Origin of the sequence: Polaribacter sp. MED152, assembly GCF_000152945.2 — a bacterium.
GTDB lineage: Bacteria > Bacteroidota > Bacteroidia > Flavobacteriales > Flavobacteriaceae > Polaribacter.
Window position 1 is genome coordinate 2,637,037 of record NC_020830.1, and the last position, 57,671, is coordinate 2,694,707.

Genomic DNA, 57,671 nt, shown 5'->3' on the forward strand with positions numbered 1-57,671 from the left:
TTGATTTTAAAGCCTTGATATTTTATAATATCAAGGCTTTTTTATTACGCTACTTTTTTTAATTTTTTTTTAAAACTGTTGGGTGTAATATTATATTTTTCTTTAAAAATTTTAGAAAAATAACTTCGGCTACTAAACCCTATACTATAAACGATTTGAGAAATATTTAAATCAGAGTTTTTAAGCATATCTCTGGCACTCTCCAAACGCACATGTCTAATATATTCTGTTACTGTTCGTTTATATAAATACTTAAAACCTTCTTGCAATTTGGCTTGAGTTAAACCAGATTTAAATGAAAGCTGATTTAAAGAATATTCCTTGGCAGGATTTTTTAAAATAGCATTACCAATTTTTCGCACAATTTTTAAATCGCTCTTGTTGATACCTTCTGGTAACTTTGTACCAGATAAAATTCTGTTGTGTTGTTGAATATGCATAGACAAAATCTCATAAATTCTAGCTTCAATTTTTAGAATTCGCAACATGCCTTTGGCTTTTATTTTATGCATTCCATTAATCAAATCTGCCATTTTAAGATTTAATGTTCCATAACTAGAAAATCTATTTTCATGATCTGTATCTACAAAAACTTCATAAAGTTGTGTGTTTAGTGTTGAGACATTTGTAGTTCTTTTTTTCAAAAATTGTTTTCTAACAATCTGTATGATATTGATTTCTAACTTTTCATCTTTGGGAAAAATAATATCATTATAACCACCATCTTTATTGGTGAAAATTAAAGATTGAAATTGCCCAACTTCTTTGATGGTATTATGAATGCCGAATTTATGTTTTAAACTTCCAAGGGAAGGATAAATAAATCGAATAGGATTAAAATCTTCTTGAGATTGAATATGAAGAAATAATTCTTTGTGAAATTTAATATTAAAATCTAAAAGATTCACACCCCAGTCAAAGGGTATATATCTAATAGATCCTATCGCATTTTCATTATTTATGGTAAGTACAAATTCGCTCCATCTTTCAGTAATTTCGCCACCAATAGCCTCTTGTAATTGCTCTAAAAAGTCTATAGGACCATCAGCATTAATTTCAACATTTATCATAATATTTATGTCTAGTGTTTGTCTAAATTTAAATGAAAAACAAATATCAGTAAAGGTAGTTTAAAATTAAATGCACATGCCTGATTCGATTAATATTTAGTTGAAATGCGTTAATAAAAACCTGCTGAAGAATTTATTTTTGAGTAAATCAATAAAAAAAAACCACTATGAATATTTTTGAACAAATTAGAAAAGATCATGACACTCAAAGAGATCTTTTAGACAAGTTAGTAGACACTTCAGGCGATTCTAAAAAGAGAGATGAAATTTATAAGGCTTTAAAAAAGGAATTAGAAGTACATGCAGATGCAGAAGAAAGACATTTTTACAAGCCCTTAATTAGTAATGACATGATGCAAGAAAAAGCGAGACATGGAATTGCAGAACATCATGAAATTGATGAATTGATAGAAAAGTTAGATGATACAGATTATGACTCATCTGCTTGGCTAAAATTTGCCAAACAATTAAAAGAAAAAGTAGAACATCATTTAGAAGATGAAGAACAGGTGTTTTTTCAATTGGCAGGTAAAGTATTTACTGAAAAAGAGAAAACATCATTAGCAAAGGACTATACAAATTATATGGAGCAAAATTTATAGTACATGATAAAAGTTATAGATAAATCTCTTGTAAAAAATATTTTCACCAAGCCAGAAGACTTTTTAGAGTACTTTGATTTGGTTTATGTAAATGATTTTAATTTATCTATAAATCGTGTTAAGAAAGGCAAAACCTTTGCTTATCAAAAAGCAGGTGCTTTTGTGTCAGATCAAAATGTACTGAAAAGAATTCAAACTTTGGTGATACCTCCAATGTGGAAAAAAGTTAGAATTTCTGATTTAGATAATGGGCATTTACAAGCTGTGGGCAGAGATGCAAAAGGTAGAAAACAATACAGATATCATTCTAAATGGAATGCTGTAAGAAACAAAACCAAGTTTATTAAAATGATAGATTTTGGAAAGAATCTACCAAAAATTAGAAGTAAAGTAAATAAGGATTTAGAACAACCTACTTGGACTAAAAACAAAGTTTTGGCTTTAATTGTAAAATTACTTGAAGAAACTCATATAAGAATTGGTAACACTCAATATGCAAAGCGCAATAAAACCTATGGCATTACAACTTTAAGAACAAAGCATCTTACCAAAGAGAATAACAAAATAAGGTTTGAATTTGTTGGTAAAAGAGGTAAAGAACATAAAATTACATTAAGGAATAAGAAGCTAATTAAGTTGGTGAATCAATGTCAAGAAATTCCTGGCTGGAAGCTCTTTCAGTATTATGATGAAGATGGAATCAAAAAGGAAATAGACAGCAGTTCTGTTAATGAATACATTCACAATTTATGTGGAGAATTATTTACGGCCAAAGATTTTAGAACGTGGTCTGCATCTTTAATTGCTTTTAATACTCTAATGGATTTTGGAATTGAGAAAGAAGAAAATCAAAATAAGAAAAATAGGCTACAAGCAATAGATGTTGTAGCTAAGGAATTAGGAAACACCAGAAATGTTTCTCGTAAATATTACATACATCCCCATATTCTAAAAACCTATGAGGACTCTAGTATCAACACTTATTTTAAGCAAGTAGAAAATGATAAGAAAATTTACACCAATTTTTCACATTCAGAAAAAGCAATGATGACTTTATTAGAAGATTATAATCCTGTAATTGATATCTAACAAATATCATATGAGTCAAGTTCAATTTCGAATGAACAAAGACAAACCCTTTAAAGCTTATATCTTTGTAGTGTAAGAAAAAGAAAGCAAAAAATTGCAAGATGTAAACTGTTCAGCATCTTTAAACAAGTTGAACAATCACGTAAAATTTAAATGAAATGAGTACTTATACAGAAGAAGTTGGAAAAAAATTAAACGGATTATTAGAAAGAACATATGATGCTGAAAAAGGTTTTAAAAACGCAGCTGATAATATTAGTAACCCAGCATTAAAAAACTATTTTACATCAAAAGCCAAAGAGAGATATAATTTTGGACATGAGTTAAAAGAAGAAATTAAATCTTTTAATCAAGAAGTAGATAAAGGTGGAAGTTTAACAGGAACCGCACACAGGGCTTGGATGGATATAAAAGCAATGTTGTCATTAGATAACGAAGAATCTATGTTAGAAGAATCAATTAGAGGTGAAAAAACAGCTATTGATGATTATGATGAAGTTTTAAATGAAACTACATTACCAAGTAGTACAAAAACAGTATTAGAAGCACAGAAAAATAAAATCCAAATAGGATTGGAAAATATTAAATCTTTAGAAGATTTACACTAGAGATTTAAGGTTGGTTGATTGATTTAGGTTGCCTGAAAAGGCAACCTTTTTCTTGTTTTATATCCACCTTATTTGAGTTAAAATTAGCTTTATAAGAGTTAAAAATCTCTATATAAAAGAGTTAATTTTACTGTAAGAGAGATAGTTATAGCAACTATTTAATATTAACTAAAAAACTTTAAACTATGTTACGTTGGGCAATCATTTTTATAATAATCGCATTAATTGCTGGAGTCTTGGGCTTTGGTGGAATAGCAGGTGCAGCAGCTGGAATAGCTAAAATTGTATTTGTTGTGTTTATTATTCTTTTCTTAATATCATTAATTACTGGAAGAAAAAAAGTATAGATAAATATATAAAGAAAAAGAAAAAGTATAAACTACTTAATCATTAGATTAAGTAGTTTTTTTATGCTATAAAATGGTGTTTTTTAGCATGGGCTATGGCTTCATTACTATCATTTACTAGTAAAAAAGTAGTGTCTGTATAATTTTTTACCAAGTTCTTAATACGTTCATTGTTTTTATCTTTACTAACGCTTCTTACATAAATGGCCTTAATTCTGTTTGGAAATTGTGTAACTGTTTCCATATAAATATCTGCATCATGCTCACCAGCATCACCAATTAAAATGAATGGTAAATCTGTATAAGTTTTTAAAATATTTATAATCTCCTTTTGCTTTTGAGGTTTATCATCTTTTTTCTTAGAAAAGATATTTCTCATTGTACGCAATAAAATAGCTCCCTTAGGAAAATTGTTTTTCGTTAAAAAATATTCTAAATAACGATACATATTCCAAGGACTGTGGCTTACATAAAAAAACGGATTAGCATCATTACCCGATTTTCCTGAATGTAGTAAACTATAAAACTCTGAAGCTCCTTCTAAGGCTTTTCTGTTGTAAGGTGATTTAAATAATGTGTTAATTAATAATTTCCACTTTAGTTTAGAGACAACACCTGTATGTAAAATGGTATCATCAATATCGCTAATAACTCCAAAATTTGCTTTGGCAGATGGTATTAAAACTTCACCCTCAAAAATATTGTTATTGTTAATCTTATGTTTGATGTTGGTGTTTGTAAATGAAATAGTGTATTTCAACCAGCCTTCTGAAGTTGTTAATGCACTAAGGTTATCAATTTTTTCATCTACTAAAAAATAGCCATCATTATCTGTTTTGGTTTTGATTTCTTGATGATTTGGTAAAGTAAGAGTAAGAGATGTGTTTTTTATTTCATCGCTTTCAAAACGTTTATACGAGTTTACCAGAAGCCCTAGAACACCTTTTCTTTCTAACGAAATATTCTCATCTTCTAAAGCCCTGCCTCTGGCATAAAAGTGATTATGAGTTCCATAGCTTTGAAACACTATAATTTGTAATGGATCTTTCGAAAATATTGACATTTTTTGTTTTAAAGGTACATATACTGCATAAAAAAAGCCACATCTAAATGTGGCTTTTTTTAACTCAATAACGCAAGAATTAGTCTTTATCGTTAATAATAATTTTAACTTCTTTTGTTTTTGTTTCTTTATTTTTTTTAACATCCATAGAAACAATTTTACCAGCTTCTTCAGCTTTAGCCTCAATTTCTTCTAAAGTTCCATTAAATTTTTCTGAAGTGGTTACGCTTTTACCATCAACTGTTTTTGTAGTAACAATTGTTGCAGCAACTAAATCATCAGCATTAGAAGAAGTAATTTCTACTTTAACTTCTTTTCTAATTTCGTTTGCATTTGCATCGTCTGAATGTCCACCTAAAATTGGAGCAATAACCAAACCAATTAAACAGGTAAGTTTAATTAAAATATTCATTGATGGACCTGAAGTATCCTTAAAAGGATCTCCAACAGTATCTCCAGTTACAGCTGCTTTGTGAGCATCTGAACCTTTATACGTCATTTCTCCATTGATTTCTACACCTGCTTCGAAAGATTTTTTAGCATTGTCCCAAGCACCACCTGCATTATTTTGGAATATTGCCCAAAGTACACCAGAAACAGTAACTCCAGCCATATAACCACCTAGCATTTCAGCTATTGCTAAATTATCCATACCAAATAAAAGTGGTACAAATGCAATAATTAATGGGAAACCTATGGTCAATAAACCAGGTAACATCATTTCCTTTAATGAGGCTTGTGTTGAAATAGCAACACATTTATCGTATTCAGGTTTTCCTGTACCTTCCATAATACCAGGAATAGCTTTGAATTGTCTTCTTACTTCTTGCACCATTTCCATTGCAGCTTTACCTACAGCATTCATTGCTAATGCAGAAAATACAACAGGCACCATACCACCAACAAATAACATCGCTAAAACAGGTGCTTTAAAAATGTTAATTCCGTCAATACCTGTAAAGGTAACGTAAGCAGCAAAAAGTGCTAATGAAGTTAAGGCAGCAGAAGCGATAGCAAATCCTTTACCAGTTGCAGCAGTTGTATTACCTACAGAATCTAAAATATCCGTTCTTTCTCTTACAATTGGTTCTTGTTCGCTCATTTCTGCAATACCACCTGCATTATCAGAAATTGGTCCAAAAGCATCAATAGCTAATTGCATAGCAGTTGTAGCCATCATTGCTGAAGCTGCTAAAGCAACTCCGTAAAAACCAGCAAAAGCATAAGAAGCCCAAATTGCCCCAGCAAACAGTAATACTGATGGAAAAGTAGAAATCATACCTGTAGCTAAACCAGCAATAATGTTAGTTCCTGCTCCTGTAGAAGATTGTTGTACAATTTTTAATATTGGAGATTTACCCAACCCTGTATAATATTCAGTTACTGATGATATAACAGCACCAACCACTAAACCTACGAGTGTTGCATAAAATACACGCATCGAAGAAATTTCTTGTAATCCTTCTCCAAAGAATTCCATTGTCATAGTTTCTGGTAACATCCAAGTAACTAAACCATAACAAGATAAACCTACTAAGACAATAGATGTCCAGTTACCTTTATTTAAAGCACCCATTACTTGTGCTTCTTTTGCATTATTAGAACTAATTTTTACTAATAAAGTACCAATAATAGAGATTATAATTCCTGCTCCTGCAATTGCCATTGGTAATAAAATTGGACCAATACCACCAAAAGCGTCAGTAATAGAACCGCCCATATCTTTTATAACATAGTTTCCTAAAACCATGGCTGCTAATACTGTTGCAACGTAAGAACCAAATAAATCTGCACCCATACCTGCTACATCACCTACATTATCACCTACATTATCTGCAATAGTTGCTGGGTTTCTTGGATCATCTTCTGGAATTCCAGCTTCAACTTTACCAACTAAATCAGCCCCAACATCTGCAGCTTTGGTATAAATACCACCACCAACTCTGGCAAACAATGCAATTGATTCTGCTCCAAGAGAAAAACCAGCTAAAGTTTCTAATACAATAGTCATATCCATTGTATTGGTCCATGTACTATCCATAAAGAAATAGAAGAAAAATATAAAGAAAGCAGTTAAACCTAAGACTGCTAAACCAGCAACTCCTAAGCCCATAACTGTACCTCCACCAAAAGATATTTTTAAAGCATTTGGCAAGCTAGTTCTTGCTGCTTGTGTAGTTCTAACATTTGTTTTTGTTGCAATTTTCATACCTATATTACCTGCAAACGCAGAGAAAATAGCTCCAAAAATAAAAGCGACTACAATTAGAATGTGTGTTGTTGGTACAATAAACGAAACTGCTGCAAGTGCTAAACTCACAACAAAAACAAAAATGGCTAATAGTTTATACTCAGCACTTAAAAACGCCAAAGCTCCTTCATAAATGTAATCTGAAATTTCTTTCATCTTACCATCTCCTGCATCTTGTTTCATTACCCAAGATTGTTTAATCCACATGTAGATTAAACCTAAAATAGCCAATACAATTGGCATCCAAATCATTAATTCCATATACTATTTAAATTTGATTAGTTTAAAACGGTGGCTAAAATAGGAAAATCAATGTGATAAAAAAAACCACCTTTAATTAAAAGATGGTTTATAATTTATAAGATATTTTATCAATATGATAATTATATGGTAAAAGTGCGTTTCTTTTTGTGTTCACTATTGTCATAACGCTCTATACACTCATGGTAAATTCTAATAGCATCTTCTGCATTACCCCAACCACCTGTGTCTACTTTTTTCTCTTCTAAGTCTTTGTATACTTGAAAAAAGTGTTCAATTTCTTTAAGTCTGTGAGGGTTTATATCAGAAATATCTCTTTTCTTACTCCATATAGGATCTGATACAGGAACACAAATAATTTTTTCATCCGGTCCTTTTTCATCAGTCATGTAAAATACTCCAATTGGTCTTACTTCCATAACAACCATTGGGTAAGTTGGTTGATGACCTAAAACTAATATATCTAATGGGTCTGAATCTAAAGCTAAAGTTTCTGGAATAAATCCATAATCTCCAGGATACATCATAGATGAGAATAACATTCTATCAAAACGTATTTTATTCAGGGTAAAGTCGTATTCATATTTATTCCTACTTCCTTTAGGAATCTCAATTAAAACATCAAAAGTTAATGATTTATTTTCGCTCATAATTATTCTTCAATATATATTATAATTAATGCAAAAGTAGTGAAAGTACTAGTTTAAAGGAAGTATTTGCAGTGTTAATTTTACGCAAAGGTTTTCGGTTTAGGGCAGAAAAAAACCTTTTTGAAAAAATCAAAAAGGTTTTAAATATTGAGATGTTATTAAAGTTAAATATACATAACTTCTTTAACCGCTTTTATAACGTCTTCGTGATTAGGAATCCATTTTTCTAATAATACAGGAGAATAAGGAGCAGGAGTGTCTGCAGTTGTAATTCTCTTGATAGGTGCATCTAAATAATCGAATGCTTCATCCTGAATTCTATATGTTATTTCTGAAGCAACACTTGCAAATGGCCATGCCTCTTCTAAAACAACTAGTCTATTTGTCTTTTTAACCGATGTTAAAATCGCTGCATGATCCATTGGTCTAACAGTTCTTAAATCGATTATTTCTACAGAAATATTTTCTTTTGCTAACTCATCAGCAGCTTTATAAGCTTCCTTAATAATTTTACCAAAAGATACAATAGTTACATCTGTACCTTCTCTTTTAATGTCTGCAACTCCAATAGGAATAATGTATTCTCCTTCAGGAATTTCCATTTTATCACCATACATCTGCTCAGACTCCATAAAAATTACTGGATCATCATCTCTAATTGCAGCTTTTAATAAACCTTTTGCATCATAAGGATTAGATGGTACAATTACTTTTAAACCAGGTGTGTTTGCAAACCAGTTTTCAAAAGCTTGAGAGTGTGTTGCACCTAATTGACCAGCAGAAGCTGTAGGTCCTCTAAAAACAATAGGGCAATTGAACTGACCACCAGACATTTGTCTAATTTTGGCAGCATTATTTATAATTTGATCAATTCCAACCAAAGAGAAATTAAATGTCATGTATTCTACAATAGGTCTATTACCATTCATGGCAGAACCAATTGCAACACCTGCAAAACCAAGTTCAGCAATAGGAGTATCAATAACTCTTTTTGCACCAAACTCATCTAGCATACCTTTACTTGCTTTGTAGGCACCATTATATTCAGCAACTTCTTCACCCATTAAATAAATGCTCTCATCTCTGCGCATTTCTTCGCTCATTGCTTCGCAAATAGCTTCTCTAAATTGAACTGTTTTCATTTGTTTTTAGCGTATATTAAAATCAAAAACAAAAGTAAGAAATTTTGATGTAAACAAACTACAACTTTTATTGATATCTATAGAATTATAGAGAACGCAACAAATTGATAAGAATGCTTGCAAACTTTATTAATTATGGAATAATTCTTTAGAAAATATGGTATCTTTAAATTGAGAAAAAAATTAAGCCAGCTAATAAAATATAAAATGAAGTTTTTAAATATTATTTTGAATAAGAAAAAAATGGGTTTGTTAATTGTTTTATCCATTTTTAATTTCATTCAAATTTCAGGTCAGAGTGATAAAGATTTGGATTGCAAAATAAAACCTGGTGATCTTCCAAAATTTCAAGCTGCTTTAAATGATGCAAAACTGCATTATTATACAAATCAAGGAAAAACAAAACTCGATTTGAAAAAAGCAGAAGAACAATGCAATACAGATTACTTTTTTGTAGAAAAAGGTAAAATGATATTAATCTCTCCAGGACAAAAAAGCGACAGAACCGAAATTAGACAAGAGAAAGATCTAGCTTTAAATTCTAAAAGTGCAATGCACTTTATAGCCACTTTTGAGAATGTGCCAGATGCCAGAATGAATAAAGGGGTAACTATTGGTCAAATACATAATGACAAAAAGGGCGTTAAAAGACCTTTGTTAAGAGTAGAAATTGCTGGAGGTAGTGAAATTAGGGTTGTGGTTACAGAGAGCTATATAAAAAATGAGGGTGATGTAGAAAATGATTTCTTTACTTCTTTTAGTGAAAAAGATAAAATTGAATGTATTATTGAAATTCTTGGAAATGGAGATGAAGTAGCTGTAGCTATTAAAAATCTCACAAAAAATAAAACAAGAATTATTACTTATAGTGTAAGTGATTTATGGAAAACCATGGATGGTAATTTCTATTTTAAGGCTGGAGCATACACTCAAGTTGCTGGGCCTAAAACTAAAGTCTCTTATGATCAGATTGCGTTTATTTATAAATAAACCTCCTCTTATTTAAGAAATTGCTAAAATTTACATTAGAAACTTAACAGATTTCTTTTTTTAACAAAAAATTTATTATGCATGCATAGTATTTTTTAAAAAAAAGCCTTAATTTTGTTGAAGTTAATAATGATAAATAATAGATTTTATGAAAATATTGGTTTGTATTAGTCACGTTCCTGATACTACTTCTAAGATTAATTTTACAGAAGGAGATACAAAATTCGATACGAATGGAGTACAATTTGTAATCAATCCTTATGATGAGTTCAGTTTAACAAGAGCAATGTGGTTTAAAGAGAAGCAAGGCGCAAGTGTAACTGTTGTTAATGTTGGTAATGCAACTACAGAGCCTACTTTACGTAAAGCTTTAGCAATTGGTGCAGATGATGCTATACGTGTAAATGCAGAAGCTACAGATGGTTTATCTGTTGCTAAAGAATTGGCAGAAGTTGTTAAATCTGGAGGATATGATTTAGTTTTAGCAGGTAGAGAATCAATTGATTATAATGGAGGTATGGTTCCTGGAATGTTAGCTGCTTTAGTAGATTTTAATTTCGTTAATGGTTGTGTTGGTATGGAAGTAGAAGGTACGTCTGTAACTGCAGTGAGAGAAATTGATGGTGGTAATGAAACGTTAAGTACATCTTTACCTTTAGTAGTTGGTGGTCAAAAAGGAATTGTAGAAGAGAAAGATTTACGTATACCTAATATGCGTGGAATTATGATGGCTCGTAAAAAACCTTTAAATGCAGTAGAGCCTGTATCTGCAGAAGCTGCAACATCTATTCAATCTTTTGAAAAACCAGCGCCAAAAGGTGCAGTTAAATTAATTGATGCAGACAATGTAGATGAGTTAATTAACTTGTTGCATAATGAAGCTAAAGTAATTTAATCATAAAATTATCCGAAGTTTTAAAATCGGAAAAAATAAAAATTAATCTTGTTGATTTTTTATCCTTTGAAATAAAGAATTCAACATATAAAACTTAAAATATATGTCAGTTTTAGTTTTCGCAGATTCAACAGAAGGAAAATTTAAAAAAAGTGCATTTGAAGTAGTTTCTTATGCAAAAAAAGTTGCTGAACAATTAGGTACTAATGTTGTTGCTGTAACAATAAACGCTAATAACAACGAAGAGTTATACACTTATGGAGCAGAAAAAGTACTTTCTGTAACTAATGATGCTCTAAACACATTTAATGCAAAACAATATGCATCTGTAATTGAACAAGCTGCTTCTTCTACAGGAGCTTCTGTTGTAGTATTAGATTCAAGTATTGATACTTTGAGTGCTGCACCATTGTTAGCAGTTGCATTAAATGCAGGTTATGCATCTAATGTTGTTGAAGTACCAAGCTCAACAGCACCATTTACTGTAAAAAGAAAAGCTTTTTCGAACAAAGGTTTTAGTAATACAGTAATTGCAACAGATATTAAGATAATAGGAGTTGCAAAAAATTCTTACGGAGTTCATGAGAATGTAGTTTCTGGTTCAACAGAAAGTTTCGATGCTACAATTGCAGAAACAGGTGTTACTTCAGAGAAATTAGAAAGAGTTACAGGTAAGGTAACCATAGCAGATGCAGAGGTTGTAGTTTCTGCAGGTAGAGGATTGAAGGGGCCAGAAAATTGGGGAATGGTAGAGGAGTTAGCTGATGTTTTAGGCGCAGCAACTGCATGTTCTAAACCAGTTTCAGATTTAGGATGGAGACCTCATGGAGAACACGTAGGTCAAACAGGTAAACCAGTTGCTTCTAACTTGTATATCGCTATTGGTATTTCTGGAGCAATTCAGCATTTAGCAGGTATTAACGCTTCTAAAGTAAAAGTGGTTATCAATACAGACCCAGAAGCTCCTTTCTTTAAAGCAGCAGATTATGGTATTGTTGGTGATGCTTTTGAAGTTGTACCAACTTTAATAGAGAAATTAAAAGCTTTTAAACAAGCATCTTAATTTATTATAATATAAAGTTCATTCAAAAACCTACTATATTTTTAGTAGGTTTTTACTTTTTATAAAAACTCATAAAATAAAAGTTCTCAATCTATTATTTTTATTAAATTGTGCCCTCTTAAAAAGGGCTTTAAAGCTTTTTTTATTTATGTTGATTGATATATGAGTTTAATACTACTTACTATTAAAGGAATTTCTTACAGTCAAACACAAAGTGGTGCTTATGCATTGGTTTTGAGTGAGATAGAAGGAACAAGAACTTTACCTATTATTATTGGTGCCTTTGAAGCACAATCTATAGCCATAGCTTTAGAAACAGAAATTAGACCACCAAGACCACTAACTCACGATTTATTCAAGACCTTTTCAGACACTTTTGATATTACTATAAAAGAAGTAATTATTCACAAACTTGTAGATGGTGTATTCTTTTCTAGTTTAATCTGTGTTAGAGATGGTAAAGAAGAAGTTATAGATACACGTACTTCAGATGCAATTGCAATTGCAGTTCGTTTTGATGCACCTATTTATACTTATGAAAACATCTTAGATAAAGCTGGTATCTATTTAAAGGTAGAAGAAGAACTTGCTATTGAAAATAATTTAGAGCCAAAGCAAGAAAGTTCAACTACATTTGAGTTAGAGGAGGAAGATAAAGTGAATTATGCAGACTTGTCTTTAAAAGAATTAAACCAGCAACTAGATACTGCAGTTGCTGATGAAAATTACGAATTAGCTGCAACCATTAGAGACGAAATTAGCAAGCGCTCTTAAAACCTTAGATCTATATTATGAAAAAAATACTTATTGTATTTTTCTGTATTTTCTCAATGTCAATTTTTTCGCAGAATACAGAAGCTGTGGTTGCAACCGCTGAAATTATTCCAAGTCAAGGTTTTTCTTTTAACAGTCTTTGGAGAGGAGTTTTAGGAATGTTTTCTTTAATAGTAATTGCTTTCTTGTTTAGCAGTAATAAAAAAGCAATCGATTGGAAAAAAGTAGGGATTGGTTTATCAATTCAGTTACTTATTGCAATTGGGGTTTTAAAAGTTGTTTTTATTCAAAAGGTTTTTGAATTTATTGGCGGAATTTTTATTGAGATTTTAGAATATACAAAAGCAGGTAGTGAATTTTTGTTTTCAGGAATGGTGGGTGATGTTAATACCTTTGGTTATATTTTTGCTTTTCAAGTTTTACCTACAATCATTTTCTTTTCAGCTTTAACATCATTGTTATTCTACTTAGGTATTATTCAGAAGGTGGTAAAATTGTTAGCCTTGGCTTTGAGTAAAATATTAGGTATTTCTGGAATGGAAAGTTTATCTGTAGCCGGAAATATATTTTTAGGACAAACAGAAGCTCCATTATTAATTAAAGCGTATTTAGATAAAATGAATAGGTCTGAAATGTTGTTGGTAATGATTGGAGGAATGGCCACAGTTGCTGGTGCAGTATTGGCAGCTTACATAGGCTTTTTAGGAGGTGGAGATAAGACTTTAGAATTAATATTTGCAAAGCACTTATTAGCAGCTTCAGTAATGGCAGCTCCTGGTGCAATTGTAATTTCTAAAATTTTATATCCGCAAACAGAGGCAGTGAATACAGATGTTACAGTATCTCAAGAAAAAATAGGGTCTAATATTTTAGACGCTATTGCAAACGGTACTACAGAAGGTTTACGATTAGCTGTAAATGTTGGAGCAATGCTTTTAGTATTTGTTGCTGTAATTGCAATGATAAACGGAATTTTAGGTTGGGTAGGTGATATTACAACATTAAATTCTTGGATGGCCGCAAACACAGCTTATGACAGTTTTTCTCTAGAAGCAATTTTAGGATATTTGTTTGCACCTTTAATGTGGATGATAGGTGTGGCTTCTGAAGACATGGCTTTAATGGGCCAACTTTTAGGCATAAAATTAGCAGCAAGTGAATTTGTAGGATACATTCAATTAGCGGAGTTAAAAGACGTTGCAAGTGCTACACATTTAACCTTTAACAAATCTATAATTATGGCTACTTACATGCTTTGTGGCTTTGCAAATTTTGCTTCAATTGGTATTCAAATTGGTGGTATTGGTTCTTTAGCACCAAGTCAAAGAAAAACCTTATCAGAATTTGGTGTAAAAGCACTAATAGGTGGTACAATAGCATCTTTAATGTCTGCAACTATTGCAGGTATGATTATTGGTTAAATTTAAATTTATAATTTACTAATAAGTTGATTTTTTATCTTCAATTAGTTAATAACTTTTATACATTTTTTAAAAAGCTTCAACCTTTATAGTTGAAGCTTTTTATATTTTTACACAAAGTCGATAAAAGAATATGAAGCAGTATCATGATTTAGTAAAGCACGTTTTAGAAAACGGAAATGAAAAAGGAGATAGAACAGGAACAGGTACTAAAAGTGTTTTTGGGTATCAAATGCGTTTTGATTTAAGTGAAGGTTTCCCAATGGTTACCACCAAAAAGCTGCATTTAAAAAGTATTGTTTATGAACTATTATGGTTTATTAAAGGAGACACTAATGTAAAATATTTGCAAGAAAATGGTGTTAGAATTTGGAATGAATGGGCAGATGAAAATGGAGATTTAGGTCCTGTTTATGGGCATCAGTGGCGTAATTGGAATAGTGATGAAGTAGACCAATTAAAAGAAGTTATTGCTACTTTAAAATCAAACCCAAACTCAAGAAGAATGTTAGTTTCTGCATGGAATCCATCAGTATTGCCAGATACTTCTAAATCATTTTCAGAAAATGTAGCGAATGGTAAAGCTGCTTTACCTCCTTGTCATGCCTTTTTTCAATTTTATGTTTCAGATGGTAAATTATCTTGTCAATTATACCAAAGAAGTGCAGATATATTTTTAGGTGTGCCTTTTAATATAGCTTCATACGCATTGTTTACAATGATGATGGCACAGGTATGTGGTTATGAGGCAGGTGAATTTATTCACACTTTTGGAGATGCTCATATTTACAATAATCATGTAGAGCAATTAGAGCTGCAATTGTCTAGAGATATTAGACCTTTACCAAAAATGAAATTAAATACTGCAATTACAAATATCGAAGATTTTACTTTTGATGATTTTGAATTGCAAGACTATAATCCTCATCCTCATATTAAGGGTAAGGTTGCAGTATAATATACATTTAAAACAAAAAGAGCCTTCAATTAAATTTGAAGGCTCTTTTTGTTTTTCATAGTGATATATATTATAAGCTTAAAACGCTGTTCTCTGCATTAGCATAATCGTTCCAAGCAAAAGCATCTGCTTCTTGATCATTTAAATACTTACCATCAACTAGATACCTAAATTCGTAAGAATTACCAGCCTCTAAATCTACAGTTCCTTTAAAAGAACCGTTTTTTAATTTCTTTAATGGCGTTGCTTCTGTATTCCACTCGTTAAAGTTACCTACAACTGCTGCAGTTTTTGCATCTTCAGCTGGTAAAGTAAATGTTACCTTACATACTGGTTTTGTTTTCAAAAATTTCTTTTTAATAGACATAATTATCAGATTAAATTATGTGGTAAATTTATACAAGTAGTTTTTAAGTACAAATTAAATTTACGTTAAGCCCAAAGTTTTATCACTTTAATAAAATGAGAGTTAATAAAATTAATATTTAGGAAATATATGACCTTAATATTAAAAGAGTCTTAAAATAAAAATACTTTCTTAAGTGCTGATAATCAGTAATTTTACTTCGAAAACGTATTCGTGCTTTTGCAATTCTCTTGAAAAAACTACAAAAACGGCAGTTTAAACTGTCTTTTTAGATTATTTTTGTTTTAAACCATTCTAGTATATGATTACAATTATAGCAGCAATTGCAAAGAATAATGCACTTGGTAAAAACAACGATTTAATTTGGCATTTACCTGCAGATTTAAAACGATTTAAAAAAGTTACAACTGGGCATCATATATTAATGGGTAGAAATACTTTTGAATCTATAGGTAGACCTTTACCAAATAGAATAACCATAATTATCACTAAAAACGAAGAATATGTGCAAGAGGGTTGTTTGATTGCAAATAGTGTAGAGCAAGCCTTAGAAATGGCACATGATGATGATCAAATCTTTATTATTGGTGGTGCTCAAGTCTATGAATATGCGATGAAACACGATTTTGCTGATGCTTTAGATATTACTTTAGTACATCATGAATTTGAAGCAGATGTTTATTTCCCTGAAATTGATCCTACAGTTTGGAGAAGAGTAGAAAGGGAAGATTTTATTGCTGATGAAAAAAATAAGTTCGATTACAGTTTTATTAGGTATAAAAAAATAGCTAATTAATTCTAGCTCTAAATCCACCTCCTAAACTCATTTTATATTTTCTTTGTGCAAATATAAAGTAGTTGAAAAGCTTATAATTTACTTCATAACCATAGTCTATTGTTTGTTGATAGTCTATAATGTTTTCGTAAATATTTGGGTTAAACTGAAATGAATTTTGCGCTCTTTGATTCCAAGTAAGTACCCAAGCTCTATTTCTAGCTTCCATATATTTCTGAGAATAAAATCCTTCTGGTTGCGCTATTGAGTTTAAAAAGGTTGTAAAACCTGGATCTATAATGATAATCTCATATTCTAAACTATCATTGGCAATTACTACAGGTTCTTCCTTCTCTACTTCAATATTATTTAAAGACGATGAACCACAAGCATAGATTAGTGTGCTAATAAAGGCAAATAAGAAAAGGTTTTTTATAAACTTCATAGTTCTTAAAGATACCATTTTTTAATCTCAATTAAAAATATCTAATAAAATCACTTCAATTTACAGCTTTAAATATTAATTTTAAGAAAATAAATTTACCTCATGAAACACTGTCTAATTTTAGCATCAATTTTTATATTTTTTAGTTCGTGCAATCAAAACAAAGTAGTTGAAAAAACTGATTACAATATTTTAAATGAGCAAGATAGGGCTAGCTTAAAAGATGAATTATTAGAAGATAGGTTTACCAATTTATTACCAGAATTAATGGACAAGGCTGATTTAGATATGTGGCTGTTAATTTCTAGAGAGTATAATGAAGACCCAGTTTTAAAAACCATGCTGCCTGCAACTTGGTTAAATGCTAGGAGAAGAACCATCATTGTGTTTTATAGAGATAAAGAAAATAATACTCTAGAAAGATTGGCAGTTGCTAGGTATGATATTGGAAAAAGTATAAAATCGGCCTGGAATAAAGAAGAGGAACCAAATCAATGGAAAGCTTTAGAAAAAATTATTTCAGAAAGAAATCCTAATAAAATAGGACTTAATTATTCTACACATTTTGCCTTAGCAGATGGTTTGGTAAAAACCGATTTTGATGAATTGAACGCAGCAATGCCAACCTCGATTACTTCTAAATTCGTTTCTGCAGAAAAATTGGGTATTGCTTGGATTGAGACAAGAACCAAAAAAGAAATGGAACTGTTTCAAAAACTTGTAAAAATAACACATGATATTATTGATGAAGCTTTTTCTAATAAAACCATTCAGCCAGGTAAAACGTCTACTGAAGATGTAGTTTGGTTTTTAAGACAGAAAGTAACAGATTTGGGCTTAGAGACTTGGTTTCATCCAACTATAGATGTGCAAAGAAATAATGAAGCTCTAAATTCTCATATTGAATCTTTTTCTAAAGCTAAAGATGAAAAAATAATTCAGAAAGGAGATTTATTGCATTGCGATTTTGGTATTACTTATATTGGTTTAAACACAGATTGTCAGCAACATGCCTATGTTTTAAAAGAAGATGAAAAAGAAGTACCTGACTTTTTAAAGGAAGCCTTTGTGCAAGGAAATAGAGTGCAAGATATTTTGACGACTAATATGAAAGCTGGCCTTACAGGAAATCAAATTTTAGCAAACTCGCTACAACAAGGTAAAGCAGAAGGTTTAAGACCATCAATTTATACACATCCTTTAGGTAAATATGGGCACAGTGCTGGAACTACAATTGGTATGTGGGACTCTCAGAATGGTGTGCCTTTTAATGGAGATTACCCTCTTCAAAAAAATACAGCTTATGCAATTGAATTAAACACCACTGTTTTTATTAATGAGTGGAATAAAGACATTAGAATAATGTTAGAGGAAGCTGGTTTTTTTGGTGATGATGTTTTTAGATATGTGAACGAAAGACAGACAGCAATTAAGCCAATTAAAATCGACTAAATGAAACAACGTTGTTTTTGGGTAACTGATAGTAAATTATATCAAGATTATCATGATTTTGAGTGGGGAGTTCCTGTTTATGATGATGAAACTTTGTTTGAATTTCTGCTTTTAGAAACCTTTCAAGCTGGTTTAAGTTGGATAACCATTTTAAACAAAAGAGAGAATTTTAGAGCAGCTTTTGATAATTTCGATTATCATAAAATTGCTAAATATCCAGAATCTAAATACAATGAGTTACTTCAAAATTCGGGTATTATAAGAAATAAACTTAAAATTAGAAGTGCCATAACCAATGCTCAATTATTTATAGAGGTTCAAAAAGAATATGGCTCTTTCTCTAAATATATATGGAGATTTGTTAATCATGAGCCTATAATTAATAAATTTCATAATAAACAAGAAGTACCTGCTACTACAGAATTATCAGATCAAATTTCTAAAGCTTTAAAGAAAAAAGGTTTTAAATTTGTAGGTTCAACAGTGGTTTATGCATTTATGCAAGCAATAGGTATGGTTAATGATCATACTAAGCACTGTTTTAAATATCCTAATTAATGCAAATTTTACAGGTTCCTAAGCAAGATTTAAAAGAGATCATTTCAATTTTTAATAGAGAAATTGGTCGATTTGTGTTTTTCGTATTTGTGCTGTTTTTTGATAGTATCTATTTTGCAGAACATGTTTCAGATTCACAAATTTGGATAAACATCTTAATGCTTGCTGGGTTTTTTAAAATGTATTTTAGATCTACACCTAGAGTAAAAGAATTAATGATTTATGCTGTAATTCTGGGTTTTTTAGGTGAATATTTTTTCTCTAGACTCTTAGGAATGTATACTTACAGGCTAGAGAATGTACCATTATATGTACCTATTGGCCATGCTGCTTTGTATGGTAGAATTTTTATGTTTAGTAAAGCTTCTGTGGTTAGAAAACATCATAAAGCTATAGAGCAATTGTTTGCAATTGCAATTGGTGTTTTTGCAACTATTTACTTGGCTTTTTTTACAGATGTCTTTGGTTTTGTAATGACCGTTTGTGTGTTTCTTTTACTTTTAAAAAGACCTAAAGACAGGTTGTTTTTTTACTCAATGTATATTTTAGTCGCTATTTTAGAAATAGGTGGTACTGCTTTTGGCTGTTGGAAATGGCCAGAAACTGCATTTGGTGTTTTCGACTTTTTACCAAGTAATAATCCTCCAAGTGGAATAAGTTTATTTTATTTCTTGTTAGATATTAGTTGTTTCTTTATTTACATTCAAGTAAATAACAAAGCTTGGAAACGTTTAAAAAGAAGATTTAGAAAAGATTAATTACCAAAAATTAACCTTATTGCTGTAAAAATAACAATGATAAGTCCACCATAAATTAATACTTTTTTTCCAGCACCTTTATAATAACGATTATGATTACCTGTATCTTTCTTGTAGCTTAGGTAAATTAAGATCCCAAAAGCTAACACAAAAAATATCATAAACATAATTCTGCCAGTTGTAAAGTAAGCATTGAAAATCATGAGGTTTATCTTTATAAGTTTTATAAATAATACACAATTTAGCTCTTCTTATCTGAATTAGAATTTCTATATTGTTACTTGCAAAATTACAAAATTATATACCAATTCTTAACCTTTAAAGGTATAGAACTTTAAAACAATCTTTTAAAATGAAAAATAAAATAGCAGCTGTACATGCATTTCACAGTGCATTTAAATTAAACATTCAAAATTCACCTACTGTAGATATTTCTGAGGATAGAAAAAAACTACGTTATGAATTAATGAAAGAGGAAAATGAAGAATATTTAGAAGCTGCCAAAAATAATGATTTAGTAGAGGTTGCAGATGCTTTAGGAGATATGTTATATATTTTATGTGGTACCATAATTGAGCATGGAATGCAAGATAAAATAGAAGAGGTCTTTAACGAAATTCAAAATTCTAATATGAGTAAATTGGGTGAAGATGGAGAACCGATTTATAGAGAAGATGGTAAAGTTTTAAAAGGCCCAAATTATTTTAGACCTAATATAAAAGCCATTTTAGAAAAATAAAAATTAAATTTTCACTTCATAAAAACAAAAAAGCATCAATTAAAATTGATGCTTTTTTGTTATTTAAAAATTATAGATTAAACCATAACCCTCCATCCATAAGGATCTTCTGTTTTATTAGTTTGAATATCTGTAATCAATTTTTTCAATTTTTGAGCATATGGGTTTTCCAGTTCTGGTAAATCAAAATCATTTTCTTGATATCCAAAACCAGCAATAGGTGAGATAACTGCAGCTGTTCCTGCACCGAACATTTCTTTTAAACTACCGTTTTTTGCAGCCTCAACAACTTCGCCAACAGAAATTTTTCTAACTTCTGTTTGTATACCATTGTCTTCAGCAATTTGCAAGATACTTTTACGAGTAATTCCGTCTAAAATTCTATCACTTGTAGGGCTCGTAATTAAAGTATCGTTAATTCTAACAAAGATGTTCATTGCACCAGCTTCTTCTATATATTGGTGAGTATTATCGTCTGTCCAAATTACCTGATTGTACCCCTTTTCTATAGCTAGTTGTGTTGGGTAAAACTGTGCAGCATAATTACCCCCAGCTTTAGCATAACCTACACCACCATTTGCAGCTCTAGCATACTTTTCTTCAATTAATACTTTTACTTTACCAGCAAAATATGCACCTGAAGGTGCAGTACAAATTACAAATTTGTAAGCATCTGCAGGAGAAGCATGAAAACCATTTCCTGTTGCAAACATAAATGGTCTTATGTATAAAGAACTACCTTCGTTAGTAGGTATCCAAGCGCTATCTATTTCTAAAAGTTTCTTTAAGCCATCCATAAAAATATCCTCTGGTATTTGAGGTATTACCAAACGTTCAGCAGATTTATTCAAACGCTTGCAGTTTTCTAATGGTCTAAAAAGCATCATGTTTCCTTCAGCATCTTTGTAGGCTTTCATACCCTCAAAAATAGACTGTCCATAATGAAAAATCTTTGCAGAAGGATCTAATGAAATTGGTGCAAAAGGCTCAACTTTTGGAGTTTGCCATTTACCATCTACAAAATCACAAGTTAACATATGATCAGAATATACACTTCCAAAAGGTAAATTGTTAAAATCAACAGAATCAATCTTTGATTTTTCTACTCGTTGAATTTCTATATTTGATGTCATTTTAAGTTAATTTTTAGACTGCAAATGTACATAATTTATTTATCCAATTCTTATACAAAGACCTAGTTTTGTTGTTAAATTTATTACTTTTGTAACAAATATGTTAAATAATTATAAGATGAAAAATGTAATTCAATTATGTGTTGTTCTTTTATTAGTAGCAACTGCTTGTAAGACTGAAAATACAGATAAAACTGAAACAAAAAATGTAGAGGTAGTTGCTGATAATTACAATTCTTTTGGAGATAAAATTAATGATGAAGCTGTGATGACTTCAGAAGAAATGTTGGCCAAGTTCCAAAACATGAATGTTGGTGATACTATCAATGCAAAATTTACATCTATAATTAATGAGGTTTGTTCTAAAAAAGGTTGTTGGATGAAATTACCTTTAGATGCTGAAACTGAAACTATGGTTCGTTTTAAAGATTACGGATTTTTTATGCCTTTAGATGCTGCAGAAAAAGAAGTGATTGTAGCTGGTAAAGCCTTTGTTAAAGAAACTTCTGTAGATGAATTGAGACACTATGCAGAAGATGCAGGTAAAACTGAAGAGGAAATAGCTTTAATCACTGAGCCTAAGAAGGAATTTGCTTTTGAAGCTAATGGTGTTTTAATGAAGAAATAATTTCTATTGAAAAGAGAAATATTTATAACTTCAGACGGTTCTACCAGTATTCATCTTCCAGATTGGGATGAACAATATCATTCTAAACATGGTGCAATACAAGAGGCAAAACACGTTTTTATAAAAACAGGTTTGCACAAATACCTAGAAAAAAACACAAATCAATTGGCTATTTTAGAAATTGGTTTTGGTACTGGGTTAAATGCATTTATTACCTATTTAGAAACAAAAAGTAAAAATATTTCTATTTCATATGTGGGTGCAGAAGCTTATCCAATTGCAAAAGATGAGGTGATAAGTTTAAATTATGTTTCTGAGTTAAAAGCAGAAGAATTTAAAGATGATTTTAATTTGATACATAACATCCCTTGGGAAGAAAATCATAAAATATCAGATTCTTTTAGTTTATTAAAAAGAAAACAGTTTTTTCAAGACATAGATGATGTAGCTTCTTTTGATTTGATTTATTTTGATGCTTTTGGAGCAAAGAATCAACCAGAATTATGGACAGAAGCTATTTTTAAGAAAATGTATATTGCTTTAAAACAAGGTGGAATTTTAACTACCTATTCAGCAAAAGGTAGCGTTAGAAGAGCAATGCAGGCTGTAGGATTTATAGTAGAAAGATTAGAAGGCCCACCAGGAAAAAGAGAAATGTTAAGAGCAACTAAAAGCTAAATAAAACAATGGAGTTTAAAAGAAAATTTGGTAGAAAAAAAGAGTCAAAACCTAAAAAGGGTTTATTTCTAATACTATTATTAGCCATTATTTTGTTTTTGTGGTTTAATGCAGAATCACTTTTAAATTCTTTATTCAATTAATATTTGGCAACTGAAAAAATAATTTTAGGTATAGATCCAGGTACTACAATTATGGGGTTTGGTCTCATAAAAATTGTAGGTAAAAAGATGGAGTTTATTCAAATGAATGAATTGATTCTAAAAAAATACGATGACCATTATCTAAAACTTAAATTAATTTTTGAAAGAACAGTAGAGCTTATAGATACTTATCATCCAGATGAAATTGCTATAGAAGCGCCTTTTTTTGGTAAGAATGTGCAATCTATGTTAAAGTTAGGTAGAGCACAAGGTGTAGCTATGGCTGCAGGTTTGTCTAGAGAAATACCGATTACGGAATACCTTCCAAAAAAAATAAAAATGGCAATTACAGGTAATGGAAATGCCAGTAAAGAGCAAGTAGCTTTAATGCTAAAATCGTTACTTAATTTAAAAACGCTTCCTAAAAATTTAGATGCTACAGATGGTTTAGCAGCAGCAGTTTGTCATTATTACAATTCTGGTAAAGTAGTGGGTGGTAAAAACTATTCTGGTTGGGCAAGTTTTGTGAAGCAGAACGAAAAAAGAGTAAAAAAATGAGTGGTATTTATATACATATTCCATTTTGTAAACAAGCCTGCTACTATTGCAACTTTTATTTTTCTACTTCATTAAAAAAGAAAACCGAATTATTAGATTGTTTAGCTAAAGAAATTGTTTTACGTAAAGAGGAATTAAATAATGATGTTGTAGAAACCATTTATTTTGGTGGTGGTACACCAAGCATTTTATCTACTCAAGAAATCAATAATTTAATTGAAGCGGTTTATGAAAACTTTAAAGTTATTGATAATCCAGAAATTACGCTAGAAGCTAATCCTGATGACTTATCAGAAGAAAAAATAAAAGAATTAGCAGCATCAAAAATTAACAGATTAAGTATTGGTGTACAGTCTTTTTTTGAGAGAGATTTAAAGCTAATGAATAGGGCACATAATGCAGAAGAATCTAAAAAATGTTTAGAAATAGCAACACAATATTTTTCAAATATCTCTGTAGATTTAATCTATGGTATTCCTGATTGTTCTAATGAACAATGGACAGAAAATATACATACAGCATTAAGTTATGGAGTTCCACATATTTCTAGTTACGCTTTAACAGTAGAACCAGATACAGCTTTAGAACGTTTTATAGATAAAGGTGTTATTAAAAATGTTGATGATGATAAAGCAGAAGAACAATTTCTGATACTTACAGATGAGCTAAATGCAGCTGGTTTTATTCATTATGAACTTTCCAATTTTGGTAAAGAAGATTTTTTCAGCAAAAATAATTCGGCTTATTGGTTAGGCAAATCTTATTTGGGGATTGGGCCTGCAGCACATTCTTTTGATGGTGTTCAACGTAGTTGGAATGTGCAGAACAATACCAAATACATTAAAAATATTCTAGAAAACGAATTACCAATACAAAGAGAAGTTTTATCTGTAACAGACAGGTATAATGAATATGTAATGACTGGTTTGCGCACAATTTGGGGTGTTTCATTACAAAGAGTTGAATCGGAATTCGGAAAAAATTACGCCAAGTATTTACAAATGCAAGCGCAAAAATATATAGATCAAGAATTACTTTTCATTGAAGATGAAGTGCTAAAAACAACTAGAAAAGGAAAATTTTTATCTGATGGTTTGGCCTCTGACTTGTTTATGCTAAATTTAAAATAATCAATAATTAAAATTACTCAATCACAATTTTTATAGATGAAAGCAACCATTGAATATAACTCAAGAAAAATAGAAATTGATGTTTCAAAACCTATAGATATTTCAATTGCCATAGATGTTAGCAAACAAAATGTAAACGCCTGGTATTTAGATGATCCAAAAATTTTTCCAGAAGAAGTTGATGGTGAAAATATCTCTGTAGAAAATGGTGCAGTAGTAAACTTTAATTCAATTCATTTTAATCCACATTCGCATATTACGCATACAGAATGTGTTGGTCATATCACAGAAAAAGTACATTCAGTAAATCAGAATTTAAAGCATTATTTTCATTTAGCAGAGCTTATCACCATTGCTCCAATAGAGGTTGATGGAGATTTAGTTATTGCAACTAAGCAATTAAAAATGGCTCTAAGGAATAAAAAGAGAGATGCTGTTGTAATACGAACCTTACCCAATCTTACAGACAAAAAGAGCATGAAGTATTCGAACACAAATCCTACCTATTTGTTAGAAGAAACAGCTGTGTTTTTAAAAGAAAAAGGCATAAAGCATTTGTTGGTAGATTTACCTTCTGTAGATAAAGAAAAAGATGAAGGCAAATTGTTAGCACATAATGCATTTTGGAACACAGATGGGGCTTTACGAATGGATGCAACCATCACAGAATTTATTTATGTACCAAATGAAGTTACTGATGGTGAATATTTGTTAAACTTAATGGTTGCACCTTTTGAAAATGATGCAACACCAAGTAAACCAATTTTGTATAAAATTAATAAGTAAATGAAACCTAAATCATCTAAGAGAAAATATTGGTTATATACACTTTTAATTGCTTTAATTCTTGCAATAAATAGTGTAGTATATTCAGATATTTTTGTTGATGAATTAAAGGTTGAATATGCCAATCAATACTCTAAGTTTATAGAGATTGACGGTATGCAAGTACATTACAGAATTGAAGGAGAAGGTTTTCCAATCGTCCTAATTCATGGTACAGCATCTTCTTTACATACTTGGGATGCTTGGACTAAAGAATTAAAGAAAACCAATACCATAATTAGAATGGATTTGCCTGCTTTTGGTTTAACAGGTCCAAATAAAACTGCAGATTATTCTATAAAATCATACACCACCTTTTTAGATCAATTTTTAAACGAAATAGCAATCGATAGTTTTCATTTGGCAGGTAATTCTTTAGGAGGAAATATTGCTTGGAATTATGCAGCAGAACATCCTAATAAAGTTGATAAACTAATTTTGGTAGACGCTAGTGGATTGCCAACCAATAAACCTCAACCAGCTGTGTTTAAAATGGCAAAAACACCAGTTGTAAGCAATTTGTTTTTATATGTAACCCCAAAGTTTTTCATCAATAAAAACATGCAAGAGGTTTATGCTGATGATACAAAAATTACAGATGATTTAGTTAGTAGATATCATAAAATGGCATTAAGAGAAGGCAACAGACAAGCCTTTATAGATAGAGCAAGAATGGATTTTAAATTGGGCTCTAAAGCAAATATTGATAAGCTAAAGAGCATACAAAATTCAACCTTATTAATTTGGGGAGCACAAGATAATTGGATTCCTTTAGATAATGGAAAACGTATGGATAGTGTTATGCATAACTCTAAATTGGCAGTTTTAGAAAATTCTGGGCATGTACCTATGGAAGAAAATCCTGAAGAGAGTTTAGCTATTTTGAAATCTTTTTTAAATGATTAAGCTTAGAAAATATTCAAAAGTTATTGTTTATTCATTAATATCATTATTTCTTTATTTTTTCTTTCAAAAATCAGAGAAAATAAATTCTATTGTTTTATCAATAATAGAAAGTAATTCTGCTTATGGCTTTGGTTATCTAATTCTTTTTAATCTTTTAAAATTCTTTCTGTTACTTTTTGGAATAGTTGGTATTATCTTTTTCCTTTTTAAAGTGCTTACAAAAAACTCTAAAACCATTTCTTCTTCCTAAAGTACCAAACACAAAGAATGGTAACCAATAGCATTATTCCTAATAAAATAAAATAGCCGTATTTAAATTTGAGTTCGGGCATATACTCAAAGTTCATTCCGTAAATTCCTGCTAAAAATGTTAAAGGAATAAAAATAACAGAAAGAATAGTAAGCGTTTTCATTACTTCATTTAAACGATGACCTTGAATACTAAAAATTAAATTGATTTTACTTTCTAGTTCTTGCAATTCAAAATCGATATTGGAAATTAAATTATTCGTTTGTTCTTTTAATTCGCCAAAATACCTAGTGTTAAAACCTTCAATTTTTACACTTTCTAATTTAATAATAGTATCTCTTAAACTTAGAGTTGCCTTTTTAAAATTAAACAATTCTTGTTTTCTTTTTTCTACTAAAGATGTAAATTCTGGTGTAGGCTTTATATTACTAGCATCTAAGATTTCACTACTTATTGCTTCGTGTTTTTGATAGGTTTCTAGGTAATTGTCAATGATAGATTCTATCAGTAAAAATAATAAATAGGCTATTTTTTTCTTTCTAACAATACCTTTATTACCTTCTAAACGCTTGCGAATCCAATCAAAATAATCACCTTTTTTTTCTTGTATACTCCATAAAAAATCGGTGTTTAAAATAAAAATCATTTGTTCAGAATCTAAATAAGAATCTTCGGTTTTTAAAACTCTAATGGAAACAAAAAGCATGTTTTCTAAAGTAATTACTTTATTAGAATGTTCTTTGTCCATCAATAATTTAATCAAAAAATCATCCAATTTGTTTTTTAGAATAACTTCTTTAAAACAACCTAAAAACTCAAGTCCGTATGTATTTACCCAAACATTTTCTACTGGTTTTTGATGCAAGTCTACACTAGAAAGTGTATCGAACTCACTTTTTCTATATGTGCTTTCTGTATAGCTTATAAAATTGGTGTTTTTAAGAAATTCGTTTTCTTGCATTATTTTGTTTTTTGATAGTTAAAGATACTTTTTTAAATTGTATTTTCAACTTCACAAAATAGTTTTATGAACATAGAACAATTAAGAGATTATTGCATTTCAAAAAAAGGCGTCACAGAGCATTTTCCTTTTGATGAGGTTACTTTGGTGTTTAAAGTAATGCACAAAATGTTTGCTTTGGTAGGCTTAAATCATTGGGAAAATGGTGATCAGAAAATTAACTTAAAATGTAATCCTGAAAAAGCTTTAGAATTAAGAGCTGAGTTTGATGGAGTTTCTGCTGGCTTTCATATGAATAAGAAACATTGGAACACAGTACTTATAAATGATTCGGATGTTTCAGATCAATTGGTTTTTCAATTAATCGACCATTCTTATGATTTGGTTGTTCAAGGACTAACCAAAAAAGCGAAAGCTGAATTAGAAAATTTGTAATATGACAAAAAGTGAGCTTAGAAAAATATATAAAGAAAAAAGACAACAATTGTCTGCTAATGTAATTCAGCAATTTACCTCTAATATTTATGAACAAGTATATAATTTAGATATTTCTCAAGTAAAAACTGCTCATATTTTCTTGACTTTAAAAAAGTTTAAAGAGATTGATACAACACCAATTATCGATTATTTAAGAAGTGAAAATATTAAAATTGTAGTTTCGAAAAGTGATTTCACCAACAATACATTGTCTCATTTTTATTTAGAAAAAGACACACAAATTGAACTTAATAAATACGAAATTCCTGAACCCAAAAATGCAATTCAGGCAAAAGAAACAGATTTAGATTTGGTATTTGTGCCTCTTTTAATTTCTGATGAAAATAACTTCAGAGTGGGTTATGGTAAAGGTTTTTACGATCGATTTTTAGCGAAATGTAGAAAAGATGTAATCACAGTTGGTCTTAATTTTTTTAAACCTGTTGATGAAATTACTGATAAAAATGAGTTCGATATTCCACTAGATAAAGTCATTTATCCTAAAAACTAGTCCTACCAATTATTTAGCACATCACTTTTCAATAAATAGTTTGGGTTAGGGCAAATTTCTTTCCAAAAATCAATTTCGCTTTCTAAAGCAACACCAGGAAAATCATTTTTGTAATCTAATAAAGTTAGCATTACTTGAAAATGCAAATGAGGCACCCAAGCACCATTTTCATCATAGTTACCTAAATCACCTATTTTATCACCTTTTTTGAGCTTACTTCCCACACTATATTTTTTCAAACTTTCTTCAGACAAATGCCCATATAAAGTATAAAAAATAAAATCATCTAACTTGTGTTTTAAGATTACAAAACCTCCATAGCCTTTGTGCGATTTTTGATGCACAGCACAAATTATTTCTCCATCTAAAAAAGCATGAACAGCAGTGCCAGCAGCCAACCAAAAGTCAACACCTAAATGTATGTTTCTTTTGGCTTCAGAATTTTCTGCATTATAAATATCTGATGTGTATAAAGATCGTTTTTCTAAATAACCACCAGTAATTATGGCTTTATTGTTTTCTGCTTGAATTTCAGCTAGTTTTCCTTCAAAATAAGTAGGATTATTAAATTCAGCTTCTGTTCTTACAATGGTATTTTCTTTGCTCAAATCTATATGACAAATTTCTGTTTTACCAATTGTTGGGAACAAATCTGTTAATGAAAAATTATAATTTTTAGCCCAATTTTTGAACTTTTCATGCTGTAGTTTTCTATCCATATTCAAAAATATAATATTCTATTTACATTTTAATATATCCTCTTTCTATTATTTGTAATTTTGTTTAAAAGCACTCAAAGATGATCATTCAAGGGAACATAGTCGATATTCAAAATCGTAATATTTTTAAGGGAGAAATAGAGGTAAAGGGCGATAAGATTATAGATGTTCGTGAATCAAATCATACCAATGAAAGCTATATTATTCCTGGCTTTGTAGATGCACATATTCATATTGAAAGCTCTATGCTTGTGCCTTCTGAATTCGCAAAAATTGCGGTTGTTCATGGCACAGTTGCTACAGTTTCAGATCCTCACGAAATTGCAAATGTATTAGGTGTAGAGGGAGTAAATTTTATGATTGAAAATGGAAAAAAAGTTCCGTTAAAATTCAATTTTGGAGCACCAAGTTGTGTGCCAGCAACTTCCTTTGAAAGTGCAGGAGCTATTATTAATGCTGATGACATCAAACTAATGATGGAAAATTCAGACATTAAATATTTAGCAGAGATGATGAATTATCCAGGTGTTTTATTTGATGATGAAGAAGTTTTGGCTAAAATTCAACACGCAAAAAACAACCATAAGCCTATAGATGGGCATGCACCTGGTTTACGAGGTGAAGATGTTAGTAAATATATTGCAGCTGGTATTTCTACAGATCACGAATGTTTTTCTTTTGAGGAAGCAAAAGAGAAGCTAGAAAAAGGAATGAAAGTAATTATTAGAGAAGGTTCTGCTGCCAAAAACTTTGAAGCTTTAATTGAGCTACTGCCAGATAATTTTGAAAATATGATGTTTTGTTCTGATGATAAACATCCAGATGATTTATTAATAGGTCACATTAATCAGTTGTGTGAAAGAGCATTGGCTAAGGGTATTGACGTTTTTAAAGTTCTTCAGGCTGCTTGTGTGAATCCTGTTAAGCATTATAATTTAGACGTGGGTTTACTTCAGAAAAATGATTTTGCCGATTTTATAGTGGTGGATGATTTAAAGCATTTTAATGTATTAGAAACGTATATTAATGGTGAATTAGTAGCCAAAAACGGAGCTTCTTATGTAAAACATGTGCCTTTTGAAGTGTTAAACAATTTTAATACTAACTTAAAGAAAGTGGAAGATTTTATGTTTGAATCTTCATCATCAAAAATTAAGGTAATTGAAGCTTTGGATGGAGAATTGGTGACTAATAAAATTGAAGTAGCATCTTTAATAGAAAATGGAAATTTAGTTTCCAATACAGCTACTGATGTTTTAAAAATGACAGTTGTAAACCGTTATGAAAATGCTGATTCTTCAATTGCATTTATTAAAAATTTCGGTTTAAAAGAAGGGGCAATAGCAAGTTCTGTTGGGCATGATTCTCATAACATAATCGCTGTTGGAGTTTCTGATGAAATGATTTGTAAAGCTGTAAATTTAATCATTAAAAATAGAGGTGGAGTTTGTGCAGTTACTGCATCTAAAGAAAAAATAGTTTCTTTACCTGTGGCAGGAATTATGTCAGACAAACCAGCCAAAGAAATTGGAGAAGCCTATGCAGCTTTAGACAAAATGGCAAAAGAAATGGGTAGCCAATTAAAGGCACCTTACATGAGTTTGTCTTTTATGGCGCTTTTGGTGATACCTTCTTTAAAATTGTCAGATAAAGGTTTGTTTGATGGCACTAGCTTCAAGTTTACCTCTCTTGAAGTAAATTAAAGATTAAAGTTTACCAATCTTTTGTACTAAATTAGTAGATAAACTATACAACCATTGTACTTGACCAAACACTAATTGTGTTTCATGCAAGGCAATTTTTAGTTCGTCAGAAATGGGTATGCCCTCTTTAATCTCCAGATCTCTAGTAACTGATAAATCTTTGTAATAATTAGAATAATTTCTTTCTGCAGTTTTCAACTCTTGGTTATCTAAAGAATCAATTTTTTTTGAAGAATTCGAAGAAATTACATGTTGTAAATTAGTTAAAATATGTTTTACATAAATCTCAAATTGTTCTGGAGCTAGACCTCTTTCGTTATTTTTAATAAACATACTTAAAGCAGAAAGAGAAGATAAGAAAGTATTGCTAATGGTAACAACATCATAAATTAAAGCACTATTCTCTTTTTTAGATTTTGGCTCTTGCATTAACCTTTGATAGGCTGCATTTAAATTACCAACTTTCAAGAATGCTTGTTTTCTAGCTAAGTTGTAACTCGTTGCAGTTTCTCCTTTTTCATGATAAAAGTTGTTGATTTCATTCAAATAAGTTTCAAAACCTTTTACAGTATCTATTAAAAACTCTTTCATGTTCTTCGCTTCCCAAACAGGCCATAATAGATAATTTCCAACAAAAGCTAAAACTGCACCAATTAAGGTATCAAATACTCTAAACTGTATAACTTCTAATACATTAGATGAAATAAGCGCATACATAAAAATTACATAAAGCGTTATAAATGCAGCACCATTTCTGTAGTTCTGTTTAATTAAAGAAAAACCAATAACCAAAGAAATTAAAGCAATAACAGCATAAATAATGGTGTTCTGCGTAACTAAAACTATAGCAACACCAACCAATGCACCTAAAATTGTACCAATAACCCTACTTTTAACTCTGTCTTTTGTTAAACTGTAACTAGGTCTCATAATTACAATTATGGTTAATAAAATCCAGTAAGATTGTTGCAATTCTAATAGATTACCAATAAAGAAACCAACAATTGTGGTAATTGTTAATCTTAAAGAATGTCTAAATATGGGCGATTTAATATTAAAATTATCCTTTAACTTTTTAATGTCGTAATCTATAGGGGTAATGAATTGCTCAGCATCTTTTATACCTCTAATTTTATCATTTTTATAGTATTTGGTAAGTATTCTACCAATATCAATTAAATTCTGAATTTGCTTTTCTTGATACGTTTTGTAGTTCAATAACAAGATTACTTCTTCTCTAGATTCAGGCAACCCAACTTGTAGCTCATACAATTCAATTTGATTTTCTATTTTTTTTAGAAGGATGTCAAAACTATTGGTAAAATTTAATTTTTCTTCTTTTAAAATTACTTTAGATAGATGTTTTAAATGATTCGAAATTTCATAAATCAGTACTTTAAATTCATCAATTTTTTCAGGATGATTTTCAAACAAATCATCAAATTTTTTATAATCTATAGCATTAGAAATGGCCAATTCATAAATCTCCATAATTCTAGAAAATACTAACTGCTGACGTCTAATTCTATTGCTAAAACCAGCATTAGCTCTTTTTTCTAAAATAACTTCTCTTAAGGTTTCATGAAGTTCGTTAATTTCTGTTTGGAGCACAAAATTCTTTTCTAAAAGAACAGTTCTATCATCCTTTGCAATTAATAAATCACCTCTAGATTTTATAAAATCGGCTGTTTTTTCTAATAAGTTTACAAATAGATAATCTGTTTGAACTTGAGGAAATAATACTTGGGTTGAAATGGTTAAGGTTAAATACCAAATACCACCAATTGCAATACAAATAGAATGTTGTAATATCGAAATTTCTGAACTGTCATAAGCAAATGCTAAAACCAAAGCCAATAAACCCGATAATGAAATTAACGAAGCTCTAAACCCGAAAACAGAAATATAGGAAACCGTGAAAATCAGAAAAACTAAAAGCGGAACTAATATTGGTAAAAAGTGGCTGAAGTAACCAACTAAAAGCGTAATTGTAAAGGTGAGTACAATAGAAGATAAAATACCATAAAATTTATGGTTTAAACTACCATTTGTATCTGCAGGTACACACAAGATAGATCCTAAAGCAATACCAAAACCAATGTCTATACTATCAAAAAAATATACAGATACAAAAACAGGAATAGCCATCGCTATTGCAATTAATAGTGCCTTTAAAAATTGCAGACTTTTTATGTATCGTAAAAATGCGTTAATCATATAATTAGTGATACTGCAAATTTACTAAGTTAATCTACTTAGAGGTTTACTTTGTGTTATTTAAAAATAAAACTTTAAAGTTAAGCAGGTAAGCCTTTAACTAATAAGGTTTGTTTATTTTTATCTCCTTAAATAGTTAATATGAGTTTACAACAAGATTTAGAAAAGAGAAGTGGTAATCAGTGTGAATTATGTGCTGCAAAAGAAAATTTATCGATTTATGAAGTAAAACCAGTTTCTACAGGCGGTTTTGATGGTAGTATTTTAGCTTGTGATACTTGTACTAAACAAATTGAGGGCGATGAAGAATTAAATGCAAATCATTGGAGATGTTTAAATGATGCAATGTGGTCTGAGTTTACGCCTGTAAAAGTGGTTGTTTGGCGAATGTTACATCGCCTAAAAGAGGAAGGTTGGCCAACAGAATTATTGGGTATGATGTATATGGAAGATGCTGAACTGGCTTATGCAAAAGAAACAGGAGATCATTTAGCAGAGGGTGAAAAAATAATTCATAGAGATGCAAATGGCGCTATTTTACAGGCAGGGGATTCTGTAGTGCTTATTAAAGATTTAAAAGTAAAAGGATCTAGTATGGTTGCCAAACAAGGAACTGCAGTAAGAAGAATTTCTTTAGATCATGAAAATGCAAAGTATATAGAAGGCAAAGTAGGGCCTACCCAAATTGTAATTGTAACAGATTATGTAAAAAAAATGGCAGATAAAGAATAACCATACTTTAATAATATGTAAAAGCCTTTAAAGGTTAAATGAAACTAATTTTTTCAACTAAAAAATTAGTTTAAACTAAATATTTAGTTATATTTGTTTCAATAAACTAAAACTTTAGTTGAAAATATGTCAAAACAATTAACAAAAGCAGAAGAGCAAATCATGCAAGTGCTGTGGGATTTACAAGAATCCTCAGTAAAAGATATTATAACTCAATTGCCAGAACCAAAACCAGCATATAATACTGTTTCAACAATTATAAGAATTTTAGAAACGAAAGAATTTGTTGGTCATAAAACAGAGGGTAGAGGGTATTTGTATTATCCGCTTATAGATAAAGATACCTATAGTAATCAAAGTTTACACAAATTAATGAATGGTTATTTTCAAGGTTCATTTAAGAGTATGGTTTCTTTTTTCGTAAAAGAAAACAAAATGGATGTAAAGGAATTAGAGTCTATTTTAAAAGAAGTAAATAAAAAATAAGCTATGATAAATTATATAATACAAGTAATCTTATTTCAGATTTTATTTTTAGCGATTTATGATTTTTTCTTAAGTAGAGAAACCTTTTTCACTAAAAACAGGTGGTACTTATTGGTTACTCCCATAATTTCTTTCTTTATTCCGTTAATAAAAATCTCAACATTAGAACAGTCTGTTCCAGAAGAATTCATAGTAAATCTTCCAGAAATTATGCTGTCTCCAGAAAAGGTGATTACAGAAGCGATACCAACTGAAAGTTTCACGAATTCTATAAATTATTTAAGTATTTTCTTTTGGGTAGGTGTTGTAATTTTTACCCTTCTATTTTTAATTAAGTTAGTAAAGATTGCAAGTATTATTAAAAAATACGATGCAGGGTCTTTGGTTTTAGCAGATGCGAAACTAATAATTATACCTTCTAGTAGTAAGGCGTTTTCTTTTTTTAATTACATTTTTTTAGGTGCTAAAATTAAAGAAGCAAATAGAGAAAACATTATTCAGCATGAGTTGGTGCACACACAACAAAAACATACGTATGATTTGGTTGTCTTTGAGATTTTAAAAATTGCAATGTGGTTTAACCCAATGATTTATTTCTATCAAAAGAGAATCACTTTAGTACACGAATACATTTCTGATGCTGTTGTAGCAAAATCGGAAACCAAAGAAAGTTATATCAACAATTTATTGTCTGGTTTTTTTCAAGTGGAAAATATTGAGTTTGTGAATCAGTATTCTAAAAAGAGTTTCATAAAAAAAAGGATTATGATGATGAAAAAGAATCAATCAAAAACCGTAAATCAATTAAAATATTTGTTACTAATTCCAGTTTTGGTAAGTATGTTATTTTATAGTTCTTGTTCTAATGATAATATAGAAGTTATTGAGGAAAGTAAGTCAAATTCACAAAAAGCGAAAGCAATAAGTTATTTTGAGTTGAATGGAAAACTAACAAAAAGTTTAAGTGATAAGTCATCATATCTAGATAGATATTTTGGCAATGGCATTCCAGAAGGTATTGAGCTAACTTATGATGATCTAACAAATGAAGAAAGGGAAGAGTATGATGTCACTTTTGAAAGAATGAAAAGTATTGAGAATGAAGAGTATAGTATGGTTAAAACCATAAAAATATTTGAAAAAACAAATGGTAGAAAAACGTTAGCAATAATTTTAAAGGATTTTAAAGATATTAAAGTGAGAAGCAAAAAAAGAGAGCCTCTTTCTGATGGATCTTATTCAGTTTTACACGTAAATACAACACCTACATTTGCTGGTTGTGAAGTGAGAGATTTAGATTGTTTCTTTAAAAAAATAGAAGAGCATTTTAGTTCTAATTTTGATACAGTGTTAGCAAATAGCCTTAATCTTCCATCAGGAAAAACAAAAGCTTATGTTTCATTTAACATCGATTTAAATGGTGAAGTTGCAGATGTTAAAGTAAGAGCACCTCATAAAATAATTGAAAAAGAAGTAAAAAGAGTGCTTCAACAATTACCTATAATGACTATTGGAAAAATAGATGATAAACCAGTAAAGGTAAGATACACTTTACCTTTTGTTTTTAATGTAGAATAAAAATATAGCTATGAAAAAGAAAATTCTAATTATATTGTTATTTGCAATGGTAAAAGTTGAAGCGCAGACTTCAACTTTTGCTGTTTCAGATAGTTTATTTGCCAAAGGCAGATACAAAATGGCTTTAAAAGTTTTAGATGAAGGTGAATCCTCATTCTTATCTAACTATAAAAAAGCCATCATTTATGAATCTATAGATAATTTTAAAAAGGCTAGTTTCTACTTAGAAAAGGCAATAAGATTTAAAGATGATGAAAAAGCCAACTTAAAACTTGCTAAAAATTATAGGGCTTTAGGGCAGTCTGCAAAGGCAATACCTATTTATGAAAAACTAATAGCTAAAGATACTTTGAATTTGGTTTTAAAATATCAATTGGGTAAAATGTATGTCATCAACAGAAAACCTAAAAAAGCTATTTCTACATTTTCTTATTTGGTAAAACAAGATGTAAATAATGCGAATTATACGTATTACCTGGGTTTAGCTTATGCTTTAAATGGCCAAAGAGATCCTATGATTAATAGTTTTATAGCTACTTATAAAAAAGATTCTACACATTTAAAAGCCATTAAAAGGTTAGCAAAGAGTTTTCATAAATTACAAGATAAAGATTCAACACAATTATTTGTAGATAAGGGTTTAGCTCTTAATAAAAATGATGTTGAATTAAATAAGCTAAAAATTAATAGACTTTATAAAGACAAGAATTATTTAGAGGCAGTTCCTCTTCTTAAAAAATTAGACACTATAGATAGAAAAGAAACGTATAGTAAAGTAATGTTAGGCAGGGTTTTTTATAATTTAGACAGTTTAGAACAAGCAAAAAAAGTGTTTACTAAATTATCATTTATAGATAGAGAAGATTACACAGCCCTAACTTATTTAGGTGATATTTACTTTAAAGAGAAAAACTACAATAAGGCTATGATGAATTATATGATGGCCACAACAAGAGGTAAAGAAGCAAGAGATGCTGAATATTATGGTTTAGCTCGTGTTTTTTATGAATTGGAAAAGCCTAAAATGGCTATAAAATTTTTTAAGAAGGCTTACGAGGAGAATATTTCTAATTACAGAGCCTTGTATCAATTAGCTACAATGTCTGATGATTATTATAAGGATAAAAAAATAGCTTATAGACTTTACAATGAGTATACAGAAAAGTTTTGGAGGAAAGATGAAGGCATGAATAATTTTGTTAGAAATAGAATTAATGAGATTAAGAAAGACTATTTTATGAGAGGAGAAACTTTAAAATAAAGTTCAGTAATTTTTAGTAAATTCACGCTATATTTTTAGAGCTCTCTATGCGTGTTTTTTCTTTCTTGATACTAATAATCTGTATTACTTCTTGTGATAATTTATCACTAGTAAAAAATACAAATGAGCAAGTTTTAGATACCATAGTAGATTTTACTTCTGTAGATACCTATCCTTCTTTTAAAGTTTGCGATTCTTTAATTGATAAAATTGAAAAACAAAGCTGTTTTAGAGCTACTATTCACAAAAAAGTGGGAGAGGAGCTACAGCAACATATATTTACAATAACAGATTCTTTAAATGAAATTGTTCTAGTAGATTTAGTTATTGCTAAAGATGGTGTTATAAACTTTAAAGGAATACAAACCTCTAAATTGCTAAAAAAGGAGTTGCCAAAATTTGATAGTTTGGTAAAATCTTCTGTAGATAAATTAGACAAAGTATATCCTGCAATCAAAAGAGGAATCCCTGTTACCACTAGGTATCAATTACCCATAAAAATTAAATTGAAAAACTAAATTAGTTTAGCATTTTCCAAAGTTTATCTTTTAATTCTTGCAACCCTTGTTGTGCCACAGAAGAAATAAATAAAGCATCTACACCTTTAGGTAATTCGGCTTTAATTTCAGCTTGCAATTCATCATCCAACATATCAGATTTTGAAATGGCCAATAACCGATCTTTATCTAGCAATTCTGGATTATGCTTTTTAAGTTCGTTTAGTAAAATTTCGTATTCTTTGTTAATATCATCAGCATCTGCAGGAATTAGAAATAACAAAGCAGAATTACGTTCAATATGTCTTAAAAATCGATGACCTAAACCTTTACCTTCTGCAGCTCCTTCTATAATCCCAGGTATATCTGCCATTACAAAAGTTTGATGATTTCTATGCTCTACAATACCTAAATTAGGTTTTAATGTAGTAAATGCATAATCTGCAATTTTAGGTTTAGCAGCGGTTAAAACAGATAATAATGTAGATTTCCCTGCATTTGGAAAACCAACCAAACCAACATCTGCCAATAATTTTAATTCAATTCTAAACCATCCTTCTGCACCATCCATACCAGGTTGTGCATATCTTGGAGTTTGATTTGTAGAAGATTTAAAGTTCCAGTTACCTAAGCCACCTTTACCACCTCTAAGTAAAATAACTTCTTTTTTATCTTCAGTTATTTCTACAATTACTTCATCTGTATCAGCATCTTTTATGATTGTACCTAAAGGAACATCAACATAAATATCTTCACCATCAGAACCAGTACTTCTACTTTTGCTTCCTGCACCTCCACCTTCAGCTCTAAAATGACGTTTAAATTTTAGGTGAAATAAAGTCCACATGTTTTTGTCTCCACGTAAAATAATGTGTCCTCCACGTCCTCCATCTCCACCATCAGGTCCTCCTTTGGTAATATATTTTTCTCTATGTAAATGTGCAGAACCTTGTCCACCTTTACCAGAAGAAGCGTATATTTTTATGTAATCTACAAAGTTGCCTTCAGTCATTTTTGTTTATTTCTTTAATCCTTGAATAATCAAGTTTAGTATTGGAAGTTTTTTAAGAATTTGATTTATAAAGTATCAAATACTTCAGAAATTCTTTTGGTAATATCTTCTATAGAACCTACACCATTAATTCCATAGTATTTATTTTGAGCCTCAAAATAATCCTTTAGAATTGCAGTTTTGGTGTTGTATTCGTTAAAACGATTTCTAATTTTTGCTTCGTCTGTATCATCTGTTCTACCACTAGTTTTACCTCTTTCTAATAAACGAGTAACTAAAACATCTTCTGGTACTTCTAAAGCTATCATAGCATTTATTTGTTCGCCTTTATCACCTAAAAAGGTATCTAAGGCATCTGCTTGAGATTGTGTTCTTGGAAAACCGTCAAAGATAAAACCATTCGCATCTGGATTTTTCTCAACTTCTGCTTTTAGCATATTTATGGTTACTTCATCAGGTACTAAATCACCTTCATCCATATATTTTTTTGCTAGTAAGCCTAATTCAGTTTGATTTTTGATGTTAAATCGAAAAACGTCTCCAGTAGAAATATGCACCAATTGATACATTTCTTTTAAAAAGTTTGCTTGTGTTCCTTTTCCTGCTCCTGGAGGGCCAAATAATACGATGTTTTTCATTTTAGGTGCTATTGATAATTGATATATTTCTGGATAATTTCTTCCTAAACCATTGTAGTCTAAACCATAACCTACAATAAATTTATCTTCGATGCTTTTACCAATATAATCTATTGGTAACTCTTTTCTAAACACATCTGGTTTAAAAAATAATGATACAATTTTTAATTGTTTTACATTCTGATTTCTAAATATATTATAAATTTCTTGAAGTGTGTTTCCTGTATCTATAATATCTTCTAGAATAATTACTGTTCTATTGGTTAAATCTTCATTAATACCTACTAATTCTTTAACGTTCTCAGTAGATGAGGTGCCTTCATAAGAGGCTAATTTTACAAAAGATACTTCACAATCTCCATCAAACTCTCTAATAAAGTCTGCTGCAAATAGAAAGCAGCCATTTAAAATACCCACGAAGATTGGTATTTCATCTTTAGGTAAATCTGCTTTTACTTGCTGTGCTAAATGTTTTACAATTGCATTAATTTCTGCCCTGGAAATAAAAGGCTTAAAATATAAATCATGAAGTTTTAAAATGCTCATAAAGATGCAAATATAAGGGCTGTAAATGGAATGAAAAAACCGTTTTGATTTTAGTTCAAAACGGTTTTTTTATATTTAAAAATAAAATTATTTTTTCTTTAACTCTTTCTTAGAAGAATCATACATAATTGGTGTTGCCACAAATAATGATGAGTATGTACCTACTACAACACCCACAATTAAAGCAAACATAAATCCTTTAATAGAATCTCCACCAAATAAGAAGATAGCTAACATTACTAATAATGTTGTTAAAGATGTGTTTATTGTTCTACCCAAGGTTGAACTTAAGGCAGAATCTACAACTTTACTGTATTTCCAATTTGGATAAGAACCAGCAAACTCTCTAATTCTATCGAAGATAACCACTGTATCATTTAAGGAGTAACCTACCACTGTAAGTATAGCTGCTATAAATGATTGGCCTATTTCCATATCGAAAGGCATAAAACTGTAAGTAATAGAGAATACACCTAATACAATTAATACATCATGAAAAACAGCAATTACTGCACCTAATGAGAACGATACTTTTCTAAAACGTAGTAAGATGTATAAGAAAACTACAATTAATGAACCAAATACTGCATATAAAGCAGATGTTTTAATATCATCAGCAATTGTAGGTTCTACTTTCATAAAACTCATAACACCTGCACCTTGCTTTTCAAAACCAGGCTTAAAGTTTTCGTAAGTAGTATCACCTAAATAAGGTTTTAAACCTGTAAATAAAGTATTTTGTACTTCTTCATCTACTTCTGTACCTTCTTCTTCAATCTTGTAAACAGTTGTAATTTTTAATTGATTTGCTTGTCCGTAAGTTTTTACCTCAGGAGCAGAACCAAAGGCATCTTTTAAAGTACCTGCTACTTCTGTAGCATTCATATCTTGATCAAAACGTACAACATAAGATCTTCCTCCTTTAAAATCTACACCTTGTTTTAAACCAATAGAGAATATAGAAATTAAACCACCAATAATAATTGTACCAGAAATAATGTAAGCAATCTTACGTTTCTTTAAGAATTCTACATTAATGTTTTGGAACCATCCTTTAGAAAAAGAGGTGTTAAAGGTAAGGTTAGATCCTTTATTTACTGAACTATCAATTAATAAACGCGTAATAAATACGGCCGTAAATAATGAAGTTGCAATACCAATCATTAAGGTTAAGGCAAAACCTTTAATTGGTCCTGTACCAAAAACATAAAGAATTATACCTGTTAATAATGTTGTAATGTTTGCATCTATAATTGCAGATAAAGCTCCTTTAATAGAGAAACCTTCTTCTACAGATTGTTTTAAACCTTTTTTCTTGAATAGGCCTTCTTTAATTCTTTCAAAAATAATTACGTTGGCATCTACAGACATACCTATTGTTAAGATAATACCAGCAATACCAGGTAAAGTTAACACTGCATTAAACGAAGCTAATACACCAAAGATGAATAAAATATTTACTATTAATGCAACATTAGCAAATGCACCTGCTTTACCATAATATAAAATCATCCATAATAAAACTAAAATAATTGCTAAACCAAATGATAGGAAACTTGCATCAATTGCTTCTTGTCCTAAAGATGGCCCAACTACTTCAATTTGAATTATTCTTGCAGTTGCTGGTAATTTACCCGCTTTTAATACTGTAGAAATATCTTCTGCTTCAGCAACTGTCATACTTCCACCAGAAATAGAAGTTCTACCACCACTAATTACCTGGTTTACAGAAGGAGCTGTATATACATAATCATCTAAAACTACAGCAACAAAATTACCTACGTTATCAGCAGTCATTTTAGCCCATTGTTTTGTTCCTGAACTATTCATTGTCATAGAAACTTCAGGCTTGTTTAGTTGGTCAAAAACTTGAGCAGCATCTAAAATAACATCACCTTCAATAGTAGGTTTGTCATTTCTGTTCCCTTTAATGGCATATAAACTAATAATTTCTGCACCATCAGCACCTTCTACAGCTTTATAATCCCATAAAAATTTAGCATATTTAATTTCATTTGGTAATAATGCTCTTACTTCTTTCTTAGAAAGTAAATCATTAACCATTGCAGTATCTAAAACTCTAGCACTTGCTACAACCGAACTTAATTGTTGTTGAGATTGCGCAACGTTTGGATATAAGTAAGTAAATAAGCTTTTCTGAACTTTAGTAGAATCTGCTTCTTCACCTAATAAATCATCAATATCATCTTGTTTTGCAGAGTCTTGTTCTTGCTCTAAAACAGAATCATCTTTTAACATTTCTGCTACTTTAGAGTTTGCAGCGAAGAAAAAGTTCTGAATTTCTGCATTTGTGTAAACACCCCAAAATTGTAACTCAGCTTTACTGGTAATTAACTTTGTAACACGCTCTATATCTTTAGCTCCTGGTAATTCAATTTGAATTCTACCAGAATTACCAATTCTTTGAATGTTTGGTTGTGTAACACCAAATTTATCAATTCTACTTCTTAAAACTTCAAAAGCAGTACCAATAGAACTATTAATTTCTTCTTGTAAAGTTTCTCTTACTGTAATGTTAGCTTCATCAAAAGAGATTTTTTCACTTAACGCTTTTGTACCAAAAATTGAAGGATCACTCAATTTAGTATCACCAGCTACTTTTTGAAATTCTTCAAAAAATAAGTCTAAATAATTTAAGTTACTTTCTTTTTGTCTTTCATCTGCATTTTCTAAAGCAGTATTAAAAGCCACGTTTTTAGAATCGTTAGATAAGCTTTTTAAAACTTCTTTTACAGATACTTGTAAAATTGCATTAATACCTCCTTTTAAGTCAAGACCAAGATTCATTTCCTTGTCTTTTACATCATTATAGGTGTATTGTGCTATACCTAAATCTATAATTTCTTTACTTGCTACACTATCTAAATACGTTCTTTCGAATTTAGCTTTTGCTCTAGCATCACTATTTGCACCTCTTTCATTTGAGTACTCAACAGCATCATCTTCTACTTTATTTGCTAAAAAAGTGAATGATAATTGGTATAAACTCACCAATCCAAAAAGAATAGCGAATAATTTTATTAATCCTTTGTTTTGCATTTTATATGGTTTTAGTCAAAAATTTTAAAAACGAGCAAATATAGATAACTTCTCGAACTTTCTTGACATTTAATTTTGTTTAATAGTTTGTTTTCAGAACTTTGGGTTTGTCTCTAGTTCTGATTCTGTTTTTCTGTTATAAGAATAACAGTTTAGTCTTATGATAAGAAGAAGTTTGGCCCAGCTCTAACCTCTGGAATATTATGTGAAGTACTGTTTTTTACAATTTGTTTTGAATTGTAAAACTTAGATTTTAGTTTTTTTGATATTTTAGAATCGGGTAAATTCGACTTTAAAGACGATGCATAATTCTGATTGTTTGTAAATCTGTCTGAATCGTATTTAATTTCTAAAATAGAATTACCATCAAGATTAGACGAATATGAACCTGAATCTAATTCATAAACATCAATATTAAATTTTGAAGTTTCTTCTGATGGATATTTGTTGTCTTCTAAAGGATTAGAAGATATGTTGTTGGATGCAGAATTGTTTAGTGCAAGTGCATCTTTAATGATAGATACATGGTCTTTACTAAAATAGATTATTTTTAACTTACCATTTTTAGCTTCTTGAATTTGAATATTAGAAGCACCAGCAATTTGTAATCGATTTTTTAAATCGATAATGGTAAGCTCCTTTTCAGCATCATTTATTTTAGCATGAGTAAACTCTAAAACAATTTCTTGATTAGGAGAAGGATTTTTTTCTTGTATAGTGCCAAGAAAAATTAATAAAACTAAAAGTGTACTTAAGTACCATTTTGTGTTCATGGCTCAAATATAAAAAAATAGATTGCTTTTAACAGATGTAAAAGCAATCTATTTTAATATCAATAAATAGGTTTACTATAGTTCTAGTAATCCGTTTGTTTTAGAAACTCCTGCTGCAGATTCTTTTAAATGATCTTTTTCAGCATCACTTAAATTAATTTCTACAATACTTTCTATACCGTTTTTTCCCAATACCACAGGAACTCCAATACATAAGTCATTTAAACCATATTCACTATCTAATAAAGTTGAACAAGGATATATTTTCTTTTGATCGCAAGCAATTGCTTGTACTAAACCAGATACTGCAGCTCCTGGAGCATACCAAGCAGAAGTACCTAATAAACCAGTTAAGGTAGCCCCACCAACTTTAGTGTCTTGTTTTACTTGCTCTAATCTTTCTTCTGAGATAAATTCTGAAACTGGCACAGAATTACGAGTAGCTAATCTTGTTAAAGGAACCATACCTTTATCTGAATGACCACCAATAACCATTCCATCAACATCAGAAATAGGTGCTTCTAATGCTTCAGCCAATCTGTATTTAAAACGAGCAGAATCTAATGCACCACCCATACCAATAATTCTATTTTTTGGTAAACCTGTAGTTTTGTGTACTAAGTAGGTCATAGTATCCATTGGGTTAGATACAACAATGATAATTGTTTCTGGTGAATGCTCAATTAAACTAGCTGAAACTGTTTTAACAATACCTGCATTAATACCAATTAATTCTTCACGAGTCATACCTGGTTTTCTTGGAATACCAGAAGTAATTACACAAATATTAGAGTTTGCAGTTTTAGAATAATCGCTAGTGCTACCAGTAATTTTAGTGTCAAAGCCATTAAGAGAAGCTGTTTGCATTAAGTCCATTGCTTTACCTTCTGCATAACCTTCTTTAATGTCTAATAATACAACTTCTGAAGCAAAATTTTTAATTGCTATATATTCTGCACAACTTGCACCAACTGCTCCTGCACCAACTACTGTAATTTTCATTTTTATTTAATTTTATTTATTAATTATTGAAAGTTGTAAAAATACAAATTTTGATTGTGTAATGTCTTAATAATAAGCAAAAAAAAAGTCTGTAAAATTACAGACTTTTAATAATTTACTTTGATATTTTATCTAAAGCTAAAAGCAACTCCAAGATTGGCTGTATTGTATTCTTGTAAAGTGTAACTACCAAATATTTTGAAGAAGCCTAAACTTAATCTTAAACCTGCAGTTGTTCTAAATCCACCAGCATCAAACTCTGAAGTAATAGGATCAGAAACTGTTCTGCTTTCTGCTCCATAACTTAAGGTGTAATCTCCTAACATATTTAACGTAGAATTACCTGCACCATAACCAATTCCTCCATATACATTGATTATAGGAAAGTTTAAAGAGGCAATTGCCTGCACAGTATATGCGTTAAGTTTAAACTCAGCCAAACCATCTGTCACATTTAAATCGCCACTACTTTCTATATTGTAATCTACAGTCATTGTAGTGTATGCAGCTAAAAGTGACACATGCAAAGGTGTTTTGTCTAATGGGCCAAACCAATCTGTAATTTCTTTTTTAAGACCTATACCAAAAAGATTTCCTTTTACATCATCATCTCCAACTTTAGGCACTAACCTTAAATTTACTTCAAATTTTGCAGGTAAACCTAAACTTACTTGAACAGCAGGAGCAGGCACTGCACTTAAAGGTAAACTTTCTTTAATACCTCCAGGTGCGTTAAATGTGGTGCTATAAGCTGTACCATTTTCCACAAAATTTACTGTAGTTAAAGGTGTATTGTCTTCTGAGCCAGCTACTGTTGCAGCTGTGATAGACCCTGTATTTATGGATGTTAAACCAGAAAGGCTAAAAATTTCATCCTCATCTGGAACAAGAGATGCATTTAACCCAATAGAAATGTCAAAACCTAACGTTTTATGAACCTTAGCTGTATGATACCAGCCATTATTCATGCCGTAGATTAAACCTTTCATTGCAGGATTTACGTATGCTTCTATTAATTTACTTCTGTCATTGTTGTCAGCTAAAAGATAGCCTTCAAAACCATCTTGTGCTTTCGTTTGAAACGAAAAGACAAAAAGGCCTATTAAGATTAATGTGTACTTTTTCATTTTTTTGGGTTTTGATTGATGAATTTATTTAAAGCTAAGATAAAAAAAAATACACACTTCAATTATTGAAGTGTGTATAAAGTATTTCATATCGAGTATCTTAAACGTCTATATTGGCATATTTTGCATTTCTTTCTATAAAGTCTCTTCTTGGTGGTACTTCATCACCCATAAGCATAGAAAATACCCTGTCTGCTTCTGTTGGGCTATCAATAACTACCTTTCTTAAAGTTCTAAATTCAGGATTCATAGTAGTATCCCATAATTGCTCTGCATTCATCTCTCCAAGACCCTTGTAACGTTGTATAGTTACAGAACCACCCATTTGTTGGGCAATTAAATCTCGTTGATCATCATCCCAGGCATATTGTCTCTTTTGACCTTTTTTTACTAGATATAATGGAGGAGTAGCGATATAAATGTAGCCTTGCTCAACCATTTCTTTCATGTATCTAAAGAAGAATGTTAAAATTAAAGTAGCAATGTGAGAACCATCAACATCGGCATCACACATAATAACTACTTTATGGTATCTTATTTTTGATAAGTTTAGCGCTCTTGGATCTTCTTCTGTACCAATAGAAACCCCTAAAGCTGTAAACATGTTTTTGATTTCTTCGTTTTCAAAAACTTTATGTTGCATTGCTTTTTCTACATTCAAGATTTTACCACGAAGTGGAAGTATGGCCTGAAAGTTTCTATCTCTACCTTGCTTAGCTGTTCCACCTGCAGAATCTCCCTCAACTAAGAAAATTTCGCATTGAGCAGGATCAGTTTCTGAACAGTCAGATAATTTACCAGGTAAACCACCAATAGACATCACACTTTTACGTTGCACCATGTCTCTTGCTTTTCTAGCGGCATGTCTTGCAGTGGCTGCTAAAATTACTTTTTGTACAATGGTTTTTGCATCATTAGGATTTTCTTCTAAATAATCTGTAAGCATTTCAGATACAGCCTGAGATACTGCAGAAGTTACTTCTCTATTTCCTAATTTAGTTTTTGTTTGTCCTTCAAATTGTGGTTCTGCTACTTTTACAGAAACAATTGCAGTTAAACCTTCTCTAAAATCATCACCAGCAATATCAAATTTTACATTTTTAAGTAAACCTGATTCGTCTGCATATTTCTTTAAAGTTCCTGTTAAACCACGTCTAAAACCGGATAGGTGAGTACCACCTTCATGTGTATTAATGTTGTTTACGTAAGAATGTAAATTTTCTGCGTATGAAGTGTTGTAAACCATAGCAACTTCTACAGGAATTCCGTTTTTCTCACCTTCCATAGAAATTACGTTTGCAATTAATTGCTCACGAGTAGAATCTAAATACTCAATAAACTCTGGTAAACCTTTGTTTGAATGAAAAGTTTCTGAGATAAAGTTTCCTTCATCATCTTTATTTCTTTTATCAGTTAAGGTGATTGTTATTCCTTTATTTAAATACGCTAATTCACGCATTCTTGTAGCAAGAGTCTCGTAATTGTACTCTGTACTTTGTGTAAATATAGATTTGTCTGGTAAAAAAGTAACAATTGTACCTGTAAAATCTGTGTCTCCAATAGTTTTAACAGGATATAAAGTTTTTCCTCGTTCATACTCTTGCTGCCAAATTTTACCTTCTTTATGTACTGTAGCTGTTAAGTGATCTGATAATGCATTAACACAAGAAACACCAACACCATGTAAACCTCCAGAAACCTTATAAGAATCTTTATCGAATTTACCACCAGCACCAATTTTTGTCATTACAACTTGTAATGCAGAAACGCCTTCTTTTTTATGTAAACCAACAGGAATTCCACGTCCATTATCTTTGGTAGTAATAGAATTATCTTCGTTAATTGTAACCTCTATAGTATCACAATAACCACCCATTGCTTCATCAATAGAGTTATCCACAACTTCATAAACTAAATGATGTAAACCTCTAATACCAACATCTCCAATATACATAGAAGGGCGCATTCTAACATGCTCCATACCTTCTAGTGCCTGAATACTGGACGCATCATAACTATGTTTTTTTTCTTCGCTCATTATAAAAGTGAATTTTATTTTAGGTTGATAATTATTGTCAAGAATGACAAAAGTGTAAAATCAAATTTACAATTTTTAAACTGATTTTAAAGCTTTTTTAGCAATCTTGTCTTTAAATTATCAACATTTGTTAAAAAACAAGAAAGTGGCTTAAAAGGCTTAAAAAGTTGATTTTTGCTTATTTTGAAATTTTTATTTTTCATTGAAAAATGAATTCATAAAAAAAACCTCGCAAATGCGAGGTTTTAAACAATCGAATTGTTTAAGGTTGGAGGATTGGTTTTACTTTATGATTTTCACATTCATTTCCTCAACTTTTTTATCAGAAAGAATTGATGGTGCATTAAATAATAAATCTTCTGATGTTCCTGTTTTAGGAAAAGCCATTACTTCTCTAATTGAAGCTTTTTTCTCTAAAATCATCATTAGCCTATCTACACCCCAAGCAATTCCTCCATGAGGTGGTGCCCCATATTGAAACGCTTTATACATGGTTCCAACACTCTTTAGCATTTCCTCTTTATTATAACCCATATTTTTATAGGTCGCTTCTAAAATTTCTGATTTATGCGCACGAACAGATCCACCACCAATTTCATAACCATTTAAAATTAAATCGTATTGTTGTGCGATGATTGTTCCTATTTCGTCCTCTTTACCATTCATGTGTTTTTCTAAATCGTAAACAGCTGGCATTGAGAATGGATTGTGTGTAAACGTCCATCTGCCTTCATCTGTTTTTTCGAACATTGGAAAATCTACCACCCAAGCTGGTCTTAATTCCTTCGGATTTATCAATTTTAAAATACGTCCCATTTCTTGACGAACAGCATCTAAAGCTTTGTTTGCAGTTGCATAATCTGCTGCTGAGAAAAACACGATATCTCCAACTTGTGCATCAGTTGCTTCTATAATATTTGCTGCAATTTCTTCGCCTAAAAATTTAATAATTGGCGATTGCAAATCATTTTCATTTACAATAATGTAAGCCAAACCACCTAAACCATTTTGTTGAGCAATGGCAGTCAAGTTTTCTATTTGTCCTTTAGACATACGTTTGTTGCCTTGTTCTTCAGTAGAAACTTTAATACATTTTACAATTCCACCATCATCAATAGGTTTACTAAAAACTTGAAAAGTGGTATCTTTTACAATGTCAGTAATATCTTGCATTTCTAAACCATAACGTAAATCTGGTCTATCACAACCATATTTATCCATGGCTTCTTTGTAGGTAATTACCTCAAAAGGACGTAAAATCCATTTTTTGCCATAAATTTTCTGCACAATTTTATTGAACATTTTGGTGTTTAAATCGATAATCTGTTGCATACTTGCATACGCCATTTCAATATCTAATTGTGTAAACTCTGGCTGACGATCTCCTCTAGAATCTTCATCTCTAAAACAGCGTGCAATTTGGAAGTATTTTTCAAATCCACCCACCATTAACATTTGCTTAAACTGTTGTGGCGCTTGTGGTAATGTGTAAAAAGAGCCTGCTTGTTTCCTGGTTGGTACAATAAATTCTCTTGCACCTTCATCTGTACCTGCTGTTAAAATTGGCGTTTCTATTTCTAAAAACTCTTCTTCATCTAAAATATCACGTAGTAACTTAATTACCCTATGTCTGTTTACAATTGCTTTGCGAACTTCGTCATTTCTATGATCTAAAAACTTGTATTGAAAACGAGTAGTTTCATTTGTTTTCATTGCTCTTTTTATTTCAAAAGGCAATGTTTTAGAAAGGTTTAAAATTTCTAATGCTGATGTTTCAAGTTCTATTTTACCAGTTCTTAAACCTGAATTGTAATCGTCTTCTCTTCTCTGAACTACAACTCCAGTAACCATAATTACAGTTTCTGGTTTTAGTTTTACCAATTCATCTAAATTCGGAAAAGTTTCTCTACTTAAACGAACTTGAAAAACCTGATTGCTAGAATCTCTTAAATCGATAAAAATTAACTCGCCATGATCTCTAACACTAGAAACCCAACCAGATAATGTTACTTCTATTTTGATAGAATCATCAGATAAATCTGATATTTTATGGGTTCTGTAGTTATCCTTGATTATTATGGGAGTTTGTTGCAACTCTTCGTTATCAGTACTTTTTTGTTGCTTTTCGTTATTTGCTTTTAGCTTTTGGTCTTTAGCTTTTGGTACTTGACTAACAGCTAAAGGCGAATCGCTAACAGCGTTAAGAATTTCTTCGCGAATCACTTTTCCAGAAGCACCTTTTCCAATAATTTTGATGACTTTACCAACCAAAATTCCGGCTTTACCTTGGTTTCCAGCTTTAATGTCGTTAGCAATAGCTTCGTTTTCAGAGATTACTTTAGATACAGCATCTTTAATTTTATCTTCGGAAATGGTATTGTCTTCAAAATATTTATTGTAATCGAAAGTACGATCTTTTAAATATCTTGTAATTCCATTCTGTACTAAAACAGAAGTAATTTTATCGGCTTTAAATAATTGAAAAATTTCAACTAACTGATTTACATTATGAATATTGGCATATTCATCAGCAGCAATATTATTTACCAATGTTTTAGCTACAAAAGAAGGGTCTTTTATCACATTATTAATGGCAATAAAAGTTTCTGAACGTAGAGAATCTGCCGTAAAAAACTTAGCATCTTGTGGTAAAACTCCACCTTTAATTAAAATAGATTCTACTGCAAAAGGCAAAGAACTAATATCAACATCAATGGTTTCTACAACATTTTTGATGTTAACAAAAGGCAAATCTGGCTCAGAAATAAAACGATAATCTGCTTCAAACTCCTTTTTACGCATTGTTTTGGTTTGCTTTAAATCTGCATCAAACAATACTGTGGTTTGGTCTGGTCTAAATTCTTTATGCTCTATATAGTAATTCAGTTGTTTTTCTACTTCTTCTTTTAGAGCCTCAATCATAAACTTAAAAGAATTCAAGTTTTTGATTTCTGTACGAGGATTTAAATTATAGCTGTGTTTTTTTCTGAGTGATACAGAAACATCCGATTTAAATTCCCCTTTTTCAAGATTTGCTTCAGAGATTTTTAAATTTTGAACAATTCTCTGAATATATTGTGCGTAGGTTGATGCATCTTCTATATGACGAATACAAGGTTCTGTAACAATCTCAATTAAAGGTACACCTGCTTTGTTAAAATCCACTAAAGAAACTTTCTTTTCGTGCATTAATTTTGCAGCATCTTCTTCAATATGAACTTGCGTTAAGTTTACCGTAAATTGAGAACCGTCATTTCTAAAACAAGAAACTTGTCCATCAGGAATTACAGGATTATGAAACTGAGTAATTTGTATATTTTTAGGGTTATCTGGGTATTCATAATGTTTACGATCCCAAGAAATCACCTCATTTTCAAAAGTAGATTTTACAGCTTTTCCAAAGTAAATTGCTTTGGTAATTGCTTCTTTGTTTATAGATGGTAAAACGCCCATTTGTCCTGTACAAACAGAACAAATATTGATGTTTGGTTGTGTTGTTTCTTGGTTTGCACAAGAACAAAACAACTTCGATTTTGTATTTAAACGTACGTGGGTTTCTAAACCGATTACGAGTTCAAGCTCGTATTTTTTTAATAAATCATTTAATTTCTCTAGCTCCATAATATCAAATCATTTAAGAAATTAGCAAATTGTATTACAAGTTCATCGTTTTTTTTAGCTGCTGAAATTTGCAACCCAGTTGATGTTCCTTTTGGTATGGTTAACGTTGGTAATTGGCCTAAGCTAAAACCAACAGTATAGGCATCAGACAAATACATAGCCAAAGGATCTTTTAAGCTGTCTCCAATTTTTGGTGGAGTAGAAGGTGTAACAGGTGATAATATGATATCTACTTCTTTGAAATCTTTTTCGAAATTATCAGCAATTTGATCCCTTAAGTTCAATCCTTTTAAATAAATTTCATCAGAAAATCCCTGAGATAACACTTGATTTCCACCTACAATTCTTCTTTTAGATTCTTCAGAAAAGTTTTCTGAACGTGTAATAGCATAGGTGTCTTTTAAATTTTTACCTTCAATTCTATCACCATAATTTGTGCCATCTAATCTTGATAAATTAGAAGCAGTTTCTGCCATTGCCAAAGTATAATATGTAGAAACTAAGGTGTCAGATTCAAAGAAATCTAGTTCTTTAACTTTTATTCCTTTTGATTTTATTTTTTCTATCGATGCTAAAAAATCTCCTTTTACTTGAGCGTCAATTGCATCACTTTCTATAAAGTTTTTAAAGTAACCAACTGTTTTGATGCCATCAGTTTTTAGAGTGCTTTCTTTAGATATGCTTTCTGAATGAAATGTAGTTTGGTCTTTTACATCTTTCCCACTCATTACATTTAAAACAATTCTGATATCTTCAGTAGATTTTGCGATTGGACCAACACAATCTGTAGAAGATGCATAGGCCATTAATCCAAATCTTGAAATTCTACCATAAGTTGGTTTAAAACCGAATACGTTATTATAACCAGCAGGTTGACGAATAGAACCACCAGTATCTCCTCCAATTGAAAAAACAGTATACTCTTTTGCGACGTTAACTGCAGATCCTCCACTAGAACCACCACCAACTAAATCTGGATTTAGAGCATTTTTAACAGCACCAAAAATGGTGTTTTCTGAGGATGAACCATGACCAAAAGAATCACAATTTTCTTTTACTAATGGGATTGCACCTGCATCTAATAATTTTTGAATGGCTGTTGCTGTATAGGCAGATTTATAATTTTTTAGCAAGTCAGAACTTGCTGTAGTATACGTTCCTTGTACCATATAAACATCCTTAATTCCAAATGGAATTCCTTCTAATAAACCTAAGGTTTCTCCTTTTGCAATTTTAGCATCTACTTTATTGGCTAACTCCAAAGCTTTTTCCTCTAAAAGTGAATTTACAGTGTTGTAAGTATTTGCTTTTAGTAAGTCTAATCGATCTTTAACCAATTTGGTACAAGTTATTTCTTTGTTCATCAGTTGTTGATGAATTTTATGTATTTGCGACTCCATTATTATTCTTCAATTACTTTAGAAACTGCTAAATAGCCATTCTTTTCTTTAGGAAAATTTTCAATAATAATGGCTTTTTCTATACTTGAGCTATCAATTACTACATCACTTCTTAAATCATCTATAGTAACTGCATTATTATGATTTGTATTAATTGAGTTATTATTTGAATTGGCATTTTTAATTACGTCAAATAATTTATTTACAGCCTCTGAAGGCTGAGCTCCTTTAATACTAGACAAAATGTCTACAGTCATAATTTTACTCATTTCTTTAATTTTAGTTCATAAAAAAACCTTCCAATTAGGAAGGTTATATTTATATCTGAATTAACAACAACCTTCCAGTCCTATTAATTAGGATTGATGAAATTAAGATTGTTATTAATAATTTTCATATTTGTTTATTACTTTATGTTGGCAAATATATATAGAATGAATGCTACAAAAATCGATTTTCATTGATTTTATTTAAGACTTATTGTTTTAATAATTATCTTAATGATTACTATTAATTTGGCAATAATTTTAAGAAAATGCACTAAAAATTTATAGTAAAATTAATAGCGCATTCTTTTAATTCATTAAATTCAAATCCAACATAAGTTCGGAGCTGTAAATAAACAAACTATACTATTACTTTTAAACCTTTATATATAAATAGGTTTCATATTTTTAGTTATTTTAAAATTATAGTTATAATATGTAATTAAATGTTCTAAAATCTTTAGTTCTGTTTTAAAATTCTTAAATTCTTAAAATATATCCTATATAATTTGCGCAAATAAAAAACCATTTTTACCTTTGTAACATAATGAAAAACAGTATAAACATATCTTGGTGGTGGAACTCTCTTAACTAATAAGTGAGTTTATACCTGTATGTAAAAATATATTAAAAAGGCTTATCTCACGATAAGCCTTTTTCAATTCAATACAATGAAGAATATAAAATTTAAAACAATTCATAAAACTAAAATTGCAGATACTATAACTCCTGTGGGTTTGTATTTACGATTTAGAGATAAGCATGCGAATACGCTTTTACTAGAGAGTTCAGACTATCATAGTAAAGACGAAAGTTTCACATTTATTGCTATTGAACCTATTGTCTCTATTAAAGCTGAAAATCATCATTTGAGTTTTTCTCATAAAGGTTTAGAGATTGCAAATGAAGAAATTGGTAGAAATTTCAATGAAATATTCGAAAAGTATAGTAAAACCATAGAGCTAGACTGTCCTTCAGAATTGAAATCGTTTAATGGATTGTATGGTTACACTACCTATGATTCAGTTCAATATTTTGAAAACATCGAATTAACAGTAGATGAGGCTCCTTCTGCAATACCTTTAATGCAGTACAGTTTTTACAGATTTATTATTGCCATTAATCATTTTAATGATGAAATGACCTTAATTGAAAATATTGAAGAAGGTACAGAATCTAGAATCAAAGAAATTCAAACCCTTATAGATGCACAAGCTTTTAATACACATTCTTTTGATATTGTGGGTGATGAAACCTCTAATGTTAAAGGAGATGAGTTTATTGAATATGTAAGGAAAGCAAAAGCTCATTGTAAAAGAGGTGATGTTTTTCAGCTGGTTTTATCGCGCCAATTTCAACAAAAATTTAAGGGAGATGAGTTTAATGTATATAGAGCTTTACGTTCTATCAATCCTTCTCCTTATTTGTTTTATTTTGATTACGGTTCTTTTAAATTAATGGGTTCTTCACCAGAAGCACAGATAAAAATTTCTGCAGGTAAAGCAACCATAAATCCTATTGCAGGTACTTTTAGAAGAACAGGAGATATGGCTAAAGATATTCAGTTAGGTAAAAAGTTATCTGAAGATCAAAAAGAAACAGCAGAGCATGTAATGTTAGTAGATTTAGCAAGAAATGATTTAAGCAAACATGCAGACCAAGTGGAGGTAGAGGTGTTCAAAGAAGTACAATATTTTAGTCATGTTATACATTTAGTATCTACTGTAACTGGTCAATTAAAAGGCAATCCTATAGAAATTGTTGGAGATACTTTTCCTGCAGGAACTTTAAGTGGTGCTCCAAAATATAAAGCCATGCAATTAATAGATAGGTACGAAAATCAATCTAGAGGTTTTTATGGTGGTGCAGTTGGTATAATTGGTTTAGATGGTTCTGTAAACTTGGCAATTGCAATTCGTTCTTTTGTAAGTAAAAATAAAACTTTGTATTACCAAGCAGGAGCAGGAATCGTAATTCATTCTGATGAAGAAAAAGAATTACAAGAAGTAAATAACAAATTGGCTGCTTTGAAAAAGGCGCTAATTTTAGCAGAAAATATATAAAACAGCTTTTCGTTTTTGGTTTTTAGCAATTTGTTAAAAGTCAAGGGCAAAAGTCAAGAGCTTTTAAAAATGAAAATATTAATAATAGATAATTACGATTCATTCACCTATAATTTGGTGCACATGGTTGAAGAAATTACAGGCACTTATCCTGCAGTTTTTAGAAATGATGAAATCAGTATAGCAGATGTAGACAACTACGATCTCATTATGTTATCTCCTGGTCCTGGTATTCCTGATGAAGCCGGAATTTTAAAAGAGGTAATTAAAACCTATGCTGGTGTAAAACCAATATTTGGTGTGTGTCTTGGGCTACAGGCAATTACTGAAGTTTTTGGTGGTGCAATTATCAATTTAAATGATGTGTATCATGGTGTAGCTACAGAAATGGAGGTTACAGATGAAAATGCAGTTATTTTTAAAGATGTACCTAAAACTTTTCTTGCTGCACGTTACCATTCTTGGGCAGCTACAGATGAAGGTTTTCCTGCTGAATTAAAAGTAACAGCAAGAGATGAGGAAGGTTTAATACAAGCAATTGAGCATGTTGCCTTCCCAATATCCGCAGTACAATTTCATCCTGAATCAATCTTAACAGAAGTGGGTGAGCAATTAGTAACAAACTTTATCAATGCAAATTCTAAATGAAAGCAATCTTAAATAAGTTATACAACCATCAACGATTAACAAAATCTGAAGCAAAACAAATTTTAAAAGATATTGCTTCAGAAAAATATAATGACGCTCATTTGGCTTCATTTATGACTGTTTTTATGATGAGACCAATAACGGTTGATGAACTTTCTGGTTTTAGAGATGCCTTAAAAGAATTAGCCATTAAAGTCGATTTTTCAGATTATAACACCATTGATATTGTTGGTACTGGAGGTGATGGAAAAGATACATTCAATATTTCTACATTAACTTCTTTTATTGTAGCAGGAACTGGACAAAAAGTAGCAAAACATGGTAATCATTCTGTTTCTTCTCAATCTGGTTCTTCAGACATGTTAGAGAGTTTTGGTTATCAATTTACAAATGATGAAAACATTTTAAAAGAGCATTTAGAGAAAGCTAATATTTGCTTTTTGCATGCACCAAAATTTCATCCAGCTATGAAAGCTGTAGGTCCAACAAGAAAAGCTTTAAAGTTAAAAACGTTTTTTAATATGCTTGGGCCATTAGTTAACCCAAGTTCTCCTAAGAATCATATGTTAGGAACCTTTAATTTAGAAGTTGCACGTTTGTACAATTATATTCTGCAAGATGAAGATATTAATTACGGAATTATTCATGCTTTAGATGGTTATGATGAAATTTCATTAACAAGCGGATTCAAGTTCTTTTCGAAGAAAGGCGAGTCTTTAATTAATCCTGAAGATTTAGGACAAAAGAGAATTCAACAATCAGAAATTTTTGGAGGTAATTCAGTGGCTGATGCAGCAAAAATTTTCAAAACTATTTTAGAAGGTGAAGGTACAGAAGCGCAAAATAATGTGGTGCTTACGAATGCTGCTTTTGCCTTACAAATTGTAGATGATACAAAAGGTTTTAACCAGGCTTTTGATGAAGCAAAAAATGCTCTATTTGGAGGTAAAGCAAAAGCTTGTTTAACCAAACTAATACAGTTATAAATGGCTAAGAAAAACAATAATTTATATTTAATTATTCCAGCTTTTTTATTTGTTGGTATGGCCATTGGCATTCAAAAAGGTGGTATTCTTAAACAAGGAATTATTGGTTTAATTGTAGGTTTTATAGCTTATCTTATATTAAGATTTCGAAATAATAAAATGAATAAATAAAGTCGATATAATGACAATTTTAGATAAAATAATCGCATTTAAAAAGAAGGAAATTGCTAAAATAAAAGCAGATGTTCCTATTAAAAAATTAGTAGAAAGTCCGAAATTTAAAAGAACTCCAATTTCTCTAAAAAAATCATTATTAGAAGTTGGTTCTACAGGAATTATTGCTGAGTTTAAGCGTCAATCACCTTCTAAAGGCATTATCAATGATAAAGCAACTATTGCAGAAGTAACCAATGGTTACTTAGATGCAAATGTAGCAGCCCAATCTATTTTAACAGATACTTCTTTTTTTGGAGGAACAATGGCAGATTTAATGGAGGCCAGAGTAATAAACCAAGTTAAGCCGATTTTAAGAAAAGATTTCGTAGTTGATGGTTTTCAGGTTGTAGAAGCTAAGGCTATTGGTGCAGATGTAATTTTATTAATTGCTGCGTGCTTAACATCAGCAGAGCTAAAGAATTATGGGAATTTAGCAACAGATTTAGGTTTAGAGGTCTTGTATGAAGTGCATACTCAAGAAGACTTAGATAAAATATCAAATTTAGATAATAAAATTATTGGTATTAACAATCGTAATTTAAAAACTTTTGAAGTTGATTTAGATCATTCTATAAAATTAGCAAATCAAATTCCAGATACTTGT

General features: G+C 30.4%; 56 protein-coding genes (1 of these 56 running past the window's edge). 34 read left to right on the forward strand and 22 right to left on the reverse strand.

The genetic code is table 11. The annotated features are described in order from the left end of the window. Positions 1 to 44: 44 nt before the first annotated feature. Positions 45 to 1,070, reverse strand: a complete 1,026-nt coding sequence (locus MED152_RS11725) for an AraC family transcriptional regulator (RefSeq protein WP_015482104.1) — start codon at positions 1,068 to 1,070, stop codon at positions 45 to 47. 167 nt (positions 1,071 to 1,237) lie between these two features. On the opposite strand from MED152_RS11725, the gene MED152_RS11730 reads away from it, so the two are divergent. From MED152_RS11730 to MED152_RS13645, 4 genes are all read left to right on the forward strand, one after another. After that, positions 1,238 to 1,672, forward strand: coding sequence for a hemerythrin domain-containing protein (locus MED152_RS11730; RefSeq protein ID WP_015482105.1), 435 nt, complete (start codon positions 1,238 to 1,240; stop codon positions 1,670 to 1,672). Positions 1,673 to 1,675: 3 nt separating this feature from the next. Further along, positions 1,676 to 2,761 carry a DNA topoisomerase IB gene (locus tag MED152_RS11735; RefSeq protein WP_015482106.1) on the forward strand — a complete coding sequence of 362 codons (1,086 nt, stop codon included), beginning with the start codon at positions 1,676 to 1,678 and terminating at the stop codon, positions 2,759 to 2,761. 158 nt (positions 2,762 to 2,919) lie between these two features. Next, positions 2,920 to 3,369, forward strand: coding sequence for a PA2169 family four-helix-bundle protein (locus tag MED152_RS11740; protein WP_015482107.1), 450 nt, complete (start codon positions 2,920 to 2,922; stop codon positions 3,367 to 3,369). A 185-nt stretch (positions 3,370 to 3,554) separates the two neighbouring features. Continuing rightward, on the forward strand, positions 3,555 to 3,716 hold the full coding sequence (locus tag MED152_RS13645; protein WP_015482108.1) for a DUF1328 family protein: 162 nt from the start codon (positions 3,555 to 3,557) through the stop codon (positions 3,714 to 3,716). A gap of 61 nt (positions 3,717 to 3,777) precedes the next feature. On the opposite strand, the gene MED152_RS11750 is transcribed toward MED152_RS13645, so the two are convergent. The 4 genes from MED152_RS11750 to MED152_RS11765 all read right to left on the reverse strand — a co-directional run bounded on the left by MED152_RS11750 (position 3,778) and on the right by MED152_RS11765 (position 9,083). Beyond that, complete coding sequence (locus tag MED152_RS11750; RefSeq protein ID WP_015482109.1) at positions 3,778 to 4,779, reverse strand: App1 family protein; 1,002 nt, start codon at positions 4,777 to 4,779, stop codon at positions 3,778 to 3,780. Positions 4,780 to 4,858: 79 nt separating this feature from the next. Continuing rightward, positions 4,859 to 7,291: a sodium-translocating pyrophosphatase gene (locus tag MED152_RS11755; RefSeq protein ID WP_015482110.1), complete on the reverse strand. Its 2,433-nt coding sequence runs from the start codon at positions 7,289 to 7,291 to the stop codon at positions 4,859 to 4,861. Positions 7,292 to 7,413: 122 nt separating this feature from the next. Continuing rightward, positions 7,414 to 7,941, reverse strand: a complete 528-nt coding sequence (locus MED152_RS11760) for an inorganic diphosphatase (RefSeq protein ID WP_015482111.1) — start codon at positions 7,939 to 7,941, stop codon at positions 7,414 to 7,416. A gap of 164 nt (positions 7,942 to 8,105) precedes the next feature. After that, positions 8,106 to 9,083, reverse strand: a complete 978-nt coding sequence (locus tag MED152_RS11765; protein ID WP_015482112.1) for a pyruvate dehydrogenase complex E1 component subunit beta — start codon at positions 9,081 to 9,083, stop codon at positions 8,106 to 8,108. 207 nt (positions 9,084 to 9,290) lie between these two features. On the opposite strand from MED152_RS11765, the gene MED152_RS11770 reads away from it, so the two are divergent. The 6 genes from MED152_RS11770 to MED152_RS11795 all read left to right on the forward strand — a co-directional run bounded on the left by MED152_RS11770 (position 9,291) and on the right by MED152_RS11795 (position 15,184). Next, entirely contained in the window at positions 9,291 to 10,073 is a 783-nt protein-coding gene (locus tag MED152_RS11770) for a polysaccharide lyase family 7 protein (protein ID WP_015482113.1), read from the forward strand. A gap of 148 nt (positions 10,074 to 10,221) precedes the next feature. Then, positions 10,222 to 10,968: an electron transfer flavoprotein subunit beta/FixA family protein gene (locus tag MED152_RS11775; RefSeq protein WP_015482114.1), complete on the forward strand. Its 747-nt coding sequence runs from the start codon at positions 10,222 to 10,224 to the stop codon at positions 10,966 to 10,968. 103 nt (positions 10,969 to 11,071) lie between these two features. Next, positions 11,072 to 12,031: an electron transfer flavoprotein subunit alpha/FixB family protein gene (locus MED152_RS11780; protein ID WP_015482115.1), complete on the forward strand. Its 960-nt coding sequence runs from the start codon at positions 11,072 to 11,074 to the stop codon at positions 12,029 to 12,031. A gap of 162 nt (positions 12,032 to 12,193) precedes the next feature. Further along, positions 12,194 to 12,805: a bifunctional nuclease family protein gene (locus tag MED152_RS11785; RefSeq protein WP_015482116.1), complete on the forward strand. Its 612-nt coding sequence runs from the start codon at positions 12,194 to 12,196 to the stop codon at positions 12,803 to 12,805. 17 nt (positions 12,806 to 12,822) lie between these two features. Beyond that, positions 12,823 to 14,226, forward strand: a complete 1,404-nt coding sequence (locus MED152_RS11790; protein WP_041383656.1) for a NupC/NupG family nucleoside CNT transporter — start codon at positions 12,823 to 12,825, stop codon at positions 14,224 to 14,226. A 133-nt stretch (positions 14,227 to 14,359) separates the two neighbouring features. Continuing rightward, positions 14,360 to 15,184: a thymidylate synthase gene (locus MED152_RS11795; RefSeq protein WP_015482118.1), complete on the forward strand. Its 825-nt coding sequence runs from the start codon at positions 14,360 to 14,362 to the stop codon at positions 15,182 to 15,184. A gap of 70 nt (positions 15,185 to 15,254) precedes the next feature. Here the strand turns inward: MED152_RS11795 and MED152_RS11800 are convergent, their stop codons facing one another. Further along, positions 15,255 to 15,551, reverse strand: coding sequence for an isoamylase early set domain-containing protein (locus MED152_RS11800; RefSeq protein ID WP_015482119.1), 297 nt, complete (start codon positions 15,549 to 15,551; stop codon positions 15,255 to 15,257). Positions 15,552 to 15,852: 301 nt separating this feature from the next. On the opposite strand from MED152_RS11800, the gene MED152_RS11805 reads away from it, so the two are divergent. Beyond that, a complete protein-coding gene (locus MED152_RS11805) occupies positions 15,853 to 16,347 on the forward strand; it encodes a dihydrofolate reductase (protein WP_015482120.1) in 495 nt (164 codons plus the stop codon). On the opposite strand, the gene MED152_RS11810 is transcribed toward MED152_RS11805, so the two are convergent. Next, positions 16,340 to 16,771: a DUF6146 family protein gene (locus tag MED152_RS11810; protein WP_041384022.1), complete on the reverse strand. Its 432-nt coding sequence runs from the start codon at positions 16,769 to 16,771 to the stop codon at positions 16,340 to 16,342. The genes MED152_RS11805 and MED152_RS11810 overlap by 8 nt on opposite strands. A 102-nt stretch (positions 16,772 to 16,873) precedes the next feature. Between MED152_RS11810 and MED152_RS11815 the strand changes: the two genes are divergently transcribed. From MED152_RS11815 to MED152_RS11825, 3 genes are read left to right on the forward strand one after another with little or no spacing between them, the layout of a single operon-like run. Then, complete coding sequence (locus MED152_RS11815; RefSeq protein WP_015482122.1) at positions 16,874 to 18,223, forward strand: M24 family metallopeptidase; 1,350 nt, start codon at positions 16,874 to 16,876, stop codon at positions 18,221 to 18,223. Further along, the gene (locus MED152_RS11820) at positions 18,224 to 18,781 is read left to right on the forward strand and encodes a DNA-3-methyladenine glycosylase I (RefSeq protein WP_015482123.1); all 558 of its coding nucleotides are present in this window, start codon (positions 18,224 to 18,226) and stop codon (positions 18,779 to 18,781) included. Continuing rightward, on the forward strand, positions 18,781 to 19,539 hold the full coding sequence (locus MED152_RS11825) for a hypothetical protein (RefSeq protein ID WP_015482124.1): 759 nt from the start codon (positions 18,781 to 18,783) through the stop codon (positions 19,537 to 19,539). Before MED152_RS11820 ends, MED152_RS11825 begins: the two co-directional genes overlap by 1 nt. On the opposite strand, the gene MED152_RS11830 is transcribed toward MED152_RS11825, so the two are convergent. Beyond that, complete coding sequence (locus tag MED152_RS11830) at positions 19,536 to 19,742, reverse strand: hypothetical protein (RefSeq protein ID WP_015482125.1); 207 nt, start codon at positions 19,740 to 19,742, stop codon at positions 19,536 to 19,538. The two genes, MED152_RS11825 and MED152_RS11830, sit on opposite strands and share 4 nt — an antisense overlap. A gap of 149 nt (positions 19,743 to 19,891) precedes the next feature. Between MED152_RS11830 and MED152_RS11835 the strand changes: the two genes are divergently transcribed. Next, complete coding sequence (locus MED152_RS11835) at positions 19,892 to 20,278, forward strand: nucleoside triphosphate pyrophosphohydrolase family protein (protein ID WP_015482126.1); 387 nt, start codon at positions 19,892 to 19,894, stop codon at positions 20,276 to 20,278. Between the two features lie 77 nt (positions 20,279 to 20,355). Here MED152_RS11835 and MED152_RS11840 read toward each other — a convergent pair whose 3' ends face one another. Further along, positions 20,356 to 21,411, reverse strand: a complete 1,056-nt coding sequence (locus tag MED152_RS11840; protein WP_015482127.1) for a branched-chain amino acid aminotransferase — start codon at positions 21,409 to 21,411, stop codon at positions 20,356 to 20,358. A 118-nt stretch (positions 21,412 to 21,529) separates the two neighbouring features. On the opposite strand from MED152_RS11840, the gene MED152_RS11845 reads away from it, so the two are divergent. The 6 genes from MED152_RS11845 (at position 21,530) to MED152_RS11870 (ending at position 26,279) form a co-directional block, all read left to right on the forward strand. Then, complete coding sequence (locus MED152_RS11845) at positions 21,530 to 22,039, forward strand: DUF4920 domain-containing protein (protein ID WP_015482128.1); 510 nt, start codon at positions 21,530 to 21,532, stop codon at positions 22,037 to 22,039. A 6-nt stretch (positions 22,040 to 22,045) separates the two neighbouring features. After that, positions 22,046 to 22,717 (forward strand): tRNA (5-methylaminomethyl-2-thiouridine)(34)-methyltransferase MnmD, encoded by a 672-nt coding sequence (gene mnmD, locus MED152_RS11850; protein ID WP_015482129.1) that lies wholly within the window; start codon positions 22,046 to 22,048, stop codon positions 22,715 to 22,717. 146 nt (positions 22,718 to 22,863) lie between these two features. After that, positions 22,864 to 23,418 carry a crossover junction endodeoxyribonuclease RuvC gene (ruvC, locus tag MED152_RS11855; RefSeq protein ID WP_015482131.1) on the forward strand — a complete coding sequence of 185 codons (555 nt, stop codon included), beginning with the start codon at positions 22,864 to 22,866 and terminating at the stop codon, positions 23,416 to 23,418. Beyond that, on the forward strand, positions 23,415 to 24,548 hold the full coding sequence (gene hemW / locus MED152_RS11860; protein ID WP_015482132.1) for a radical SAM family heme chaperone HemW: 1,134 nt from the start codon (positions 23,415 to 23,417) through the stop codon (positions 24,546 to 24,548). Before ruvC ends, hemW begins: the two co-directional genes overlap by 4 nt. A gap of 36 nt (positions 24,549 to 24,584) precedes the next feature. After that, positions 24,585 to 25,334: a cyclase family protein gene (locus MED152_RS11865; protein ID WP_015482133.1), complete on the forward strand. Its 750-nt coding sequence runs from the start codon at positions 24,585 to 24,587 to the stop codon at positions 25,332 to 25,334. Then, positions 25,335 to 26,279: an alpha/beta fold hydrolase gene (locus MED152_RS11870; protein ID WP_015482134.1), complete on the forward strand. Its 945-nt coding sequence runs from the start codon at positions 25,335 to 25,337 to the stop codon at positions 26,277 to 26,279. It abuts the gene before it with no gap. Between the two features lie 227 nt (positions 26,280 to 26,506). On the opposite strand, the gene MED152_RS11880 is transcribed toward MED152_RS11870, so the two are convergent. Next, positions 26,507 to 27,490, reverse strand: a complete 984-nt coding sequence (locus MED152_RS11880) for a magnesium and cobalt transport protein CorA (protein WP_015482135.1) — start codon at positions 27,488 to 27,490, stop codon at positions 26,507 to 26,509. 66 nt (positions 27,491 to 27,556) lie between these two features. Between MED152_RS11880 and MED152_RS11885 the strand changes: the two genes are divergently transcribed. Together MED152_RS11885 and MED152_RS11890 are read left to right on the forward strand one after the other, a co-directional pair. Next, complete coding sequence (locus MED152_RS11885) at positions 27,557 to 27,925, forward strand: MmcQ/YjbR family DNA-binding protein (RefSeq protein WP_015482136.1); 369 nt, start codon at positions 27,557 to 27,559, stop codon at positions 27,923 to 27,925. Between the two features lies 1 nt (position 27,926). Next, on the forward strand, positions 27,927 to 28,478 hold the full coding sequence (locus MED152_RS11890; protein WP_015482137.1) for a 5-formyltetrahydrofolate cyclo-ligase: 552 nt from the start codon (positions 27,927 to 27,929) through the stop codon (positions 28,476 to 28,478). Between the two features lie 2 nt (positions 28,479 to 28,480). Here the strand turns inward: MED152_RS11890 and MED152_RS11895 are convergent, their stop codons facing one another. Then, a complete protein-coding gene (locus MED152_RS11895; protein ID WP_015482138.1) occupies positions 28,481 to 29,197 on the reverse strand; it encodes a peptidoglycan DD-metalloendopeptidase family protein in 717 nt (238 codons plus the stop codon). An 80-nt stretch (positions 29,198 to 29,277) separates the two neighbouring features. Here MED152_RS11895 and ade point away from each other — a divergent pair, with 80 nt between their 5' ends. After that, on the forward strand, positions 29,278 to 30,900 hold the full coding sequence (gene ade / locus MED152_RS11900; RefSeq protein WP_015482139.1) for an adenine deaminase: 1,623 nt from the start codon (positions 29,278 to 29,280) through the stop codon (positions 30,898 to 30,900). Positions 30,901 to 30,903: 3 nt separating this feature from the next. Here ade and MED152_RS11905 read toward each other — a convergent pair whose 3' ends face one another. After that, a complete protein-coding gene (locus MED152_RS11905) occupies positions 30,904 to 33,117 on the reverse strand; it encodes an FUSC family membrane protein (RefSeq protein WP_015482140.1) in 2,214 nt (737 codons plus the stop codon). A gap of 141 nt (positions 33,118 to 33,258) precedes the next feature. Between MED152_RS11905 and MED152_RS11910 the strand changes: the two genes are divergently transcribed. The 5 genes from MED152_RS11910 to MED152_RS11930 all read left to right on the forward strand — a co-directional run bounded on the left by MED152_RS11910 (position 33,259) and on the right by MED152_RS11930 (position 37,692). Next, positions 33,259 to 33,849 (forward strand): alkylphosphonate utilization protein, encoded by a 591-nt coding sequence (locus tag MED152_RS11910; protein ID WP_015482141.1) that lies wholly within the window; start codon positions 33,259 to 33,261, stop codon positions 33,847 to 33,849. Positions 33,850 to 33,975: 126 nt separating this feature from the next. Beyond that, positions 33,976 to 34,335 carry a BlaI/MecI/CopY family transcriptional regulator gene (locus tag MED152_RS11915; protein ID WP_015482142.1) on the forward strand — a complete coding sequence of 120 codons (360 nt, stop codon included), beginning with the start codon at positions 33,976 to 33,978 and terminating at the stop codon, positions 34,333 to 34,335. A 3-nt stretch (positions 34,336 to 34,338) separates the two neighbouring features. After that, complete coding sequence (locus tag MED152_RS11920; protein ID WP_015482143.1) at positions 34,339 to 35,913, forward strand: M56 family metallopeptidase; 1,575 nt, start codon at positions 34,339 to 34,341, stop codon at positions 35,911 to 35,913. Positions 35,914 to 35,923: 10 nt separating this feature from the next. Beyond that, a complete protein-coding gene (locus MED152_RS11925; protein WP_015482144.1) occupies positions 35,924 to 37,174 on the forward strand; it encodes a tetratricopeptide repeat protein in 1,251 nt (416 codons plus the stop codon). 47 nt (positions 37,175 to 37,221) lie between these two features. Beyond that, on the forward strand, positions 37,222 to 37,692 hold the full coding sequence (locus tag MED152_RS11930; protein ID WP_015482145.1) for a hypothetical protein: 471 nt from the start codon (positions 37,222 to 37,224) through the stop codon (positions 37,690 to 37,692). Between the two features lies 1 nt (position 37,693). Here MED152_RS11930 and obgE read toward each other — a convergent pair whose 3' ends face one another. The 10 genes from obgE to MED152_RS11985 form a co-directional block, all read right to left on the reverse strand. After that, positions 37,694 to 38,683: a GTPase ObgE gene (obgE, locus tag MED152_RS11935; protein ID WP_015482146.1), complete on the reverse strand. Its 990-nt coding sequence runs from the start codon at positions 38,681 to 38,683 to the stop codon at positions 37,694 to 37,696. A gap of 65 nt (positions 38,684 to 38,748) precedes the next feature. Continuing rightward, positions 38,749 to 39,867 (reverse strand): adenylate kinase, encoded by a 1,119-nt coding sequence (locus MED152_RS13650; protein ID WP_015482147.1) that lies wholly within the window; start codon positions 39,865 to 39,867, stop codon positions 38,749 to 38,751. 87 nt (positions 39,868 to 39,954) lie between these two features. Then, entirely contained in the window at positions 39,955 to 42,927 is a 2,973-nt protein-coding gene (gene secDF / locus MED152_RS11950) for a protein translocase subunit SecDF (protein ID WP_015482148.1), read from the reverse strand. A gap of 158 nt (positions 42,928 to 43,085) precedes the next feature. Further along, entirely contained in the window at positions 43,086 to 43,700 is a 615-nt protein-coding gene (locus MED152_RS11955; RefSeq protein ID WP_015482149.1) for a hypothetical protein, read from the reverse strand. 75 nt (positions 43,701 to 43,775) lie between these two features. Next, positions 43,776 to 44,702, reverse strand: a complete 927-nt coding sequence (gene mdh / locus MED152_RS11960; RefSeq protein WP_015482150.1) for a malate dehydrogenase — start codon at positions 44,700 to 44,702, stop codon at positions 43,776 to 43,778. A gap of 128 nt (positions 44,703 to 44,830) precedes the next feature. Beyond that, positions 44,831 to 45,829: a DUF6588 family protein gene (locus MED152_RS11965; RefSeq protein WP_015482151.1), complete on the reverse strand. Its 999-nt coding sequence runs from the start codon at positions 45,827 to 45,829 to the stop codon at positions 44,831 to 44,833. Between the two features lie 100 nt (positions 45,830 to 45,929). Beyond that, positions 45,930 to 47,867 carry a DNA topoisomerase (ATP-hydrolyzing) subunit B gene (gene gyrB, locus MED152_RS11970; RefSeq protein ID WP_015482152.1) on the reverse strand — a complete coding sequence of 646 codons (1,938 nt, stop codon included), beginning with the start codon at positions 47,865 to 47,867 and terminating at the stop codon, positions 45,930 to 45,932. Between the two features lie 282 nt (positions 47,868 to 48,149). Then, complete coding sequence (gene gatB/aspS, locus MED152_RS11975) at positions 48,150 to 51,488, reverse strand: bifunctional amidotransferase subunit GatB/aspartate--tRNA ligase AspS (RefSeq protein ID WP_015482153.1); 3,339 nt, start codon at positions 51,486 to 51,488, stop codon at positions 48,150 to 48,152. Next, entirely contained in the window at positions 51,479 to 52,888 is a 1,410-nt protein-coding gene (locus MED152_RS11980) for an amidase family protein (protein ID WP_041383663.1), read from the reverse strand. The genes gatB/aspS and MED152_RS11980 overlap by 10 nt, the downstream gene beginning before the upstream one ends. A gap of 2 nt (positions 52,889 to 52,890) precedes the next feature. Then, the gene (locus tag MED152_RS11985) at positions 52,891 to 53,157 is read right to left on the reverse strand and encodes a hypothetical protein (RefSeq protein WP_015482155.1); all 267 of its coding nucleotides are present in this window, start codon (positions 53,155 to 53,157) and stop codon (positions 52,891 to 52,893) included. Between the two features lie 668 nt (positions 53,158 to 53,825). Here MED152_RS11985 and MED152_RS11990 point away from each other — a divergent pair. From MED152_RS11990 to trpC, 5 genes are all read left to right on the forward strand, one after another. Next, positions 53,826 to 55,217 carry an anthranilate synthase component I family protein gene (locus tag MED152_RS11990; protein ID WP_015482156.1) on the forward strand — a complete coding sequence of 464 codons (1,392 nt, stop codon included), beginning with the start codon at positions 53,826 to 53,828 and terminating at the stop codon, positions 55,215 to 55,217. Between the two features lie 69 nt (positions 55,218 to 55,286). Further along, the gene (locus MED152_RS11995) at positions 55,287 to 55,865 is read left to right on the forward strand and encodes an aminodeoxychorismate/anthranilate synthase component II (RefSeq protein WP_041383665.1); all 579 of its coding nucleotides are present in this window, start codon (positions 55,287 to 55,289) and stop codon (positions 55,863 to 55,865) included. Beyond that, positions 55,862 to 56,851 (forward strand): anthranilate phosphoribosyltransferase, encoded by a 990-nt coding sequence (trpD, locus tag MED152_RS12000; RefSeq protein ID WP_015482158.1) that lies wholly within the window; start codon positions 55,862 to 55,864, stop codon positions 56,849 to 56,851. The genes MED152_RS11995 and trpD overlap by 4 nt, the downstream gene beginning before the upstream one ends. Then, positions 56,852 to 57,022, forward strand: a complete 171-nt coding sequence (locus MED152_RS13770; protein ID WP_015482159.1) for a hypothetical protein — start codon at positions 56,852 to 56,854, stop codon at positions 57,020 to 57,022. Positions 57,023 to 57,032: 10 nt separating this feature from the next. After that, a protein-coding gene (gene trpC, locus MED152_RS12005; RefSeq protein ID WP_015482160.1) for an indole-3-glycerol phosphate synthase TrpC crosses the window boundary here: on the forward strand, positions 57,033 to 57,671 show its 5' portion. The gene runs 150 nt beyond the window's last position; only the first 639 of its 789 coding nucleotides appear in the window; its start codon is at positions 57,033 to 57,035; its stop codon lies beyond the right edge, outside the window.

What these genes read in the sequence shown, in the direction of transcription:
- MED152_RS11725 (WP_015482104.1), bottom strand. Translation starts at nt 1,070, where the DNA reads ATGATAAATGTTGAAATTAATGCTGATGGTCCTATAGACTTTTTAGAG.
- MED152_RS11730 (WP_015482105.1), top strand. Translation starts at nt 1,238, where the DNA reads ATGAATATTTTTGAACAAATTAGAAAAGATCATGACACTCAAAGAGAT.
- MED152_RS11735 (WP_015482106.1), top strand. Translation starts at nt 1,676, where the DNA reads ATGATAAAAGTTATAGATAAATCTCTTGTAAAAAATATTTTCACCAAG.
- MED152_RS11740 (WP_015482107.1), top strand. Translation starts at nt 2,920, where the DNA reads ATGAGTACTTATACAGAAGAAGTTGGAAAAAAATTAAACGGATTATTA.
- MED152_RS13645 (WP_015482108.1), top strand. Translation starts at nt 3,555, where the DNA reads ATGTTACGTTGGGCAATCATTTTTATAATAATCGCATTAATTGCTGGA.
- MED152_RS11750 (WP_015482109.1), bottom strand. Translation starts at nt 4,779, where the DNA reads ATGTCAATATTTTCGAAAGATCCATTACAAATTATAGTGTTTCAAAGC.
- MED152_RS11755 (WP_015482110.1), bottom strand. Translation starts at nt 7,291, where the DNA reads ATGGAATTAATGATTTGGATGCCAATTGTATTGGCTATTTTAGGTTTA.
- MED152_RS11760 (WP_015482111.1), bottom strand. Translation starts at nt 7,941, where the DNA reads ATGAGCGAAAATAAATCATTAACTTTTGATGTTTTAATTGAGATTCCT.
- MED152_RS11765 (WP_015482112.1), bottom strand. Translation starts at nt 9,083, where the DNA reads ATGAAAACAGTTCAATTTAGAGAAGCTATTTGCGAAGCAATGAGCGAA.
- MED152_RS11770 (WP_015482113.1), top strand. Translation starts at nt 9,291, where the DNA reads ATGAAGTTTTTAAATATTATTTTGAATAAGAAAAAAATGGGTTTGTTA.
- MED152_RS11775 (WP_015482114.1), top strand. Translation starts at nt 10,222, where the DNA reads ATGAAAATATTGGTTTGTATTAGTCACGTTCCTGATACTACTTCTAAG.
- MED152_RS11780 (WP_015482115.1), top strand. Translation starts at nt 11,072, where the DNA reads ATGTCAGTTTTAGTTTTCGCAGATTCAACAGAAGGAAAATTTAAAAAA.
- MED152_RS11785 (WP_015482116.1), top strand. Translation starts at nt 12,194, where the DNA reads ATGAGTTTAATACTACTTACTATTAAAGGAATTTCTTACAGTCAAACA.
- MED152_RS11790 (WP_041383656.1), top strand. Translation starts at nt 12,823, where the DNA reads ATGAAAAAAATACTTATTGTATTTTTCTGTATTTTCTCAATGTCAATT.
- MED152_RS11795 (WP_015482118.1), top strand. Translation starts at nt 14,360, where the DNA reads ATGAAGCAGTATCATGATTTAGTAAAGCACGTTTTAGAAAACGGAAAT.
- MED152_RS11800 (WP_015482119.1), bottom strand. Translation starts at nt 15,551, where the DNA reads ATGTCTATTAAAAAGAAATTTTTGAAAACAAAACCAGTATGTAAGGTA.
- MED152_RS11805 (WP_015482120.1), top strand. Translation starts at nt 15,853, where the DNA reads ATGATTACAATTATAGCAGCAATTGCAAAGAATAATGCACTTGGTAAA.
- MED152_RS11810 (WP_041384022.1), bottom strand. Translation starts at nt 16,771, where the DNA reads ATGAAGTTTATAAAAAACCTTTTCTTATTTGCCTTTATTAGCACACTA.
- MED152_RS11815 (WP_015482122.1), top strand. Translation starts at nt 16,874, where the DNA reads ATGAAACACTGTCTAATTTTAGCATCAATTTTTATATTTTTTAGTTCG.
- MED152_RS11820 (WP_015482123.1), top strand. Translation starts at nt 18,224, where the DNA reads ATGAAACAACGTTGTTTTTGGGTAACTGATAGTAAATTATATCAAGAT.
- MED152_RS11825 (WP_015482124.1), top strand. Translation starts at nt 18,781, where the DNA reads ATGCAAATTTTACAGGTTCCTAAGCAAGATTTAAAAGAGATCATTTCA.
- MED152_RS11830 (WP_015482125.1), bottom strand. Translation starts at nt 19,742, where the DNA reads ATGATTTTCAATGCTTACTTTACAACTGGCAGAATTATGTTTATGATA.
- MED152_RS11835 (WP_015482126.1), top strand. Translation starts at nt 19,892, where the DNA reads ATGAAAAATAAAATAGCAGCTGTACATGCATTTCACAGTGCATTTAAA.
- MED152_RS11840 (WP_015482127.1), bottom strand. Translation starts at nt 21,411, where the DNA reads ATGACATCAAATATAGAAATTCAACGAGTAGAAAAATCAAAGATTGAT.
- MED152_RS11845 (WP_015482128.1), top strand. Translation starts at nt 21,530, where the DNA reads ATGAAAAATGTAATTCAATTATGTGTTGTTCTTTTATTAGTAGCAACT.
- hemW (WP_015482132.1), top strand. Translation starts at nt 23,415, where the DNA reads ATGAGTGGTATTTATATACATATTCCATTTTGTAAACAAGCCTGCTAC.
- MED152_RS11865 (WP_015482133.1), top strand. Translation starts at nt 24,585, where the DNA reads ATGAAAGCAACCATTGAATATAACTCAAGAAAAATAGAAATTGATGTT.
- MED152_RS11870 (WP_015482134.1), top strand. Translation starts at nt 25,335, where the DNA reads ATGAAACCTAAATCATCTAAGAGAAAATATTGGTTATATACACTTTTA.
- MED152_RS11880 (WP_015482135.1), bottom strand. Translation starts at nt 27,490, where the DNA reads ATGCAAGAAAACGAATTTCTTAAAAACACCAATTTTATAAGCTATACA.
- MED152_RS11885 (WP_015482136.1), top strand. Translation starts at nt 27,557, where the DNA reads ATGAACATAGAACAATTAAGAGATTATTGCATTTCAAAAAAAGGCGTC.
- MED152_RS11890 (WP_015482137.1), top strand. Translation starts at nt 27,927, where the DNA reads ATGACAAAAAGTGAGCTTAGAAAAATATATAAAGAAAAAAGACAACAA.
- MED152_RS11895 (WP_015482138.1), bottom strand. Translation starts at nt 29,197, where the DNA reads ATGGATAGAAAACTACAGCATGAAAAGTTCAAAAATTGGGCTAAAAAT.
- ade (WP_015482139.1), top strand. Translation starts at nt 29,278, where the DNA reads ATGATCATTCAAGGGAACATAGTCGATATTCAAAATCGTAATATTTTT.
- MED152_RS11905 (WP_015482140.1), bottom strand. Translation starts at nt 33,117, where the DNA reads ATGATTAACGCATTTTTACGATACATAAAAAGTCTGCAATTTTTAAAG.
- MED152_RS11910 (WP_015482141.1), top strand. Translation starts at nt 33,259, where the DNA reads ATGAGTTTACAACAAGATTTAGAAAAGAGAAGTGGTAATCAGTGTGAA.
- MED152_RS11915 (WP_015482142.1), top strand. Translation starts at nt 33,976, where the DNA reads ATGTCAAAACAATTAACAAAAGCAGAAGAGCAAATCATGCAAGTGCTG.
- MED152_RS11920 (WP_015482143.1), top strand. Translation starts at nt 34,339, where the DNA reads ATGATAAATTATATAATACAAGTAATCTTATTTCAGATTTTATTTTTA.
- MED152_RS11925 (WP_015482144.1), top strand. Translation starts at nt 35,924, where the DNA reads ATGAAAAAGAAAATTCTAATTATATTGTTATTTGCAATGGTAAAAGTT.
- MED152_RS11930 (WP_015482145.1), top strand. Translation starts at nt 37,222, where the DNA reads ATGCGTGTTTTTTCTTTCTTGATACTAATAATCTGTATTACTTCTTGT.
- obgE (WP_015482146.1), bottom strand. Translation starts at nt 38,683, where the DNA reads ATGACTGAAGGCAACTTTGTAGATTACATAAAAATATACGCTTCTTCT.
- MED152_RS13650 (WP_015482147.1), bottom strand. Translation starts at nt 39,867, where the DNA reads ATGAGCATTTTAAAACTTCATGATTTATATTTTAAGCCTTTTATTTCC.
- secDF (WP_015482148.1), bottom strand. Translation starts at nt 42,927, where the DNA reads ATGCAAAACAAAGGATTAATAAAATTATTCGCTATTCTTTTTGGATTG.
- MED152_RS11955 (WP_015482149.1), bottom strand. Translation starts at nt 43,700, where the DNA reads ATGAACACAAAATGGTACTTAAGTACACTTTTAGTTTTATTAATTTTT.
- mdh (WP_015482150.1), bottom strand. Translation starts at nt 44,702, where the DNA reads ATGAAAATTACAGTAGTTGGTGCAGGAGCAGTTGGTGCAAGTTGTGCA.
- MED152_RS11965 (WP_015482151.1), bottom strand. Translation starts at nt 45,829, where the DNA reads ATGAAAAAGTACACATTAATCTTAATAGGCCTTTTTGTCTTTTCGTTT.
- gyrB (WP_015482152.1), bottom strand. Translation starts at nt 47,867, where the DNA reads ATGAGCGAAGAAAAAAAACATAGTTATGATGCGTCCAGTATTCAGGCA.
- gatB/aspS (WP_015482153.1), bottom strand. Translation starts at nt 51,488, where the DNA reads ATGGAGCTAGAGAAATTAAATGATTTATTAAAAAAATACGAGCTTGAA.
- MED152_RS11980 (WP_041383663.1), bottom strand. Translation starts at nt 52,888, where the DNA reads ATGGAGTCGCAAATACATAAAATTCATCAACAACTGATGAACAAAGAA.
- MED152_RS11985 (WP_015482155.1), bottom strand. Translation starts at nt 53,157, where the DNA reads ATGAGTAAAATTATGACTGTAGACATTTTGTCTAGTATTAAAGGAGCT.
- MED152_RS11990 (WP_015482156.1), top strand. Translation starts at nt 53,826, where the DNA reads ATGAAGAATATAAAATTTAAAACAATTCATAAAACTAAAATTGCAGAT.
- MED152_RS11995 (WP_041383665.1), top strand. Translation starts at nt 55,287, where the DNA reads ATGAAAATATTAATAATAGATAATTACGATTCATTCACCTATAATTTG.
- trpD (WP_015482158.1), top strand. Translation starts at nt 55,862, where the DNA reads ATGAAAGCAATCTTAAATAAGTTATACAACCATCAACGATTAACAAAA.
- MED152_RS13770 (WP_015482159.1), top strand. Translation starts at nt 56,852, where the DNA reads ATGGCTAAGAAAAACAATAATTTATATTTAATTATTCCAGCTTTTTTA.